The sequence below is a fragment of the Microbulbifer sp. ABM4_008 genome (assembly GCF_056311705.1).
This window is the reverse complement of sequence record NZ_CM149970.1, coordinates 521,414-579,084: the sequence shown is the minus strand read 5'-3', so window position 1 is coordinate 579,084 and position 57,671 is coordinate 521,414. Positions and strand designations below refer to the sequence as shown.

The 57,671-nt window shown below is 47.4% G+C and carries 51 protein-coding genes (2 of these 51 running past the window's edge); 32 read left to right on the top strand and 19 right to left on the bottom strand.

Annotated elements, in window-relative coordinates; translation table 11 throughout:
* On the top strand, nucleotides 1-484 hold the 3' portion of the coding sequence (locus ACYX4J_RS02480; RefSeq protein WP_444896101.1) for a pirin family protein. The gene continues 212 nt to the left of window position 1, outside the view; 484 of the gene's 696 nt are visible here — the last part of the coding sequence; the start codon falls outside the window, past its left edge; its stop codon occupies nucleotides 482-484.
* Between the two features lie 56 nt (nucleotides 485-540).
* On the opposite strand, the gene ACYX4J_RS02475 is transcribed toward ACYX4J_RS02480, so the two are convergent.
* Together ACYX4J_RS02475 and ACYX4J_RS02470 are read right to left on the bottom strand one after the other, a co-directional pair.
* Complete coding sequence (locus tag ACYX4J_RS02475; protein ID WP_476177803.1) at nucleotides 541-1,365, bottom strand: right-handed parallel beta-helix repeat-containing protein; 825 nt, start codon at nucleotides 1,363-1,365, stop codon at nucleotides 541-543.
* 571 nt (nucleotides 1,366-1,936) lie between these two features.
* A complete protein-coding gene (locus tag ACYX4J_RS02470) occupies nucleotides 1,937-2,725 on the bottom strand; it encodes a right-handed parallel beta-helix repeat-containing protein (protein WP_476177802.1) in 789 nt (262 codons plus the stop codon).
* Nucleotides 2,726-3,073: 348 nt separating this feature from the next.
* Between ACYX4J_RS02470 and mbhE the strand changes: the two genes are divergently transcribed.
* From mbhE to mnhG, 7 genes are read left to right on the top strand one after another with little or no spacing between them, the layout of a single operon-like run.
* Nucleotides 3,074-5,359, top strand: a complete 2,286-nt coding sequence (gene mbhE, locus ACYX4J_RS02465) for a hydrogen gas-evolving membrane-bound hydrogenase subunit E (protein ID WP_476177801.1) — start codon at nucleotides 3,074-3,076, stop codon at nucleotides 5,357-5,359.
* Complete coding sequence (locus ACYX4J_RS02460; RefSeq protein ID WP_444915528.1) at nucleotides 5,356-5,775, top strand: Na+/H+ antiporter subunit B; 420 nt, start codon at nucleotides 5,356-5,358, stop codon at nucleotides 5,773-5,775. Before mbhE ends, ACYX4J_RS02460 begins: the two co-directional genes overlap by 4 nt.
* Nucleotide 5,776: 1 nt before the next feature.
* The gene (locus ACYX4J_RS02455; RefSeq protein ID WP_444907269.1) at nucleotides 5,777-6,151 is read left to right on the top strand and encodes a Na+/H+ antiporter subunit C; all 375 of its coding nucleotides are present in this window, start codon (nucleotides 5,777-5,779) and stop codon (nucleotides 6,149-6,151) included.
* Nucleotides 6,148-7,653, top strand: a complete 1,506-nt coding sequence (locus ACYX4J_RS02450; RefSeq protein ID WP_445361126.1) for a Na+/H+ antiporter subunit D — start codon at nucleotides 6,148-6,150, stop codon at nucleotides 7,651-7,653. Before ACYX4J_RS02455 ends, ACYX4J_RS02450 begins: the two co-directional genes overlap by 4 nt.
* 21 nt (nucleotides 7,654-7,674) lie before the next feature.
* Nucleotides 7,675-8,148: a Na+/H+ antiporter subunit E gene (locus ACYX4J_RS02445; RefSeq protein ID WP_413663317.1), complete on the top strand. Its 474-nt coding sequence runs from the start codon at nucleotides 7,675-7,677 to the stop codon at nucleotides 8,146-8,148.
* Nucleotides 8,148-8,483 (top strand): cation:proton antiporter, encoded by a 336-nt coding sequence (locus tag ACYX4J_RS02440; protein WP_413663318.1) that lies wholly within the window; start codon nucleotides 8,148-8,150, stop codon nucleotides 8,481-8,483. The genes ACYX4J_RS02445 and ACYX4J_RS02440 overlap by 1 nt, the downstream gene beginning before the upstream one ends.
* Complete coding sequence (gene mnhG / locus ACYX4J_RS02435) at nucleotides 8,473-8,817, top strand: monovalent cation/H(+) antiporter subunit G (protein ID WP_413663319.1); 345 nt, start codon at nucleotides 8,473-8,475, stop codon at nucleotides 8,815-8,817. The genes ACYX4J_RS02440 and mnhG overlap by 11 nt, the downstream gene beginning before the upstream one ends.
* Before the next feature lie 3 nt (nucleotides 8,818-8,820).
* On the opposite strand, the gene ACYX4J_RS02430 is transcribed toward mnhG, so the two are convergent.
* The 4 genes from ACYX4J_RS02430 to ACYX4J_RS02415 are packed head-to-tail and all read right to left on the bottom strand — an operon-like array spanning nucleotide 8,821 to nucleotide 11,582.
* Nucleotides 8,821-9,921 (bottom strand): 5-(carboxyamino)imidazole ribonucleotide synthase, encoded by a 1,101-nt coding sequence (locus ACYX4J_RS02430; RefSeq protein ID WP_444896095.1) that lies wholly within the window; start codon nucleotides 9,919-9,921, stop codon nucleotides 8,821-8,823.
* A 12-nt stretch (nucleotides 9,922-9,933) separates the two neighbouring features.
* Entirely contained in the window at nucleotides 9,934-10,425 is a 492-nt protein-coding gene (gene purE / locus ACYX4J_RS02425) for a 5-(carboxyamino)imidazole ribonucleotide mutase (protein WP_282931253.1), read from the bottom strand.
* Nucleotides 10,426-10,431: 6 nt separating this feature from the next.
* Nucleotides 10,432-11,361 carry a sodium-dependent bicarbonate transport family permease gene (locus ACYX4J_RS02420; RefSeq protein ID WP_476177800.1) on the bottom strand — a complete coding sequence of 310 codons (930 nt, stop codon included), beginning with the start codon at nucleotides 11,359-11,361 and terminating at the stop codon, nucleotides 10,432-10,434.
* Between the two features lie 2 nt (nucleotides 11,362-11,363).
* Nucleotides 11,364-11,582, bottom strand: coding sequence for a hypothetical protein (locus tag ACYX4J_RS02415; protein ID WP_476177799.1), 219 nt, complete (start codon nucleotides 11,580-11,582; stop codon nucleotides 11,364-11,366).
* A gap of 113 nt (nucleotides 11,583-11,695) precedes the next feature.
* Here ACYX4J_RS02415 and ACYX4J_RS02410 point away from each other — a divergent pair, with 113 nt between their 5' ends.
* The 3 genes from ACYX4J_RS02410 (at nucleotide 11,696) to ACYX4J_RS02400 (ending at nucleotide 16,226) form a co-directional block, all read left to right on the top strand.
* Complete coding sequence (locus ACYX4J_RS02410; protein ID WP_476177798.1) at nucleotides 11,696-12,625, top strand: LysR family transcriptional regulator; 930 nt, start codon at nucleotides 11,696-11,698, stop codon at nucleotides 12,623-12,625.
* A gap of 293 nt (nucleotides 12,626-12,918) precedes the next feature.
* Complete coding sequence (locus tag ACYX4J_RS02405) at nucleotides 12,919-13,713, top strand: OmpW/AlkL family protein (protein WP_444896092.1); 795 nt, start codon at nucleotides 12,919-12,921, stop codon at nucleotides 13,711-13,713.
* A 152-nt stretch (nucleotides 13,714-13,865) separates the two neighbouring features.
* Nucleotides 13,866-16,226: an autotransporter family protein gene (locus ACYX4J_RS02400; protein WP_476177797.1), complete on the top strand. Its 2,361-nt coding sequence runs from the start codon at nucleotides 13,866-13,868 to the stop codon at nucleotides 16,224-16,226.
* A gap of 80 nt (nucleotides 16,227-16,306) precedes the next feature.
* Here ACYX4J_RS02400 and ACYX4J_RS02395 read toward each other — a convergent pair whose 3' ends face one another.
* Complete coding sequence (locus tag ACYX4J_RS02395; protein ID WP_476177796.1) at nucleotides 16,307-17,224, bottom strand: glycosyltransferase family A protein; 918 nt, start codon at nucleotides 17,222-17,224, stop codon at nucleotides 16,307-16,309.
* A gap of 211 nt (nucleotides 17,225-17,435) precedes the next feature.
* Nucleotides 17,436-18,338, bottom strand: a complete 903-nt coding sequence (locus ACYX4J_RS02390) for a bile acid:sodium symporter family protein (RefSeq protein WP_476177795.1) — start codon at nucleotides 18,336-18,338, stop codon at nucleotides 17,436-17,438.
* Between the two features lie 263 nt (nucleotides 18,339-18,601).
* Between ACYX4J_RS02390 and ACYX4J_RS02385 the strand changes: the two genes are divergently transcribed.
* The 10 genes from ACYX4J_RS02385 (at nucleotide 18,602) to ACYX4J_RS02340 (ending at nucleotide 30,062) form a co-directional block, all read left to right on the top strand.
* Nucleotides 18,602-19,555: a DUF1853 family protein gene (locus tag ACYX4J_RS02385; protein WP_476177794.1), complete on the top strand. Its 954-nt coding sequence runs from the start codon at nucleotides 18,602-18,604 to the stop codon at nucleotides 19,553-19,555.
* A 125-nt stretch (nucleotides 19,556-19,680) separates the two neighbouring features.
* The gene (locus ACYX4J_RS02380) at nucleotides 19,681-20,238 is read left to right on the top strand and encodes a GbsR/MarR family transcriptional regulator (protein ID WP_282931244.1); all 558 of its coding nucleotides are present in this window, start codon (nucleotides 19,681-19,683) and stop codon (nucleotides 20,236-20,238) included.
* A gap of 317 nt (nucleotides 20,239-20,555) precedes the next feature.
* The gene (locus ACYX4J_RS02375) at nucleotides 20,556-21,944 is read left to right on the top strand and encodes a cytochrome ubiquinol oxidase subunit I (RefSeq protein WP_413663331.1); all 1,389 of its coding nucleotides are present in this window, start codon (nucleotides 20,556-20,558) and stop codon (nucleotides 21,942-21,944) included.
* The gene (gene cydB / locus ACYX4J_RS02370) at nucleotides 21,941-22,960 is read left to right on the top strand and encodes a cytochrome d ubiquinol oxidase subunit II (protein ID WP_476177793.1); all 1,020 of its coding nucleotides are present in this window, start codon (nucleotides 21,941-21,943) and stop codon (nucleotides 22,958-22,960) included. Before ACYX4J_RS02375 ends, cydB begins: the two co-directional genes overlap by 4 nt.
* A 145-nt stretch (nucleotides 22,961-23,105) precedes the next feature.
* Nucleotides 23,106-23,858, top strand: coding sequence for a TetR/AcrR family transcriptional regulator (locus ACYX4J_RS02365; protein WP_444896086.1), 753 nt, complete (start codon nucleotides 23,106-23,108; stop codon nucleotides 23,856-23,858).
* 314 nt (nucleotides 23,859-24,172) lie between these two features.
* Nucleotides 24,173-24,424 (top strand): HP1242/YdcH family protein, encoded by a 252-nt coding sequence (locus tag ACYX4J_RS02360; RefSeq protein ID WP_282931240.1) that lies wholly within the window; start codon nucleotides 24,173-24,175, stop codon nucleotides 24,422-24,424.
* Nucleotides 24,425-24,507: 83 nt separating this feature from the next.
* Nucleotides 24,508-25,110 (top strand): glutathione S-transferase N-terminal domain-containing protein, encoded by a 603-nt coding sequence (locus tag ACYX4J_RS02355; protein ID WP_413663334.1) that lies wholly within the window; start codon nucleotides 24,508-24,510, stop codon nucleotides 25,108-25,110.
* A gap of 291 nt (nucleotides 25,111-25,401) precedes the next feature.
* Complete coding sequence (locus ACYX4J_RS02350; protein WP_476177792.1) at nucleotides 25,402-26,985, top strand: ethylbenzene dehydrogenase-related protein; 1,584 nt, start codon at nucleotides 25,402-25,404, stop codon at nucleotides 26,983-26,985.
* A complete protein-coding gene (locus tag ACYX4J_RS02345; RefSeq protein ID WP_476177791.1) occupies nucleotides 26,985-27,626 on the top strand; it encodes an Lcl C-terminal domain-containing protein in 642 nt (213 codons plus the stop codon). Before ACYX4J_RS02350 ends, ACYX4J_RS02345 begins: the two co-directional genes overlap by 1 nt.
* An 87-nt stretch (nucleotides 27,627-27,713) precedes the next feature.
* Nucleotides 27,714-30,062, top strand: a complete 2,349-nt coding sequence (locus tag ACYX4J_RS02340) for a DNRLRE domain-containing protein (protein ID WP_476177790.1) — start codon at nucleotides 27,714-27,716, stop codon at nucleotides 30,060-30,062.
* A 140-nt stretch (nucleotides 30,063-30,202) separates the two neighbouring features.
* On the opposite strand, the gene ybaK is transcribed toward ACYX4J_RS02340, so the two are convergent.
* Nucleotides 30,203-30,670: a Cys-tRNA(Pro) deacylase gene (gene ybaK / locus ACYX4J_RS02335; protein ID WP_282931234.1), complete on the bottom strand. Its 468-nt coding sequence runs from the start codon at nucleotides 30,668-30,670 to the stop codon at nucleotides 30,203-30,205.
* A gap of 338 nt (nucleotides 30,671-31,008) precedes the next feature.
* Here ybaK and katG point away from each other — a divergent pair, with 338 nt between their 5' ends.
* Nucleotides 31,009-33,282 (top strand): catalase/peroxidase HPI, encoded by a 2,274-nt coding sequence (gene katG, locus ACYX4J_RS02330; protein ID WP_476177789.1) that lies wholly within the window; start codon nucleotides 31,009-31,011, stop codon nucleotides 33,280-33,282.
* A 71-nt stretch (nucleotides 33,283-33,353) separates the two neighbouring features.
* Here the strand turns inward: katG and ACYX4J_RS02325 are convergent, their stop codons facing one another.
* Nucleotides 33,354-35,561, bottom strand: coding sequence for a S9 family peptidase (locus ACYX4J_RS02325; protein ID WP_476177788.1), 2,208 nt, complete (start codon nucleotides 35,559-35,561; stop codon nucleotides 33,354-33,356).
* Between the two features lie 412 nt (nucleotides 35,562-35,973).
* On the opposite strand from ACYX4J_RS02325, the gene ACYX4J_RS02320 reads away from it, so the two are divergent.
* Nucleotides 35,974-36,426, top strand: a complete 453-nt coding sequence (locus tag ACYX4J_RS02320) for a hypothetical protein (RefSeq protein ID WP_444907253.1) — start codon at nucleotides 35,974-35,976, stop codon at nucleotides 36,424-36,426.
* A 128-nt stretch (nucleotides 36,427-36,554) separates the two neighbouring features.
* Here the strand turns inward: ACYX4J_RS02320 and fghA are convergent, their stop codons facing one another.
* From fghA to ACYX4J_RS02305, 3 genes are all read right to left on the bottom strand, one after another.
* Nucleotides 36,555-37,412: an S-formylglutathione hydrolase gene (gene fghA, locus ACYX4J_RS02315; protein ID WP_444896078.1), complete on the bottom strand. Its 858-nt coding sequence runs from the start codon at nucleotides 37,410-37,412 to the stop codon at nucleotides 36,555-36,557.
* A 14-nt stretch (nucleotides 37,413-37,426) separates the two neighbouring features.
* Nucleotides 37,427-38,560, bottom strand: coding sequence for an S-(hydroxymethyl)glutathione dehydrogenase/class III alcohol dehydrogenase (locus ACYX4J_RS02310; protein ID WP_444915513.1), 1,134 nt, complete (start codon nucleotides 38,558-38,560; stop codon nucleotides 37,427-37,429).
* Between the two features lie 174 nt (nucleotides 38,561-38,734).
* Complete coding sequence (locus ACYX4J_RS02305) at nucleotides 38,735-39,748, bottom strand: AraC family transcriptional regulator (protein ID WP_444918204.1); 1,014 nt, start codon at nucleotides 39,746-39,748, stop codon at nucleotides 38,735-38,737.
* Nucleotides 39,749-39,981: 233 nt separating this feature from the next.
* Between ACYX4J_RS02305 and ACYX4J_RS02300 the strand changes: the two genes are divergently transcribed.
* Nucleotides 39,982-40,224 (top strand): DUF6868 family protein, encoded by a 243-nt coding sequence (locus tag ACYX4J_RS02300; RefSeq protein ID WP_476177787.1) that lies wholly within the window; start codon nucleotides 39,982-39,984, stop codon nucleotides 40,222-40,224.
* 145 nt (nucleotides 40,225-40,369) lie between these two features.
* On the opposite strand, the gene ACYX4J_RS02295 is transcribed toward ACYX4J_RS02300, so the two are convergent.
* The 3 genes from ACYX4J_RS02295 to ACYX4J_RS02285 all read right to left on the bottom strand — a co-directional run bounded on the left by ACYX4J_RS02295 (nucleotide 40,370) and on the right by ACYX4J_RS02285 (nucleotide 42,137).
* The gene (locus ACYX4J_RS02295; protein ID WP_476177786.1) at nucleotides 40,370-40,945 is read right to left on the bottom strand and encodes a PhnA domain-containing protein; all 576 of its coding nucleotides are present in this window, start codon (nucleotides 40,943-40,945) and stop codon (nucleotides 40,370-40,372) included.
* A gap of 272 nt (nucleotides 40,946-41,217) precedes the next feature.
* Entirely contained in the window at nucleotides 41,218-41,634 is a 417-nt protein-coding gene (locus tag ACYX4J_RS02290; RefSeq protein WP_108734525.1) for a CBS domain-containing protein, read from the bottom strand.
* 74 nt (nucleotides 41,635-41,708) lie between these two features.
* Nucleotides 41,709-42,137, bottom strand: coding sequence for an Hsp20/alpha crystallin family protein (locus ACYX4J_RS02285; protein ID WP_282931225.1), 429 nt, complete (start codon nucleotides 42,135-42,137; stop codon nucleotides 41,709-41,711).
* Nucleotides 42,138-42,452: 315 nt separating this feature from the next.
* On the opposite strand from ACYX4J_RS02285, the gene ACYX4J_RS02280 reads away from it, so the two are divergent.
* Nucleotides 42,453-42,890, top strand: coding sequence for a host attachment protein (locus ACYX4J_RS02280; RefSeq protein ID WP_413663346.1), 438 nt, complete (start codon nucleotides 42,453-42,455; stop codon nucleotides 42,888-42,890).
* Nucleotides 42,891-42,942: 52 nt separating this feature from the next.
* Here the strand turns inward: ACYX4J_RS02280 and ACYX4J_RS02275 are convergent, their stop codons facing one another.
* Nucleotides 42,943-43,845, bottom strand: a complete 903-nt coding sequence (locus tag ACYX4J_RS02275; protein ID WP_476177785.1) for an acyltransferase — start codon at nucleotides 43,843-43,845, stop codon at nucleotides 42,943-42,945.
* A 570-nt stretch (nucleotides 43,846-44,415) separates the two neighbouring features.
* Between ACYX4J_RS02275 and ACYX4J_RS02270 the strand changes: the two genes are divergently transcribed.
* The 3 genes from ACYX4J_RS02270 to ACYX4J_RS02260 all read left to right on the top strand — a co-directional run bounded on the left by ACYX4J_RS02270 (nucleotide 44,416) and on the right by ACYX4J_RS02260 (nucleotide 46,400).
* Nucleotides 44,416-45,084, top strand: coding sequence for a hypothetical protein (locus tag ACYX4J_RS02270; protein WP_476177784.1), 669 nt, complete (start codon nucleotides 44,416-44,418; stop codon nucleotides 45,082-45,084).
* A gap of 134 nt (nucleotides 45,085-45,218) precedes the next feature.
* Nucleotides 45,219-45,824, top strand: a complete 606-nt coding sequence (locus ACYX4J_RS02265; protein ID WP_476177783.1) for a cytochrome b — start codon at nucleotides 45,219-45,221, stop codon at nucleotides 45,822-45,824.
* 12 nt (nucleotides 45,825-45,836) lie between these two features.
* Nucleotides 45,837-46,400 (top strand): YceI family protein, encoded by a 564-nt coding sequence (locus tag ACYX4J_RS02260; RefSeq protein ID WP_108734532.1) that lies wholly within the window; start codon nucleotides 45,837-45,839, stop codon nucleotides 46,398-46,400.
* Between the two features lie 49 nt (nucleotides 46,401-46,449).
* Here ACYX4J_RS02260 and ACYX4J_RS02255 read toward each other — a convergent pair whose 3' ends face one another.
* Nucleotides 46,450-47,844 (bottom strand): cytosine permease, encoded by a 1,395-nt coding sequence (locus ACYX4J_RS02255; RefSeq protein ID WP_476177782.1) that lies wholly within the window; start codon nucleotides 47,842-47,844, stop codon nucleotides 46,450-46,452.
* Between the two features lie 715 nt (nucleotides 47,845-48,559).
* Between ACYX4J_RS02255 and ACYX4J_RS02250 the strand changes: the two genes are divergently transcribed.
* From ACYX4J_RS02250 to ACYX4J_RS02240, 3 genes are all read left to right on the top strand, one after another.
* Complete coding sequence (locus tag ACYX4J_RS02250; RefSeq protein WP_476177781.1) at nucleotides 48,560-49,534, top strand: FHA domain-containing protein; 975 nt, start codon at nucleotides 48,560-48,562, stop codon at nucleotides 49,532-49,534.
* 106 nt (nucleotides 49,535-49,640) lie between these two features.
* Nucleotides 49,641-52,223, top strand: a complete 2,583-nt coding sequence (locus ACYX4J_RS02245) for a protein kinase domain-containing protein (protein ID WP_476177780.1) — start codon at nucleotides 49,641-49,643, stop codon at nucleotides 52,221-52,223.
* A gap of 125 nt (nucleotides 52,224-52,348) precedes the next feature.
* On the top strand, nucleotides 52,349-54,913 hold the full coding sequence (locus tag ACYX4J_RS02240; protein ID WP_476177779.1) for a protein kinase domain-containing protein: 2,565 nt from the start codon (nucleotides 52,349-52,351) through the stop codon (nucleotides 54,911-54,913).
* Between the two features lie 7 nt (nucleotides 54,914-54,920).
* Here ACYX4J_RS02240 and ACYX4J_RS02235 read toward each other — a convergent pair whose 3' ends face one another.
* Nucleotides 54,921-55,418: a hypothetical protein gene (locus ACYX4J_RS02235; protein WP_476177778.1), complete on the bottom strand. Its 498-nt coding sequence runs from the start codon at nucleotides 55,416-55,418 to the stop codon at nucleotides 54,921-54,923.
* Between the two features lie 1,205 nt (nucleotides 55,419-56,623).
* On the opposite strand from ACYX4J_RS02235, the gene ACYX4J_RS02230 reads away from it, so the two are divergent.
* Nucleotides 56,624-57,671: the 5' portion of a trans-sulfuration enzyme family protein gene (locus tag ACYX4J_RS02230; protein ID WP_476177777.1), read on the top strand. It continues 734 nt past the right edge of the window; 1,048 of the gene's 1,782 nt are visible here — the first part of the coding sequence; the start codon lies at nucleotides 56,624-56,626; its stop codon lies off the right edge, out of view.

Here is a 57,671-nt window from a genome sequence, read left to right as displayed (position 1 = left end):
TGCTATCGAACATCGGGATAGTGAAGGCAATCACTTTGTCGTTCCCGCTGGCGAAGTTCAGATAATGAGCGCCGGAACCGGAATTACCCATTCCGAGTTCAATCACTCGAAAACAAAAAAATTGAAGTTTCTTCAAATCTGGATTCAGCCAAATCAGAGGGGTATTCAACCTGTCTATGAGCAAAGGACAATAAACCAAACGAGCATGCTGACTCCATTGGTAACACCCAGTGGTCGAGATAATTCGTTAAAAATCCATCAGGATACCAGCCTATATCGTCTTCAAATAGAGCCTGGAGAGATTCTACAATTGGATACATTGCAGCGCCCTGGCTACCTACATATCATAGATGGAGACATCATTATTAAAAATAATCGCCAGTTAAGTGCCGGGGATGGTCTAGGCATATTTAAAGAAATAATAAGGCTAAAAGCAGCAACAGATGGAGCAACGGCATTATGGTTTGATTTGCCTATAGTCTAATATTCATAACCTCACTAGGCTACTGGCCCACAGAGTAGCCCCCCTGACAACACTAACTAATCAATACAAGAATTATTTGCTGTACCAAAATCATTATTTATCCACTGAAATCGCCCACAAGGAATAGTATTTTGATCACTCAAATCATCTCCAGAATTATCTCGCGCAGTACTATTAAAAATCAATCCACCTGACATAGAACTGGCTTCAGCTAGTATTCCATCAACACCATTATCATTGGCCGTAACACTATCTAAGGTAATATTATTAGCGGTTGTAATTACGAAACCCGATCCGGAGTTTGATAGAGCGCTACTTTGTTTAATATAATTATTATTTCCAGAAATCTCCACACCTGACTGTGTATTCTTTTCAAATGCAGAAAGTATAATCTGATTATTCGCGCCAGCCAGCCTAACCCCAACACCACCATTACCAATAGTAGAGGAACCAGAAATAACATTGTAAATAAAATTAGTATCAGAAATAACGGAAATACCAGAAAAATTATTAAGAACTACTGTTATAAATTCCAAATAGTGCCCCCCCACTCCCTCTACAGAAATGCCAACATCACAAGATTCAACACTTCCCGCGCCGAGAGAACTATCTGAAAGCGTCCTTCCTGACCCTAGTATTTGCACCCCTATCCCAGCCCCATTGCAGCTAATAGTATAACCATTTAAATCCAAAGATCCTGCATCAGTGATAGTAACAGCGGGACTTGTAGCACATGCAACAATAGATGCATCCAGAGTCTCTGGAGTAGTAACCGTGTCACCGCAGCTTACCGCGAAGGCGGCACCCGCCAGTGAAAAAGCTGAAACACCAGATATCGTTAAAAGCGTCAATCTTGCGAGGTTAGCACATTCAGTTTTCATATCATCTCATCCATTCATAATTAATTACTACAAAGCCTGTAATTTTCGAAGCTATTGATAGTGTGATAGAGAGTTAGGATTTATCTATGGGATCTCCTTCCCAATTAAACGTGAATTAAATGTCTCGGAAAGCGAATGAAAAATACGCCCCACACAAGATGATCATTCCTAGCGGTAGTATTCAGAATTCTGAATACTACCGCTAGGAGAACCACCAATGCTTGAAAAGTTGGTCTATTATGATATGCCATTTCCAGATCTCGGAATCGATTACTTTAAAAATGGCCAACTCATTATCCAAGACCAAGATCCCTCTAACTGCAATCTTAAACGCTACCCTTAAAAAAGGCGGCGTTCAGCCCTACAGCTTTTACCCGAATTTTAAATATCCCGACAAACAGGATTCTTTGAAATAGAGATTTTGGCGAGTTACGCTTGCTAACAAGTTATATAGATACTGCTGTCCCAATGTGACATAGAAATCAGCTTACTTTTATGTCTTGCAAAAATACCTAAATTTGCGTCAACCAAAATAAATACATCTACAGAGAATAGCAACCTCATAACCCTCCTATTGGATACACGAATCATTAGAGCTACCAAAGGTATTTGAAATCCATACATTATTCACACAGGCAGGATTATTTTGGTCCATAAGGTCCGTATTACCACTATCATTCACTTCATTTCCTGTAATAACATTACCATGCTGATCATCTGCCTCTAATAGAATTCCATTTGTTCCATTTTCATCCAATGAATTCCCAACAATTAGGTTATTATCTGCATCTAAAATAACAATTCCGTTATCATCATTAAGTTGATATTCATTTGAATTTATTACATTGCCATTTCCAGAAACTTCCATACCAGAAGAATTATTAGCGCTTATTTCTGCATTTATTACCTGGTTAAAGTCACCCAATACCCGAACACCCACACCGGAATTGAAACTTGAGAATAAATCCAAAACAACATTATTGTTACTTGTAAGTGCAACACCATAATTAGAATTACTCATGACACTTACATTTTGAATAAAATGCGCTCCAACCCCTTCAACGGAGACACCTGTTGCACAGTTCTCTATAAACCCTCCCCCCTCTGAGTTACTCAGAATCCTTCCAGCACCTTGCAGATTTACGCCCACCCCAGAACCATTACAGCTAATTGAGTAACCATTTAAATCCAATGATCCAGCATCAGTAATGGTGACCGCAGGGCTGACGGCGCATGACTCTATCGCCCCTTCCAAAATTTCCGGTACAGTTACAACATCCCCACAGCTCACAGCAGAAACACCACTGGACAGAAAAACAGCAGAAACTCCCACTGCAGCTAAGCATGCCAATTTCAACATATCTATTCTCCTATGCTATATTCCACGATTCTTCATTGTGCATAAATACTTACGATTCAATAACAGGAACAGTGTGAGGGGAATAGGGTATTTATCTATAGGATATTTTTCTTAATTATTAATCCAAGTTACTGGATAAAACTATAAGAATACAAATCCGCTGCCGCCTTTAGCATTAATCATCATACTCTTTCGAGATCCCGGTTTGACCTCTCAGGTTATTCACCTGATACGGACAATTAAGAGTAATTTGATCCTAAGCACTCTACCTCAGGAATAACACCTAAACTATTACCCTGGCAGTGAATCACTGCTGTATACAGGCATCGAGTCACCAGGGATAAAATAATGGGATCAGCAGGCGACATGGAAAGTCGCAGTGGCGATAAAAAAACGCCGGGAAGATGGATCTCCCTGCTTTCTCCGATTCCTCCGGCCATTGTCGCCTTATCACTACTTTTTCACCTGCCTGATATTTCCGCAGGTAGAGAGTTTTCCTTTGGCGTTAACTGGGTTCCAGAGCTGGGCGTATCCCTACGCTTCTATATTGATGGCCTCAGCTTTTTATTTGCCTTATTAATCAGCGGTATCGGCTTTTTTATCACCATTTACGCCGCTGCGTATTTACGCGGCAATCCACTATTGCGGCGTTTCTTCCTCTATCTCTATCTCTTTATGGTCGGAATGCTGGGTTTGGTATTGGCATCCGATCTCATTACTTTATTTGTGTTTTGGGAAGTGACGACGGTCGCAAGTTACCTCCTGATTGGCTTTAACCACTCCAGTGCTGTTGCACGACGCTCAGCTTTACAGGCTTTACTAGTGACCGCCTTAGGGGGGCTTTGCTTACTAACCGCTTTCCTATTAATGGGAGAGATTGTCGATAGCTATGATCTTGAAGAGTTGTTAATAAAAGGAGAACAAATTAAATCCAGTTCACTGTATCTTCCTATCTTGATACTGGTACTTATCGGAGCATTTTCAAAGTCGGCACAATTGCCCTTCCATTTTTGGTTACCCAATGCCATGGCGGCGCCAACACCTGTGAGCGCATATCTACATTCCGCCACTATGGTCAAAGCCGGTATTTACCTTCTTGCGCGCCTACATCCGGTACTGGCTCACACTGAATACTGGGAGTGGATTTTAACCTGCACCGGTATTGCCACTGCCGCAGTAGCGGCATTGGCCGCCCTGCGTCAAACAGACCTTAAACTGGCCCTCGCTTATACCACCGTTATTGCCCTCGGCACTATTACCATGTTTCTGGGTTCTGATGCTTCAGCTGCCGTCGCCGCTGCAATTACTTTCTTGCTGGTTCACTCTTTTTATAAAGCCGCACTGTTTATGGTGGTGGGCATTATCGATCGGCAAACAGGTACCCGGGATTTAACCAGGCTGCACGGTCTGGCAAAATTATTGCCCTTTGCTTTTATAGCTGCACTGGCTTCAGCCCTATCCATGGCAGGATTCCCGCCGTTCCTTGGATTTATTGGTAAAGAGCTTAAATATGAAGGTGCACTGGCGGTAGCTTCAGAGCCCGCACTGGTGGGCACAGCAGCAATTTTTGCCAATGCAGTAACGGTGACAGTAGCCGGCATGGTGGCCATCAAACCATTCTTTGGCCCTCCCCCCAAAGATGCCAGCCGCATACGCTGGGCACCCCCCGGTTTATGGATAAGCCCACTAGTTTTAAGCGCCTTCGGCCTCACATTTGGTTTGGCCCCGGACTTAGTCGGTGGCGGACTGGTGGAACCGGCACTGACAGCGATACTTGGCCTTCCGGAAACCATCGACCTGAAACTCTGGCACGGTATTAACATTCCGCTCCTGATGAGCATTCTTACTTTTGTGCTCGGGGTGATTATGTATGTCAATTTAAAACGTATGCGTGCCTGGCTAAACTGGGACTTTACCCATGCGCCAACTAGCGCCGATCTACTGTGGGATAAATCCTTAGAACTATTAAAAGCTTTTGCCGCACTGCAAACACGCATATTGCAAAATGGAATTATGCGTCGTTATCTCACAGTCATTTTTGTTACGCTCTCGATGGCCCTTTTTTATGCCTTTGTTCATACCGGCCACTTCTCACTGGAATACACTGCGCCACGACTTAATTTAAAAGAGTGGGCAGCCATACTGCTGACGGTAGGAGGTACGTTTACTGCGGGTTTTGCGCGTAAACCTCTGACTGCCATTTGCGCTCTCGGCGCTCTCGGTGTGGGTATCGCTCTAATTTATCTCTTCTTTGGTGCACCGGATGTGGCCATTACACAGATTCTGGTGGAAACACTCTACTTGGTATTAATTGCTGCGATTCTTCCACGCCTGCCCGTATTTACTCCCGGCAAGAAGGAAGGCTTTCGTCCCAGGGATGCATTGCTCGGTGCCACAGTTGGCCTTTTGTTTACCATTAGCATTCTGGTGGTTCTGCAAACCCCATTCGAGAGCCCAGTGAGTGAATTTTACAAGGAAGCTGCTGTACCCGAGGCTCATGGGCGCAATATCGTCAATGTCATTCTGGTGGACTTCCGGGCCCTGGATACTTTCGGGGAGATTATTGTGGTGTTTACCGCGGCTGTCGCTGCGGTGACCTTACTCGGTCATCATTTAAGACGGGGCAAGCAGTGAATTCTATTATCCTACAGACAGCGACCCGTGTGTTGGTAGCCCTGATCTTGGTCTTCTCCATTTATATGCTGTTGCGTGGACACAATTATCCCGGAGGCGGATTTATTGCTGGATTAATTGCCGCTTCTGCTTTTGCCTTATTTGCCATGGCTTGGGGTATGGAGGCGGCACAAAGTGCTCTGCGCATACCTCCAGGGACCCTCGCCGCCTGGGGAGTTGTCATCGCCGGATTATCTGGATTGATGGCTCTATTTTGGGGAGACGGTCCCTTTTCCGGACAGTGGTTTGCCATAGTAGGCAGCAAGGAAGATGGCGGAATCATTATCAGCAATCTTTTGTTTTTTGATATTGGGGTTTACCTGACAGTACTTGGAGCCGTTCTCACACTCATTTTTGCTTTGGAAGAGGCCAGTTGATATGGAGTCTCCCCTCGCCGTTGTCGTCGGTATTCTGATTGCTACCGGCGTATATTTGATGCTTGCCCGCCATCTCTTGCACTATCTATTTGGCTTGGTACTAATTAGCAATGCCGCCAACCTGGCAATTTTTATCGCCGGGCGGTTGACTCGCGCCTCACCACCCCTGGTACCCGAGGGCCAGGAAGCCCCACAAATTATCGTTGCCAACCCCCTACCCCAGGCCCTGATCCTAACTGCGATCGTAATTGGCTTCGGCCTGCTGGCCTTTGCCCTGGCCCTGATCGCCCAGGCTTACCGTGAGCTGGGTACATTGGATGTGGATAGCATGCGTATTGCCGAGCCTGTCAAACCCAAGAGGAAGAAGACTACTTGAGTTGGTTATTGGCCCTGCCATTCCTGATCCCTATCGCCACGGCGTTAATCACATTTCCCGCTCGAGGCCGTAGATACCTTTGCTCTGGTATTTCGATATTGGGGTGCCTTACCGCCCTTTGCATTAACCTTTATATTCTTGTCCTGGTAGAAAGCCAGGGCCCTCAAGCTGGGCAAATGGGAGACTGGCAAGCTCCCTTCGGAATCACATTGATCGCCGATCGGCTCAGCGCGGTAATGCTGTTGATCAGTGCCATCGTGGGTTTGTGTGTCTCTCTATTTGCCATTTCAGATATCAGTGAGAAACGGGTAAAACTTGGCTTTCACAGTTTCTTCCAACTGTTATTGGCCGGTGTTAGCGGTAGCTTTATCACCGGCGACCTATTTAATTTGTATGTGTGGTTTGAGGTGATGCTGATTGCCTCTTTCGCACTGCTGGTACTGGGGGGTGAAAAAATACAGCTGGACGGTGGCATCAAGTATGTAGCATTAAACCTAGTATCCACGCTGTTGATGCTGACCTCTATCGGGTTGCTTTATGGACTGACAGGCACCCTTAATATGGCGCAGCTGCATATTTCTCTGGTCGAGGTACAAAATCCCGTCGCGATTTCAACATTGGCAGTTATTTTTATCTGCGCTTTTGGAATTAAGGCGGCAATATTTCCACTCTTTTTTTGGTTGCCCGCTTCATACCATGTTCCACCGGTCGCTGTAACCGCTGTATTTGCCGGTCTTCTGACCAAAGTCGGCGTCTATGCGCTAATTCGCACCTTTACTTTAATATTTCCCAATGATTTGGAATTCACCCGGGATATTTTATTGGGAGCCGCATTACTCACCATGCTGACGGGTGTTTTGGGCGCAGCAGCACAGTACGAGTTCCGCAAGATACTTGCATTCCATATCATCAGCCAGATTGGATTCCTGGTATTGGGATTAGCACTGAACAGTCCTTTAGCATTGGCCGGATCTGTGTTCTACATGGTTCACAATATTGTGGCAAAGACAAATTTATTTCTGATTAGCGGTACTGCCCAGCGCCTTACTGGCAGTTATGAGCTCAATGAAATTGGTGGTTTATATCGCGCCAGCCCACTTCTCTCTACTTTCTTTTTTATCGCCGCATTTAGCTTGGCGGGGTTCCCACCATTATCTGGGTTCTGGGCAAAATTGCTATTAGTCAAAGCAAGCCTCGATCAGGCCGCCTATATCGTCGCTGCCGTCGCACTGATTACCGGGGCGCTCACCCTGTTTTCAATGAGTAAAATATGGGCAGAGGCATTCTGGAAGCCACACCCCCAGGAGCACTGCAAAAATTTATATAGCCTCAGCGGCGCAGAGCGCTTCCAGCGACTGTTGCCAGTCGCGTTATTGGCATTAATCACTTTGGCTTTGGGATTGGTTCCCGAGCCTTTTATCGAATACTCCCTGGGGGCTGCCGGAGAGTTATTGGAGCCTGATGATTACCTGAATGCCGTGTTACCAGGTACCACTCATTAACTTTGGAATGGATAAATAGAAATGCGTATTTTTCTATTAAATTTATTGCTCGCGATCAGTTGGTCGGCCCTGACCGGCAATGCTTCCATGGCAAATTTTTTCTTTGGTTTTCTGATCGGGTTTTTGGCACTGCGAGTCTCACCTATATTACCCGGGGCACAGACTTACTTTACCCGCTTGCCCCGTTTGGCTCATTTATTCTTTTTCTTTATCGAGGAGCTTGTTTTATCCAGCCTGCGTGCCGCCTACGAAGTCTTTTCGCCCCGCTTGCAAAGCCGGCCCCTGGTAGTACGACTACCCATGGAGAGGCTCGATAGAAACCAGATTTTTATTCTCACTAATTTAATTTCGCTGACACCGGGCACTATGGTATTGGATGTCACACCCAACAATGATGCCTTAATCGTACATACTATGTTTGTCAGTGATCCAGAAACCTTTCGCGAGGAGATTAGGGAGGGATTTGAGAAACGGGTTAAGGAGGCTGTTTCCTGATGTTTCTCACAATTATCGATATTCATTCGCCACTGGTCACAGTAGCAATCAATATTGCTTCCTTTCTATTGTTACTCGCCCTGGTGATGTGCTTCCTGCGTATCGCTTTGGGCCCCACCTTAGCAGACAGGGTTGTCGCCCTGGATGTTCTCAATATTTTGGCGGTAGCCTACTGTGCACTACTGGCAATCGCCTCGGGACAACCCGTGTATCTGGACGCTGCCATCGCCCTGGCCCTGGTCGCATTTTTAGTGAGTGTGGCCTTTGCCCGTTTTATTGAAAAAAGCGGCTCGCGCACAGTCACCCACAGCCATAGGGATCATGATGACATTTGATGAAATTTTTATCGCTTTGATAATTCTGGTGGGCAGTTTTTTTGGGTTCAGCGCCGCTTTGGGCTTGCTGCGAATGCCGGACTTTTACACTCGAATGAGTACATCGGGAAAAGGGGCTACGGTGTGTTGCGGATTATTGCTGGCGGGCGTAGCAATTCTTTTTAGCGACGCTCAGGTAACAGCCAGGGCCATAGCCGCTATTTTATTCTTATTACTTACAGTGCCAATTGGTGTCCATATGATTGCCCGGGCGGCTTATCGAGCCGGCACTCCCATGTGGCGGGGTACCGGCTACAAACTCAAGTTCAAGAACCCGATGCGCAATATTCAGTAAGCACTAAATCTTTTCGCCGTAAAGTTCTTCAATCATACTTTCGCTGCGCTGACGCAGGTGCTCCATATCCGGGTCCTGTAAAATGACATGACCCATTTTGCGCCCAGGGCGAAGTGCTTTGCCGTACAGCCAAACACCATCGTTATCCTGCTTCGGAGCTACATCAACCCCCAACATATTGACCATCGCAACCGGCACCGGGCAGGCAGTATCGCCCAGGGGCATATCCAGTATCGCGCGGATATGATTGGCAAATTGGCTGGCCTCAGGGCCGACAAAGGTCCAATGACCGCTGTTGTGAACTCGCGGTGCCACTTCGTTGACAATCAGGCCGCTCTCACTGACAAAACACTCAACGGCCAATACACCCACATAGTCCCAGTCCTTCAGCAGGGTCGCCAGGTAACCCTCTGCGGCCTTGAGCAGCTCCGGGTTGTCGTAGGGAGCGGTGGACAGCAGTAAGGTGCCGTTGCGGTGGCGGTTTTCCGTCAGCGGATAAGCTTTGATTTCACCGGATGCCGAACGAGCACCGATAATGGAGACTTCACAGGCGAAATTCACCCCAGCCTCAACCACACACTCCTGATCACCAGCTTGGGGAATGGCAGCATCCAAGTCTGCAGCACTCTTCACACACCATTGGTTCTTGCCGTCGTAGCCATTTTCACAGCTCTTAATAAACGCCGGATATCCCAGTTGGTCGACCGCTTCCCGCAGCTCTTTTTCACCCTGTGCTGCTGCGAAAGGTGCAACAGGCAGTCCAGCGTCTGTGAGTGCTCGCTTCTCACGCAAGCGGTGCTGGGCCTTCTCTGTAATATGCGGGTCCGGATATACCGGACAGAAGGGCTGAAATGAGCGCAGCAAGTCCACACTCACTTGCTCTCTCTCACTGGTGATCACTTCCGGGCGTCCCAATGCCTGATACAAGGCCTCAGGGTCCTGTCCCGGTTCCATCTCCACGATAGTCCCCAGTCCCTTCACACAGTCGGTATTTTCACCGGTCTCAGCCAGGAAACTGAACTCCACTCCGAGGGGCTGCCCCTCTTGAGCCATCATCTGTGCCAACTGCCCACAGCCAATAATGGCAACTCGTCTCTTACTCACAACGATCTCCTATCACTCAACCGTGATCGGGACTTGCTCGGTCTGACGCTCACGCCAGGCGATCAGGCGCTTCTGCAATTCCGCATCAGCCAAAGACAACATCTGCGCAGCCATCAAACCTGCATTGTAGGCACCGGAAGCACCGACCGCCTGGGTTGCTACCGCCACACCGCGAGGCATCTGCACAATGGATAACAAGCTGTCCATACCCGTCATAAAACGGCTCTCAACCGGCACTGCGATCACAGGCAGGGGAGTCAAAGCAGCGATCATACCCGGCAGGTGGGCGGAGCCGCCGGCGCCGGCAATAATCACCTCGGTACCGGATTCGTGGGCACGGCTGGCAAATTCAACCATGCGCTGGGGAGTTCTGTGGGCCGAAACCACAGCAGTAGCAAAGGGAACTTCGAGCTCTTCCAGAGGCTTAGTCGCGTTGCTCATGGTGGCCCAATCTGAGCGGGAACCCATTACGATAGTGACTTTTTCAAAGGGAATCGGCTTCACTTGCGATTAACTCCAATATTGAACGAGCGCCAGATAGACGGGAATCGCCACCAGCACATTGAAAGGAAAGGTAACTGCCAGGGACAAAGTGATGGACACACTAGCATTGGCCTGCGGCAGGGCAACGGACATAGCCGCAGGCACAGCGATATAAGAGGCACTGCTACCGAGCACCGCGAGCAGAAAGATACCACCAGGCGACAAACCCAACAAACTCCCCAAGATACCGCCAGCGGCACCTCCAATCAGCGGCATAAAAATGCCGAAGCTGAGCAGGAAAGCCCCCTGCCCTCTTACATCGGCCAACCGCGCCGCAGCGACACGCCCCATTTCCAGCAGAAAGAGCGCCAATATGCCATGAAACAGGGTCCCAAACAAAGGCATTACTGAAGCGGTGCGCTCTCCAGCCCAGGCTCCGATAACGATTCCCCCCAGGAGCAACAGTACTCCCTGGTTGCAGGTGACCTCGTGAAACACCCGGCGCTTGCTCAAACTGCCCATCGATTGCCGCGCCAACAGCATGCCGACAATGATTGCCGGGACTTCAAGAAGTGCTACAAACAGAGGGAAATACGCTTCGTATTCAATATTCTGTGACTGTAGCAGGGCCACAGCCACCGCGTAGGTGGCAACACTGACAGACCCATAGTGCGCCGCCGTTGCCGCCGCATCCACACGTGACCACTTGCCAATCCAGCGCAAGATAGGGAAAGCCACCAGAGGTAACAGAGCACCAAAAACCACCACCGCCAGGGACTGGGGAACCAGGGTGGCAGCGGAATACGCACTTAAAGCAGCACCACCTTTTAGGCCGATGGCGATTAGCAGGAAGATAACGCAGCTCTGGTAAAGACCTTTGGGTAAACGCAGGTCACTGCGAACCAGCTGGGCAAAGGCGCCCAGCAGAAAGAAACCAACAACAATATCCAACTGCATCTCTATCGCTGTCCCCGGCGCTGTCTGGAGCGATTATTGGAGATCCGTATGCGTTTCGGAGTTTGCTGCGCCATCAGCCAGTAAATAGCATTGGCCAGAACCACCATTAGGCCCACAGCCATCAAGGGAACCCCTTTCATACCGGCAAGGTTTATTGACAAGCCTGTGCATAAAACTAACAAGCCGACAACCACGCCAAAGAAGAGTTGTGATCTCTGCATTGATAATGCCCCCACTGGTTATTGAAATTGACGCATTATCGGAATTGCTATTGATAGATAAAAATAGATATTTATTATGTAAACTATAAACCAAAACCTATACAGGTGATTTTGTGCCCCTAACTCGTGCCCATGCCCGCATTGGAACCGTTCGACAATTGGAGATCCTGCTCTGTGTCTACGAGTTGGGCAATATCAGCGCCGCTGCCAGAAAACTGCACCTGACCCAGCCAAGCGTATCGATGCAGCTGGCCAAACTTTCCGATGCGGTGGGTCTACCTCTGTATTACTCGGTGGGCAGGCAACTGCAATTTACGGAGGCCGGGCAAGCCCTGGTAGAAAGTGCCAGGGAGATCCTGAAGAGTTACGAGTATCTGGACCTGAAACTGGCCCAATTGCGAGGGTTGGATACCGGCAGCCTACAGCTGGCAGTAGTGACCACCGCCAAATACTTTATCCCTCACCTGATCGGGGAGTTTTATCAGCAGCATCCGCGACTGGATATCCACTTCAGGGTGGGCAATCGCCAACAGATTATTGATTACACTGGTGAGGATGAAGATGATTTCTACGTTTTCAGCCACCCCCCAAAAAGCCAAGACCTGGAGCTGGTGGAGTTTCTACCCAACCGCTTACTGGCGATAGCACCGGAAAACCACCCACTGGCCACCCGCAAGAAAATCTCCCTGCAAGAATTTGCAGACTGCCAGTTCCTGCATCGGGAAGAAGGCTCAGGTACACGCCATGCCATTGAACAGTTCCTGCGCAAACGCAATGTAGACCTCAAGCTCCGTATGACCATTGAGAGCAATGAGGCCATTAAGCATGCGGTTATGTCCGGCCTGGGGGTCTCAATATTATCGGAACATACCCTGGCATTTGGCGGGCGTGCAGGTTTATCGATTCTCGATGTCGAAGAGCTTCCTATTGTCACCCACTGGTATTTGGCTCGACGCAAATCACGTCCGCTATCACCAGCAGCACAGAAGTTCCTGGAGTACGCCCGCAATCTGGAAAAAGTGCCCCTGGGTAATCTCCCGTAGCCCAGCCTTATCATTGGAAAAGAGGGAAAGAATACACTGCACCCAAGACTCACAGTGGAAATTTCCCTGTAAACCCGAATAGACACCTATACCCCCAAAGGCACCAAGCGCATTATTCTTTCTCTCCTTATAAATTCCCTTCTCCCTGTAAACCGGGCTAGATAATTTAGGCCTCAAATTTTGAAAAATTCCCTGCGGCCTTTTTCAGTCCTGCTACTTTTTGGGGTACTTGGCCCATGCACTGCCAATAATTATCAACCAAAGCCACCTATGGCAGATAAGCTGTTTTGCCTGTGTCCGGATTTTCAGAGATGGATATCGAGATGACCGCAAAAGGAATTAATAAAGGAATTATTACTCTACTTTTCACTCTCTCAGCACTATCGACCCATGCCCAGGATGATTGGCGTGATATCGAATGGGGTGAATTTATTGTTCGTTTTGGCCTGACTTATGTCCAGCCAAACGATGAGGGCACAGCGCTTAAATACAGAGTTTTACAGCAATGGGATTTATACAACAGCAGTTGGCAAATCGACTCGACCCATGCATGGCAAATATCGGGAGTGTGGCGGCCCAGCGATCGCTGGGGCATAGAATTAATGCATATTAATGGCGCCAGCTATGGTACAAAACTGGATAATTTCACCGGCAACCCTGGGCGAAACCAAATCCAGCTCGGCGACTTTAGCACTACAACGACAATGGTTTTCGGCAACTGGTACTTCTTAGATCCATCCTATCGCGCTCGCCCCTATATCGGTGCAGGAATCAATTACACCAATTTCCACACCGTTGAAATCAGCCGCCAGTTTAACGAATACCTGATAGATTCAGAGCTCTCGGTCGCACCGGGATCATTTAATATGGGGCACTCGTGGGATTGGGGGCTGCAAGCCGGCCTGGATTATATCTTTGATTTCCGCGACTGGAGATATCCTCTACTACTTAACGCATCCGCGATTTATTACCTGGCAGACACCGATGCCACTATCGACTTCCCAACTGAATTGGGCAGGGATCGCCTCTATGCCCATTTTGACTACAACCCCTGGATCATAAATTTCGGGGTGGGTATTAAATTTTAGTTATCGGAGAAATTTCATACAGTTGGGCGACAGCGAATACTCTTAAAATTTGAAGTTAAGTCATACTCGAGCTGCGTTGTCCCCAACTATAACTTCGCCGCTAAAAACTTAATCGATATTACAACTATCTGGCACAATATAAAGGAATAACTGTGTCTCCCCAAAAAACTGGTTTCCAGCTTTCTTCTGTAGGATTCGTAAAAATATTCCTACTCATTATGACGGTTTCTGCACTGCTTATTTTTAGCCGCCACTCTCTAGCACAATGTACCCCCGGCAATAGTGGCACCACTGCCGCAGATGAAATCACCTGTGACGAAGACAATGACCCCGATGGTGCGGACATAGAAACTTATGCCGGCAACGATACCATCATTCTTAACGGTGGAACGGCGGAAAATGTACTTGCGGGAGAGGGAGATGACGAAATTACTATCACGGGAGGAATTGTTACCTTATTTGCCGACGGTGGCGCTGGCAACGATACGATAACTCTCGACGAGCGATCCAGTGATGTAGGGAATTATCTCGGGGGAGGAGGCATTCATGGAGGCGATGGAGATGACACCCTGATTCTACTCGATGGGCTGTCCTTTCACGTCTGGGGAGGAGAAGGAAACGATACCATCACCTTGGATGGAGGGTTCATTTTTAACTACCTGGATGGCGGAAACGGCGATGACTATATCTATTGGGATGAGGGCATCAGTAACGAAATTCGAGGCGGCTCCGGATCAGACACCCTACTGATAGATTCACACTCTTTCGATGGAGACGTCATACTGGATGGTGGTGATGATCTCAGTGCAAATGATGGTGAAGTCGACAATTTAATATTTAAATTGGATTACTCCGTTGACGGGACTCTTCTAAACAATTGGGAAAGAGTGGTTATCTGGGGTAGCTCCAAAATGACATTCACTGGGAGTTTAGCTGTCGGAGGAGGTCTCGATTCGGAAGGAAATTCCCTCGGCCTGGATATTCGCTGGGGTGGACAGGCATTTTTTGATAGCGACAGTTATGTAATTTCAGGAGATGTATCCAATAGTGGAACCATTGATCTATCCAACAATAGGTTCAACACCCTCACCATAGCCAAAGACGATAATGGAAATTATGGGCAATACCGCTCTAATAATGGGCGCCTATGGGTAGACGCCGTCCTTGAAGATGATTTTTCACAGAGCGATCAACTAATTGTGGAAGGAGACAGCTCTGGCACCACCACTATCTCTGTCTTTAACCGCTCAGGTAAAGGAAAGCGGACAGAGGGCAATGGTATTAAGGTGGTTTCCGTCAAAGGCGAATCAAATGCACAATTCACTCTGGCAGGAGACTTTGTCAGTAAAGATGATCAGCAGGCAGTGATAGGTGGAGCCTATGCTTACACATTGCACCAGAACGGCGCAGGAGGAAGTGATGATGGCAGCTGGTATTTGCGTTCAACTGTGGATAACTCTTCAGTATTTCCTGAAGGCGGAATGATCCGCTGGCAACCTACTGCAGTACTCTACGAAGCCCTCCCGCAAATTCTCAGAACACTCAACATTCCCTCTTCACTGCGCAGCCGCCTGGGCAATCGCTATTGGGTAGGTACAAGCTATTTGGACTTGGCCAGTAGCGAGTATAGCGATGCACAAGAGCAGGCAATTGATAATCGTGGACTTTGGATCAGGAACTCTGCCCGACATATTACCCTTGATCCCAGTGAGTCCAGTACCCGTGCAAACTGGAAACAGACTTACTATCAAGTACAATTGGGCTTTGATTTACCAATACAAGTCTCCGTATTTGGAAGCCAACTTATTGGCAGCGCCGCTTTGCACTACGGCGATTCAAATAACGATGTGAGTTCATTTTTTGGTGATGGCTCAATCGATGCGAGTAACTACGGCGTCAGCGCATTTGTCACCTGGTATGGATTGGATGGCATTTTTATTGATAGTCAACTTAAGCTAAATTGGTTTGACTTTGAAATGGATGCCAAATCACTGCGCGAACTCAATAATAGCGATGAAGCATTTGGTTATGCCTTGTCTATCGAGGGTGGAAAGAGTTTTAAACTGCATGATTACTATTCCTGGACACCCCATGCGCAATTGATTTACACCTCGGAGGAAGCCAACAACTTGCAGGATATCTATGCCGTACAAGCCACAGATATCAATAACAATGGCTTCCTCTTACGCTTGGGAACCATCTTTGAAAAGCGCAAGAGCCAACGTAAGAGTAGTCGCAATATGTATGGCTCAATTCCCCTGGAAAGGTTCTCTCTGTTCGCAACTCCGAGCCTTATTTACAATATCGACCAGAGAACTAATTTACTCGTATCGGAAACCCGACTCAGTCAAAAACCTGATACCTGGTACGGTGAATTGCGCTTGGGCGCAAGCTACGATGAGTGCGGTGATCACTGCTCTATCTATTCAGAAATTTATTACAGCAGCAGTTTGGAAAACCTGGGGAATAGTTTTTCCGGAGGCCTGGAATTAGGATTTCGTTATAAGTGGTAGCAATTTGAGATTAAACTGAAAGCCAAATATCAACCTTAGAGTGCGACAGCTACATTACCTCTAGAATAAGCAGCGCCTATTCACTCTAACAGTAACTGAGATAAATTATATTCAGAGAATACTCTGCGTATTTTCTTATCGTTACCACACTTTCCCTTTAAATTCTGTTTCTTCAAGCCGCTAGCCTGACACCCAGGGATTGTTAAAAACCTATCCCTCCAGAAACGAACATCTGGCACTCTTGCACAACGGACTCCTTGCCTCATACTCATGGCTTTAAGCCAGATATCATCCGCATTAGGACATAACTCCAAAAACTTATCTTTATTCAGAACATCGGGATGTAAAGAGCCGGGATAATATAAAACACCCCCAACTCCAGTAGGAAAAACGCGATAAGAAGGTTTGATATTCATATTGCACTTCCAAGTTTCCCGCGTTGTCCTCCATTTATTGTAAGGCAATATATTGCCTTTCTTATCAGTACCTATCCTGTGAGCTCGATGACAGAAAATATGTGACGGGAACTTTAAATATGACTGATACAGCATATCGATGGTATCCATCGGGTAGAGGATATCGTCATCCACCGTGATTATCAGGCTATCAGGAAATTTTTGAAGCGCGTAATAATACTTTGTGTAAGGCCCTAGATCTTCATCAACAAATTCAATTCTCAATCCACGATCCACCTGCCTCATTAAAATATTGGGCAACATATAATCTGGAAATTCTTTGGCCGATAGCCAAAGTACAATTAAATCAGCCTTAAGCGACTGCTGAAATAAACTCTCGATACACAAATGGATATCATGGATTCGCTTTCCATAGCTAGTCAGAGAAACAACAATACTGTGTTTAGCCGCATTACCTACCCCAGAATCATTACCACTGAGGGTCGACTGCTCCAATATTCTCTTCCAGACCAGAGCATCTAATTTTAGATTGTTGTTGATTGTATTTTTCTTGCTGCGCTTCGCCGTAAAACCCTTGAACATATTGACTTTACAATCTGGGGTTGAGACAACTCAATGCCTGGTTTTAGACATATACCTAAAAAGGACATTCAGTAATCCGTGACCGCACATTAGAATTATTGAAATTCATAGTGCAGTAACAGAAATTGGTATAGGCGAGCTCAATTTTCCAACATCGACCACACCCTCAATAGTAAAGGTATGGTCTAGTTTTCGGTAAATGCAACATTTACTACCCTACTTCACCTGCTCCTTCCGTCTCAGAGGCCAGTTTTTTCGCTGCACCACGGCGACCATATAACGCCAAAAGAACGCCAGATGGGAACATCAATACACCGTAAACTGCTGAGGGCACGGACATCTCACTCGAGTGTAAGAGCGTGAGGGTTACCATCATTCCGATGGTACTGTTTTTAATACCGAGTTCCGTTGCAACCGCAACCCCCTCCCGCTTTGGCAGGCCAGCAATCCGGCTGATAAGAAGCCCCAGTAGGACACCACAGAGATTCAATAGAATGACCGAGGGGCCAGCTTGAACCATCAAGTCTGCAAGGCGATCGCGAATTCCCCAGATAAGGCCTGCTACCAGTGCAAGCAATACAACCCCGCCAAAAATACTGACTATTCCCTCTGCGCGGCGAGCCAGGTGCGGTCTCCAGGCGCGAAATAGCATCCCTATCACAACAGGCAAGAGGACAATACTGGATAACATCACCACTGTACTGGCGAATGGCAGAGTTATAGTCTGGTCAGCGCCGAAATAAGTTCGAAGCGCATAATTTGCGAATAGCGGTAAACTGGCAATAGTAATCAAGCTGGCAGAAACTGTTAATACAATAGAAAGCGCCACGTTACCGCGAGCCATCAAGGTAAACAGGTTCGATGTTGTGCCTCCCGGACAGGCGGCAATAATGACTAGGCCAACAGCAATGGCCGGTGGTAGATTTAATCCCCAGCAGAGGCCAATTGCTATAGCTGGCATCAGGAGAATTTGGGTAAAAGTTCCGATAATAAGGCCAATGGGCTTTACCGTTACCTGATGGAAATCCCTGGCAGTTAGGGTCATCCCTATTCCCACCATGATGATAAACAGCGAGATAGGCAAGCCGATCGAAATAAGGGGACCTGATTCCATGATTTTCTCCAGTATCAGTCACTGTAAGAAAAATACCCGACCAAAATCAACTCCCAGAATAAAGCTGGCACTGGAGATGGATAACGAAATCAAGGCAGAAACTTCACTGCCAGAGGACTTATTTCGACATCGGTAATTCGCTGATTATCTTGGTGCTCGGATCGATTCTTATAAGTGTAATTATTATTTTTAGTTCAGATGGTAAAGCAATCATAGATGACTTCACCAATCTGTCTTGTATTTTAGCAATATACAGAAGTTTAATGACTCAGGAAACGATACAGAAGGCCATGATTTCCTCCCTGAAAAGCGGACAGGTAGATAATTGGGACAACTTAATGTGGTCCGTGGGAAGTTCGGATATTCCCACTAGCGAGGACTCCGTTACAGCTTTTAGTGCAGCTAACCAACTCCCCTGGCTTCTACCCACGCGACGAAAGTCCCTATTGGAATACTTCTCCTGCCCGAAAGTAAAAGATGTACTTTCCCCTGAACTGGATAATTACCTGCACGAACTCAACCTCAACAAACCCAACAACCGCTTGGGCACTTACTTTGAAAGGCTCTGGTCATTTGCCTTTGACAAACATCCCGACTACCAGCTGCTCTACCAAAACCTCCCTCTAAGGTCCGGCGGCAAGACACTGGGGGAACTCGACTTCGTCGTGCAACACCTGCCCAGCAACCAGTGTGAACACTGGGAAATTGCCGTAAAATTTTATCTCCAGGTTACCGATATCCATTGGGTGGGGCCCGGAATCAAGGACCGACTGGATATCAAACTGGCAAGAATGGCAGACCATCAACTGCCACTGATTGACATGCCGGCAGTTCAATCCATGCTGAAAGAGCACGGCCTAGAGATAGATCGCCAGTGGGCGCTAATGCCTGGGAGACTGTTCAAACCCCTGGATACACTTCACCGGCCCTCCAGTCATGATCTTTGGTGGGTATCGTTATCTGAGTTTCGGTCATTCTCCCTGAGCCAGGCAAACCGCAGTGCTCTCGAGTGGCTGGCGCTCCCCAAGCAAGCCTGGCTGGCGCCTCAGAGCAGCACCACCGGCATGACTGCCGATCAATTGCTAGAGGCGCTGCTTCCCGAAAGCTTTACCCACCCACTGTGCATCGCCGCCGTCGATAAAAATGGCGAAGCCTGCAGAGGCTTTATCGTGCCCGACAACTGGTACCAAAGAGCCAAAAGTAGCTTGAGCATATAACCAGCCTCTCCCCAGATCAGAATCAGAGGCCCTCTCGCTGGCCTCACATTATTTTCTAAATTGGTGATTGACATAGATCAATTTATATTTACAATTTTCAGAAATTTCTGAAACTTAAGAATTAAATGAAACTATCGAGTCAAGCCCAGGCATTCGTACTGCACTTTGGTGAAATGGGTAGTCGCTGGGGATTCAATCGCACGGTGGGACAAATGTTTGCCCTACTCACCATTCATCCCACGCCACTCAATGCCGAGCAATTGGCCCAGGCACTGAAGATCAGTCGTGGCAATGTCAGTATGGGGCTCAAAGAGCTACAGGCCTGGCGCTTGGTTGAGCTGCACCATCAACCGGGCGATCGCAAAGATTATTTCACTGCAGCTGGGTCAATCTGGGACCTCGCTCGCACTGTCTTCGAGGAGCGCCGCAAGCGAGAGCTCGACCCTACATTAAGTCTGCTTCGCCAGCTGCTGCTCAATGAGCCCCAAGATGAGCTGGATGCCCAAGCACAAGAAAAAATCCAGGAAGTTTACAGCTTGCTGGAGCTACTCGAAGAATTTGCCAACACACTCAGCAAGCTAGAACACCAGGACCTGCTTAAATTGATGAAGCTAGGCTCCGGTATCGTCAAGCTACTGGAACTCAAAAGTAAGATGACAGGTGGACAGAACACCTCAAACTAGCGAAAAAAACGCTAGTACGAGGAATATACCGCTGCACTCAAAGCGAAATAACACCTTCATCTGAAGCACTTATTCCGGGGAGAAACCCATAGGGCCAAATCCATGGCTAAAAGCCCCGGCATATTTTTAATCCAGCAGCCCATAGTGCTGGATTAAAAACGGCACAAGGCCGTGCCGCTGCCGATCCAAAGTCGGCTCCTGCAGGATTGTATACGCGGGAACACACACCTGCCTCTATATTTTCTTGCAGTGCCGATTAGCACAGGAGGTGCTAATCGGCTCACTGGTTCAAAGATCTCAGACCAGCAGAGGCTCTCATGCTAGATACCCTGATCCTTTCCAGGATACAGTTTGCCGCAAATATCAGCTTTCATATTCTATTTCCAACAATCACCATCGCACTCGCGTGGATCGTTTTCTTTTTTAAATTACGCTACGACCAAACTAATAATCCGGTCTGGATGCGCGCATATCGTTTTTGGGTAAAAGTCTTTGCCCTAACATTTGCTCTCGGCGTAGTGAGTGGCATCACCATGTCATTCCAGTTCGGAACAAACTGGCCCGGCTTTATGGCCCAGGTCGGCAATATCGCCGGCCCGCTTCTCGGATACGAAGTACTTACTGCATTCTTTCTCGAAGCAACCTTTCTCGGCATTATGTTGTTTGGCATTAATAAGGTGCCAAGCAAAATACATACTTTATCTGCCTTTATTGTGGCAACAGGAACCACTCTATCCGCTTTTTGGATTATTGCTCTCAACTCCTGGATGCAAACACCTGCCGGATTCGATTTACGGGATGGGGTCGCCTACCCGGCAAGCTGGACGGAAATTATCTTTAACGCCTCTTTCCCCTACCGACTTACACATATGCTGCTGGCTTCGGGTTTGACGGCATCTTTCTTTGTTGCGGGGATTTCCGCTTATCGGATTCTTAAAGGAGACCCCAAACGCGCGCCCCGGCTCGCCCTTAAAACAGGACTGATTCTCGCTGCCATCTTTATTCCGATTCAAATCTATGTGGGTGACTTACACGGACTCAACACTTTTGAGCACCAACCGCAAAAAGTCGCCGCAATGGAGGGAGTCTGGGAAACAGAGCGCGGTGCGCCCCTGCTGTTATTTGCGATACCCGACGGAGAAGAAAAAACCAACCATTTGGCGATCGGCATTCCCAAGATGGCCAGCCTTATCCTTACCCATGAGTGGGATGGTGAGATCAAGGGAATAAATGAATTCCCCGATAATCACCCACCGGTAGCCCCCGTATTTTTCGCCTTCCGCATTATGGTCGGCATAGGAATATTGATGCTGCTAACCGCTTGGGGAGGGGTCTACCTATTGCGTAAAGGTGAGCTGCCTCGCTGGATGCTTAAAACCCTGGTCGCGATGACATTCTCCGGCTGGATAGCCACTTTGGCCGGTTGGTATGTCACAGAAATTGGACGCCAACCCTGGCTCGTAACAGGAGTACTGAAAACCGCCGACGCTGTTACTCCAGTACCACCTTCTCATGTCGGTTTTTCCCTAACCCTTTATCTGGTTGTCTACGTGATATTGCTCTATGCGTACATAAGAACCCTGAAAGTGATGGCCCTGAAGTCTGTAAAAGTCGAGGAGTTTGAAACTCAGGAACTATTCGCCGGCACTAGCTTAACCAACCGCCCAAAAGATACCGAGAAAAATGACAAGGGAGAAGGCAAATGACCGGTAGCGCTTCTGCTGCGGCCTATTGGCTGCCTGTCGCCTTTGTCGCCCTTATGGGCCTGGCGGTAATAGTCTACGCAATTCTGGATGGCTACGATCTTGGTGTGGGCATTTTGCTCCCCATGGGAGAAGAGGAGGAATCGCAGCGGGATACCATGATCGCATCCATTGGCCCCTTTTGGGATGCCAACGAAACCTGGCTGGTGCTGGCAATCGGTTTGCTCCTGATTGCATTCCCAATCGCACACAACCTGGTGTTAATGCATCTATATATACCAGCTGCGATTATGCTAGTCGGGCTAATCATGCGAGGAGTGGCATTCGACTTTCGTGCCAAGGCTGCCATCGACAAAAAGCTAACCTGGGATCGAACCTTTAAAGCGGGGTCTATTATTACCAGCCTTGCGCAGGGGTACATGCTGGGGCAGTACGTGATTGGCTTTAAGCCCGACTGGTCTGCACAGCTTTTTTCAGCGCTCAGCGCTCTGGGAGTTACCGCCGCATATGCCTATATTGGCGGCGCCTGGCTGGTTCTTAAAACCGAGTCGGAGCTGCAAAAACGAGCGACCACATGGACCCGTTACGCAGGGCGGGCCACCCTGCTTGGGGTGGTTGCAGTATCGGCCATCAATCCACTGGTAAACCCAATAGTATTTGACCGATGGTTTACCTACCCTCTGGTTATGTTTGTACTACTCATCCCCACCCTATGCTTTATTGCCTTTGTCTCCAATGATGTTCTGTTGGCGAGAATGCCTAAGCCTGCAGATAGACATAAAGCGGTTCCTTTTTTCACGGTCGTCGTTATTTTCCTGATGTGCTTTATCGGCCTGGCCTTCAGCTTTTTCCCTGATATTGTTCCCGGCCAACTAAATATTTGGCAGGCAGCCAGTGCCACCGCCTCATTAAAATTTATTCTTGTGGGTGCGGTAATAGTAGTTCCCGTCATCCTCGCCTATACCGTTTTCTCTTATTACGTCTTCCGAGGAAAGGCGACAGAGCTACATTATCACTAGCTGCATTTCCATTCGGCTGGCAGAAATACCTGCTAGCCGAATTTAATTAATTAAGGTGGAACTACCCCACAAATCAAACAAGTTCTTCTTGCTCGCCCGAATTTGGTACGATTATAATAATCAATTCCAAAAGACAATTTTTTACATGGAAGTAAAGCGTATGCTAGCCCATGGCCAGTACCGCTTGTCTAAAGGGGGAGGTAGTTTGAACCAAATCGATCGACGAGCAATCAGCCGGCGCGACACCGCCAGTCCGCGCAAACCACAACGCAAAAATGGTCGGGAGAAGTATGAAAAGCTTCTTGACGCCCTTGAAGTATTAATTACTGAACAAGACTCTACGGATATTAGCCTCGCAAACCTTAGTCAGGTTGCAGGTGTTCCAGCAGCGTCTGTTTATCATTTCTTCCCAAGTGTAGATGCCAGCTTAACCGCCCTGGCCGAGCGTCACTATAAGTCTTTCGGTGACGTAGTATTGGGCCATTCGGATTTTTCTCCGTCAGAAAGCTGGCAGGATATGCTGAATCAGCTGTGCGACCTTGTGCGCGGCTACTATGAAGAGAATCTCGCGGCACTAAAAGTACATTTTGGACCTCAGTCCAGTTGGGCATTACGCCAACTACAAATGGAAAACAATTGGCGCCTGGCAGATACTCTGATCAAAAACCTGTCTCGGGAGTTTGAGTTACCACCCTCTCAGGATTGGCGAGACCGGTTTATGTGTGCCATCAACATTAACGACTCCTTCTGCTCCCAGTCTTATTCCCGCTTTGGAAAAATAACAGAAGACTCCGCAGCAGAGGGGAAACGGGCCGCTGCAGCCTACTTAAAGCTCTACCTCGGTGAGCTTTTGCAGAGGCGCCAATTGCGCTTTGCCCCACTGGAGGCTTCGGCCTAAGCCCAGTAGCAGAACCGCAACAAAAAAGCCCGACAAGTAATTGTCGGGCTTTTTTGTGCCCGTCACTTCCTCCCAGCCCTCTGCTTAAGCCTCACCTGACTAACAATTACCAATAATCAAAAAAAAGAGGGTAAAAAATATTTGCTAATAAAATAGCTTCAACTTTTATATATATCAAATGGCTATATACAAACTTATATTAACTTCACTTTATAACTATGTTGATTAAGGGAAGCAGCGCTAGAATTGCACTTTTGTGACTGGCAAGACTGAACCTACACTTCATTAACTAATATCGATTGTGGAGGTCCCTTATGCCCATTGCTTCACACGAGCTCTCGGTGGATTTCCCAGAATATGCAGACACAATCAAGCAGCTCATCGAAGACGATATTCAATTCAAACTCGAAAACGACATCTACAGCAAACTGGATAAACAAATAAGAGGCCTTCAGGATAGTGGTATTGGCACCGACGACGATCACTATTCCAGCCTCAAAAAACAGAGAGCCTACTTGAAACAGCACCTCTATAACCGCATTACTTCAGTGATTACCCATCACTAAAGTACGCGTTAACAGTTGCTCGTAGCAGCACTGGCGGTCACTGCAGTTGCTGAAAGGGCACGCAGCTAAAAAGAGCTTGGCCTATGCAACTGTACCTGACCTTTTCCTCCCCCTTTGCGCGCAAGGCGCGCATTGTTGTGCAAGAACAGCGTCTGCACTCTGTGGTAACAGAGCATTTCTCTCACCCCTTTCACAATGACGACGAACTTATTTCCAGCAACCCCTTGGGAAAAGTCCCCTGCCTAATCCTGGATAATGGCTCCTCGATCATTGACAGCGAAGTCATCTGTGCATTTCTTGATAAAAGCTTAGGGGATGGTCACTTATCTGCGCCACTGGACAACAATTGGGATCTGTATACTTTTCACAGTGTCAGCTCTGGATTAATGGACGCAGCAGTGCATCTGCAAATGGAAAAGCTGCGCGCACGGGAAGAACTTAGGTCTGATTTTTGGTGGCAGCGCTACTTCAGTGCTATTGAGAGATCTCTAGACTACCTGGAAAAGTACCTGGATCGATTACCCGCCAGTCTTAGCTTGCCACATATTAACTTGTGCTCAGCACTATCCTATCTTGATTTTCGCCATGAAGATTTTGACTGGAGAAGTGACCACCCGAAACTTATGGCCATATCGGAAGATTTGGAGAAAAATGAAAGCCTGAATAAGTGTCAGCTGCATGAGTAGTTACATAATGCGGAATACCAACAAGAATAAGTTATCCCGCTATTTGTTCTGAACAGGTCAAAATACTGAGTAGTACACTATTGGGTCAGGCGGAACGGAGACTCTGCAACCGAGATTCACTGTGATTATATCTCGGTAAGCTCGGGATCGGTATTCATTCTTTATGCGCTTCTACAGCGCAGTGCGTTCTTCCTTTTTAGGCGCCATGACTCCATCAGCAGAATGTAGTCTATTTTAATTAATATAAATGCCACACTTTTTTACTAGCCTGATCCCTTTTGGAATACTCCCATGGCCAAACAACCGAAGAGTACTCTTTGGATAATTCTGCACAGCGTGGCCATTGTTGCAGTTTTATGTAGTCTGCTAACGGGGCTCCGTATCTCCACCTTGACTAAGCCAAGTATTGGAAATATCGAAGAACTTTTTCCCCAGGGACAGATTCATGATATTCACTTCTTTGTCGCAATTGTTACTTCAGCCATCCTTCTCTGTTACTTATTCTATAAAGTAACAATTAAATTAAAAAATACAAACTCATCCAGTGAACCTAATAAAACATCAATTAGCTACCATAGAGTAGTAACACGCATTGGCTCATTTTTTTTAACACTCATGATCTTAAGTGGCTGGATTTTATTTATTGGTTCCGGCAATCCTTCTATCTTTCGTCAGGCACACTTTTATAGTGCTTTTGCGATCTTACTTTATATATTTCTTCACGCTGGCGTTTATCTAACAACCTATGGCCTGAAGACTTTGAGTTACTTACTTCCCAATACTCGATCGGGCTATCGAACTTCAATTTTTACCTACTTATCTGTCGGCTGTGTCACTTTATTACTTTGGGTTATTGTTACAAATAACAGTTACCACGATCTTACAGTTGAGAAAATAAGTCCGGAAACCTTTATAAACATAGATGGAATACCCCAAGAATCCGCATGGTCCTCAGCCATATCACTTAAAATCCATACTGACGGAGGTGCTAACTTTATTGATGGTAGCTCAACCGTCAACTTGAGAGCCTTGCATAACCAACAGGAAATATTTTTTCATATCACTTGGGAAGATCCCACTGAAAGCCTGAAACACCTACCACTGAAAAAAGTAGATTCTGGCTGGGAAATACAGCAGCAAGGTTTTCAAAATTTTAATGAAACCCGTCACTATGAAGATAAGTTTGCCATCCTGCTTTCCAATTCCTGTGATTTCGGTGCTTCGGGAACTTCTCACCTGGGTCGCAAACCATCAGCACAGTTGCCCGCAAATTGGCATGGCAAGGGCTACCACTACAGCTCATCCGATGAAATACACGATCTCTGGCACTGGAAAGCGGTAAGAACCAATAAAATGCACCTGGCAGATGACAATTATATTGGCAAGCCTGATATTGTAAGGCCAGGAGCACGCCGCTATACCGCAGGATATCTCCAGGATGGCAAAGAGTCCGGGGCATACTTAATGAACTGGGAGTGGTACTCCTCAAAAAACGTTACACCAAAACGACTCCCCAAAAGTCCCTCCAGCCTGACGCCATATCAAAACGAGGATACAAAGGGCGATTGGACTATTTCCTGGTTTGATTACCAGCCATACACGGCTGAAGATGACAATTATCCTATCAATACGATTATGCCTTCAGTCCTCTATACCTCAAATCGCTTTGAGGGAGATCGTGCCGATGTCAGGGCCTATGCTGTTTGGCAGGACGGCCAATGGTCTATGGAGATGGTGCGAAAATTAAATACTGGGTCAGCGTTAGATGTAGCAATAAAAGACGGTATTTGCCTCTGGGTTTCTGCCTTTGATCACTCGCAAATCGCCCACACTCGCCATGCCCTCCCAGTCAAAATCAAGTTGGCAGATCAATAATGTTTGTGCGCATATTTTGGGTATTCATTTTTCCTGCAATCACGGTCTGTGCAGTCATACTGCACCAACCATCACAACCTCTGCCAAGGGAATATCACTTAGTTAAAATTGATAAAAATGGGGAGCCTATCGAGGCTTGGGCAGGCCCCTGGTCCTGTATCTGCGACACCGATACAGGGCTTCTTTGGGAAGTAAAAACTGACGACGAAGGAATTCACGATGGAAGGTGGACCTACTCGTGGTATCAATATGAAGAAGGTATAGAAAATAATGGAGATTGTTATTTTGAAGAAGAGCGGTGTGATACCGAGGATCTGATTCGCAATACCAATCAACAGAAATTGTGTGCAACGCAAAACTGGCGGCTCCCCGATACTACAGAGTTACGATCCATTATCCTGCAGGAAAGTAAATCTGGCAAACCTCTAATTGCGACTGAATATTTCCCGAAAACTCAAAGGGGAGATTATTGGACCCGTAATTTTGACAGGCCTTTATATGGCATCTACCAATATCTGGGAACAGGTGCTGGCGCAATCAATTTTATGAATGCAAAAACCATCACAATTCCCTATCGAAACGCCGCTTTCGTTCGTTTAGTCTCCAATCATTCAACGGCCTGTAATAAAGATCCACAATAATTCCGGCGCGCCGCACAAGTCTTTTGCAACTAATCTCTAAAGCTGCTGCGCCTGAAAAGAATAACCACTACTTACAGGAAACCCCCAATGAGACGGTTCTTAAGCACTGCTTTTGCTATCTCGGCTCTATGTTTGGCAATTGATGCCAGTTCAGCAACTAAACACCACAGATTGGCCTGGGATGGTGATGCATCCACCAGTGCCGTTATCGGTTTTTCGCCAGATGGCCACAGTAGTAACCCTTACATTAATTTTGGCTATTCAACCAATGAAAATAGCTGGAGCAGTCAAGGGGTTGATTCTACATCTACCTTCGATGGCAGCTTAGATAGCTACTTTGTCAGATTGGAAAACCTAACACCGGATTCAGCAGTTTACTATCGTGTGTGTGATCAGGACGGCTGTGGCGACCGGTTCTGGTTTAAAACGGCTCCTGCGGAGGAATCTCCCTTCGTCATAGTCGCTGGGGGAGATACCCGCACGGGGCATACAACACGGCGCGAGGGCAATGCTTTACTAGCCAAAATTCGCCCACTGGCCGTTATGCATGGCGGTGATTTTACCAACGCCAACAGTGCGTCGGAAATGGATGACTTTTTACAAGACTGGACGCTGACCTACTCCAACGACGAAATTGATGGCTATAGCTATCAACGTATTTACCCTCTAATACCTACCCATGGAAATCATGAGGATGACAACTATTCAACCACCTGCCAGGTCTTTGGTGTGGACTTCAATGCGGATGGTAGTTGTAGCCCCAGTGATACCTACGGCGCAGTACAAATTTCCCCCCTATTGCGTGTCTACACACTAAACAGCCAATTTCAGGAAAGTGGCTGGTCATCTTATGCAACGGCTATGAACAACTGGCTGGAAGATGATTTAGCTACAAGTGGCGCCTACAGCAATTGGCGTTTTGCCCAATACCACAAGCCCATGTTCCCCCATTACAGTGGCAAGTCCGATAACCCCACATTATTCAATTGGTGGGCAGAGCCATTTTATGACTACGCCATGAACCTAGTGGTCGAGTCAGATACCCACCTGACCAAGCTCACTGAAGTCGTCGCCCCGGGCAATAGTGATTTTTCTACCAGTGATACCGGAGGCACTGTCTATGTGGGTGAGGGCAGTTGGGGTGCTCCGGCCCGTTCCGCCAATGATGCCAAGTTTTGGACCATCGATATGGCCAGCATCCAGCAGTTTAAAGTGATACAAGTTAGTCCTGATGAGCTGAGCGTCCGCACGGCCCAATTTGACGACAGCGCCAGTATCCTGACCCGTGAAGATCGCGCCAATGACCCCCTTGCTTTACCAGAGGACATTAACTGGTGGAGTGCCAACCGAATTGGCGAATCTATGGTTCTCGCACAAAATAGTGTTGGCAGGAGTGTCATTGTCGAGGATAGCAGTGACAACGGTGAGGTAACCTTACCCGTAGCAGATGATGCCTTTATCTCTTCCCGCTATTCATCCAGTAATTTCGACAGTGACTCAGACGGGCTACTGGCAGATGGTAGCGATAGTACCTACGGAACTCTCTACTCATTAATCAAATTTGACCTCTCCAATATCGCCAATTGTTCAGCAATAAATTCAGTTGAGCTTGAATTAAATATTACCAACCGATCCACCAATGATTATGGAATTTACCTGGCTGAAGCTGACTGGAACGAAGAATCAGTCACTTGGGATTCAGTCGGCGGATCGGGGGTGCTTTCACAATTGGCAGCCAGCTTTATTCCTTCATCCACTGGAACCCTAACCCTGGATTTAAGCTCTTCTGGTATTCTGGAAGACTGGCTAAACGCTGAAAATACCGGGATGGTCATCGCCGCGCAAAATGGAAGCAATGGCGTAGATATCTCATCAAAGGAAACCGGTATTGCACCAGCCCTCAAGGTGGTTGCAGACTGCAGTGACACTGTCAGCGAAAAGATATTGCAAGTTGCCTCAGATGATGTCTTTATCTCCTCCAGAAAGGAAGATGACAATTTCGATGGTGACAGCGATGGACTTCTCGCCGATGGTAGCGATTTGATCTACGGCACAATGTATAGCCTGATTCGCTTCGATTTATCCGATTTAAGTTGTCAGCAATATATTGATGCGACACTCGAACTGAATGTCACCAATACATCCAGCAACAGCTATGGCATATATATGGCGACACAAAGCTGGCAAGAGGAATCCGCTACATGGGACTCTGTTGGCGGCAGCTCGATTCTTGGGCTTCAGGTGGGTAGCTTTACGCCCTCTTCTACTGGTCGACACCTCATTGACCTGGGAGCCTCCGGTATAGTGGACCGCTGGTTCAACGCTAGTAATCACGGCCTGGTGATCGCTTCAGAGGGAGGCATTAATGGCCTCGATATAAGCTCCAAAGAGAGTGGACAGAGCCCTCTCCTGACAATGCAGACACTCTGTAATTAATACTTTTTGGGCTCTCCCCTGGGAGAGCCCAGTTTCAATAACAACTAACTTACTGATTTCTTCATGCACTACTTTTGAGATGGCAATAGCTATTCACCTTGAAGCTAATAAACCCTCACATCAGGAACTGCCCGGCTCAGTTACTCACAAATTTTAGCTAGATTGCCATCGACAGCCTTTATCAGGTCATCTGGACTTAACTCTATTTCCAGTCCCCTACGGCCAGCACTCACAAAAATGGTTGAGTGATTTTGAATCGATAGATCAAGGATAGTCTTCAAGCGCTTTTTTTGTCCAAGAGGGCTAACGCCCCCCAAAACATAACCTGTTGATCTCTCTACATCAGCTGGAGCGGCCATTATCGCCTTCTTTGCCCCGGCAGCTCTTGCAATAAGTTTCAGGTTAAGCATGGTCGAAACCGGAACAACACCAACAACTAACTTTTTATTGCCCAGCGCAACTACCAACGTTTTAAACACTCTCTCCTCAGCAACTCCCAATTTTTGCGATGCTTCCAAACCGTAAGAATCACTTGAAGAGTCGTGTCTATATTCATGAACCTTGTGACTGATATTATTCTTTTTTAATAAGGCAATTCCCGGAGTCATATAACCCACAACCTATACATTCCACCAAACGACACCCATATAATAATGCAATAGGCCCCATACAAAACACCCTATAAATAAAACTACCCCAGCCCATATCGCCACTCAACAAATAGGCTTGGTTATTAAGTTTTTCAATTTACCTTATTGATCACTTTTAATCCTTATACCGGTAAATTCTTTTACTATTTACCCGCTATACTATCTGCTGGATAGATGAATCAGGTGCTATCGTAAACCGAAAGTCACCTTACTAAATCGCAGCAAGTCGCCTATATCATTACGATGAGTAATAGTGAAACGAAGGATGTATCAACGATCGTACGGAGACACTTTCGATGCTAATAAAATATAATCGTAGTTGTGCCGCTTTAATAATCTCAATATTTATAACCGCGCCACTCTATGCCGCAGACACCAATGAGGAAGTGGTGACTGATCCCGTCATTCTTGAGGGCGCAGTTGAAGGGCAACCAAAGTCCAATAGGTTCTGGTGGCCAGACCAACTCGACCTACGCCCGCTCAGACAGCACTCCCCCAGATCCAATCCAATGGGTGACGACTTTGATTACGCTACCGAATTCCAAACCCTGGACCTTAAAGCGGTAAAACAGGACATCGAAACTCAGCTCAAAACTTCACAGGACTGGTGGCCCGCAGACTACGGTCATTACGGCCCATTTATGATCCGAATGGCCTGGCACAGCGCTGGCACCTACCGGATCGGTGATGGTCGTGGTGGTGCCCGTGGCGGCCAACAGCGTTTCGATCCCCTCAACAGCTGGCCTGATAATGCCAACCTGGATAAAGCCCGCCGTCTACTCTGGCCCATCAAACAAAAATATGGGCGCAAATTGTCCTGGGCTGATCTTATGGTGCTAACCGGCAATGTAGCCCTGGAGTCCATGGGATTCCCCACTTACGGATTTGCCGGGGGGCGACAGGATGACTGGGAGCCCGACCTGGTTTATTGGGGGCCCGAAACCAAGATGCTCGCAGATGAGCGTTACACCGGCAACCGAGAGTTGGACAAGCCCCTGGGCGCTGTGCAAATGGGGCTTATTTATGTCAACCCGGAGGGCCCCAATGGCAATCCCGATCCGGTGGCTGCCGCCACAGATATCCGCGAAACCTTTGCCCGCATGGCGATGAATGACGAAGAGACAGTGGCCTTGATTGCCGGAGGCCATACTTTTGGTAAGGCTCACGGTGCAGTGAAAGCTGATTGCCTCGGCCCAGAGCCCGCCGCCGCCCCAATTGAGCAGCAGGGACTTGGCTGGAAAAATAAGTGTGGGAAAGGAAATGCCGACGACACAATGACATCCGGCCTGGAAGGGGCCTGGTCTGCCGCCCCGATCAATTGGAGTCAGCAGTATCTGGACAACCTGTTTAAATTCAATTGGGTCAAAACAAAAAGTCCAGCTGGTGCCGTTCAGTGGATTCCCGATGATCAGAGCGCGGCAAATCTGGTGCCCGATGCATTCGACAAGAACAAGCGCCATGCCCCCATCATGTTTACCACGGATTTATCCCTTAAGTTCGATCCCAGCTACAAAGAAATTGCCAAGCGGTTTCAGGAAAATCCGGAAGAATTTCAACGCGCCTTTGCCAAAGCCTGGTTCAAGTTGACTCATCGGGATATGGGCCCTCGCGCGCGCTATTTGGGAGCGGAGGTGCCCGAAGAAGATTTAATTTGGCAAGACCCTATCCCCAAAGTTGATCACCCTCTGATTGACAGCCGGGATATAAGTTCTCTCAAAGCAAAAATTCTGGCGGCAGGCATTAGCGTTCCCGATCTGGTGAGGACTGCCTGGGCCTCTGCTTCTACCTTCCGTGGTTCAGATTTTCGCGGTGGCGCCAATGGTGGCCGTCTTCGCCTGGAACCCCAAAAGGACTGGTCGGTAAATGATCCCTCTGAACTATCACAAGTCCTGGCATCGCTGGAAAAAGTCCAGCAGGAATTTAACAGTTCCCAATCCGGGGGCAAAAAAATCTCAATGGCAGATATCATTGTACTTGGAGGCGCAGCAGCCATTGAAAAAGCAGCAGAGCAAGGCGGACATAAAATTCAGGTCCCATTCAAACCTGGACGCACCGATGCTTCCCAGGAACAAACAGATATTAATTCTTTTGCAGTACTACAACCTCTGGCCGATGGCTTCCGCAACTACTTTGGCGATGGTTATGGAAGAACCCCTACAGAGTTATTAGTTGATAAAGCCAGTCTGTTAACCCTGAGTGTGCCTGAAATGACTGTTCTGGTTGGTGGAATGCGCGCACTTAACGCAAATACCGACTCCTCACAGAATGGTGTACTTACTCAGCGCCCCGGCACACTGACGAATGATTTCTTTGTGAACCTGCTCGATATGTCTACTGTCTGGTCCAAGTCGGCAAAATCAGAGGGTATCTATGAAGGAAAAGATCGCAAAAGTGGCCAGGCAAGGTGGACAGCCACACCTGTAGATCTGATTTTTGGTTCAAACTCTGAATTAAGGGCAGTCGCAGAGGTTTATGCTTCTAGTGATGGCGCTGACAAGTTTGTAAATGATTTTGTGCAGGCCTGGACCAAGGTAATGAATTTGGATCGGGTTGATCAGCCTCAGTCTTAAGAATCATATACCTCAATAAAGAAAAAACCGAGGCTAGCCTCGGTTTTTTCTTCTGGGAGATTATTTAAGTATTAATCCTGCCCCTTTAAATGCCGATCAAAAAATCGCTTGATCATGCTGTATTGGTGGATGCGAGTCTGTTTACCGCGCAAGCTATGCTTCTTGCCTGGATAAGTCATCAGCTCAAATTGTTGGCCGTTGTCCTGCATCTGTTTTATGAGTTTAGTGGTATTGGTAAACAACACATTGTCATCCGCCATGCCATGATAAATCAGCAGATCACCTTGTAAGCCCTTCGCATAGGGAAACACAGAAGATGCCTCATAGGCATCCATATCCTTGGTTGGATTGCCCATATAACGCTCAGTGTAATGGGTATCATACAGCGTCCAGTCCGTAACCGGCGCACCCGATACCCCCGCCTTAAAGTAGTCTCCGGCTTTGAACATACTCATCAGTGCCATGTAACCACCGTAGCTGTGACCGAAGATACCTACTTTATTTTTATCAACGTAAGGCAGGGTACGCAGGAATTCAACGCCGGTAATTTGATCTTCCACTTCAGGAGATCCCATATTCTTAAAGATAGGATTCTCAAAAGTGGTACCGCGGTTTGCTGAACCACGATTATCTAGGGAAAAAACAATATAACCCTGTTGGGCCATATACTGGTTGAATAGTTTATCCCAGCTATTGGTAACCACCTGAGCGTGTGGACCACCATAGACAAACACCATTACCGGGTAACTTTTCTTCGCATCAAAATTAGCAGGTTTGTACAAGCGGTAGAAAAGCTCCTGGCCATGGGGCGCCTCAATACTGCCAAATTCCGGAGTGATCCATTGATCTTTATAAGGATAGAGAGGGTGAACACGATTTACAGCGTTCTGCTCAAGCCAGGTGATTCTGGCCCCTGAGCTGCTGTGCAGGCTCACTTGAGGCGGCGTGGTAACGCTGGAAAATTTATCAATATATCCAGAAGCATCCTCAGAAAATTCGATAGAGTGCATACCACTACGCTGTGAAATTCTCTTAATGTCGCTCTCCCCTTGCAGGGAGACTGCATAGAGATGCCTCTCGATTGGAGTATCTTTTCGTGCGGTAAAATACAGACGGTTAGCCAGCTCATCAACAGCCTCTAACTCGTCAACCACCCAATCTCCCTTAGTCAATTGTGCCTGTAATCTGCCGCCAAAATCATATTTATACAGGTGTTTGAAGCCATCCCTCTCCGATGACCAAATAAAAGCATCGCTATCTTCCAAAAAGTGGAGATCATGGCTCAGGTTAACCCAGGTATCGCTGGACTCGGTAAGGAGCGTTCGGGTTTTTCCCGTATTGAGATTGTAAGCACGAAGCTCTAACTTTTGCTGGTCTCGAGATTGCCACTGGAAAGTTAGCAGGTGATCACGGGCCCATTTTACTCGGGGAATATAAATATCCTGATTATCTCCCAGGTTGACCCAACGGATATCCCCCGAATCAATATCTATAAGGCCAAGTCGGATTTTTGCGTTCGCACGCCCAGCAGCGGGGTAACGTTGCTGTATCATTTCGATACGATCCGCATAGATTTCGCTACGGGTTACCTGATCAACTGGCGACTCATCAACTTGCAGGAAAGCAATATGCCGATCATCAGGAGACCACCAATAACCGGTCATCCGGTCCATTTCCTCCTGGGCAACAAACTCAGCCATTCCATTTTTAATATGATCTTTGCCGTCGCTGGTTAGCTGCTTTTCCCTACCGGTTTTCAGATCGACAATATAGATATTTTGGTCGCGAATAAATGAAACAAAGTGCCCCTCGGGAGAAACCTTTACATCGGTTTCAAAGGTTTCCGTTTCAGTCAGTCGACGCGAAGAACGGTCTTTGAGATCGTAATAGTAAATATCGCCGGCCAAAGGGAACAACAGAGACCGACCATCCTCTGACCAGCTGTACTCCATTATTCCACTACCATAAATTCGCTGGCGCTCCCGTCTTGCCTTTTCCTCATCCGAAAGAGTTTCACTACCGCTGTGCAGACTATCGGAATTGACCAAAATTCGGGACTGACCGTCTTTCAGGTTGTACTCCCAAAGATCGTAACGGTTGTAATCTTCAACTCTACCTTTGAGGAAAGTTACGCGCTGCCCATCAGGTGAATATTCCAGCGCTCGGGGAGCGGTACCACTCAGAGCCGGGTCGGAGAATAACCGTTCAATGCTGAGTGACTCTGCAGAACATATTCCTGCAAAAGTACATCCAAGTAATGCAAGCAGTGCTTGTTTCATAGGAAAACTCTTTATATTAAGTATTGTTGGCAATTCACGTACCACCTTGCTAGCAGGGGTATTATTTAGAAAATTCTGATTAATTCCATGTTATCTCCGGCATCCTTAGGAGCCGGCCTAAATGGCATCCAGGTAAGCCATAGCTTCTCTTTGGGACTTGTTCTGATCACCAGAAGTATCTCAAATTTATCGGAAACCCTCTAAAAAATGCAGCTATATTGTGGATAGAGCAAACCGGTGAAGGATTCTACAACGGAACCTTCCGGGACATGCAGTACCTTACAGTTTTGGGTTTGCGCACAAACAATCCTGCTGCAATAGCCCCCCTTTACAAATGTTTACTCTGCTTAACCAACATTTGTGGTTAGCTAATGTCGGACTAAAGCTTTTATCAAAATACGGGGTAACAATAATGAAGGTTCATCTCTTTGCATCTGCAGCTGTGATTTTGATCGCTGCTGGCTGTAGCTCTACACCAGAGATCCCCACCACTGAATCGTTTGTCACTGACATCACCGAACTGGGCCATCGTCGCTTTACCTACAAGGCAACCATTGGGGCCGGCCCCAAGGGCCAAGGCGGTAAGCGTGGTGGTCCGGGTGGTGGAGGTCCAGGTGGCGGAGGTCCCGGTGGCGGAGGTCCCGGTGGTGGTGGTCCCGGCGGCGGTGGTAAGGGTAGTGGTGGCCCAGGAGGTGGCGGTCCCGGCGGCGCCAATTCTGGAGATGTGAAGAAAGTTGCCCGGCAGAGAATGGAACTCTTGCTAGCCGAAAGTGGCTTCTGTCCCAATGGCTGGTTCCTGATCGAACAAACTTTTGACCAGAACAGAGCTGAAATTATTGGCGAGTGTCGGGCGGTTGCACGATAAGCTTACGCCTCTCACTTTGGCTCTATGTATTCTGCTCGTATCGCTTTATACATAGCAAGCGCGAAACCCTTTACCCAAACAGCCCCTCAACTGAGGGGCTAACTTCACTAGTCCGTAATTTATCCAGCCTAATATATATGTCTGCTCAACAATGAGTCTGCATGGAACCTTAAGTGCTCCTCAATAAATGAAGCGATGAAATAGTAACTGTGATCGTAACCTGCATGGTGCTCTATCCGAAGAGGATAATCACTGGCTTCAGCAGCTGTTTGCAGGGAATGTGGTCTCAACTGTTCCTCAAGAAACTCATCCTGTTCCCCCTGAGAAACCAAAATCGGAGTTTTCTCTACAGCGCGCCCCATTAGCACTGTTGCGTCATATGGTTCCCAGCTCTTGGGATCAGCTCCCAAGTAAGTTCCCAGCGCCTTTTCTCCCCAAGGACAAGCAATAGGATTGCAAATTGGACTAAAAGCAGAAATTGATTGATATCGCTTGGGGTTTCGCAGGCCGATTACCAGGGCACCATGGCCGCCCATGGAGTGCCCGCAAATCCCGCGTCGACCATTGGTGGGGAAATGAAGTTCTACCAGGCTTGGAAGTTCATCCACGACATAGTCATACATTTGATAATGCTGTTTCCAGGGTTCTTGGGTCGCGTTCACATAAAAACCAGCCCCCTGCCCCAGATCATAACCCGGGTCATCCGCCACATCGTCTCCTCTGGGGCTGGTATCGGGTATCACTAAGATAATCCCTAACTCTGCAGCGACTCTCTGAGCACCAGCCTTTTGACTGAAGTTTTCATCCGTGCACGTCAAGCCCGAAAGCCAATAAACAACAGGATATTTCCTCTGTGTATTCCCCTCTGCATCCTGCGGTAAAAAAATGGAGAAGACCATAGAACAGTTGAGCGTGCTGGATTTATGTCGGTAACGCTGCTGAAAACCGTCAAAAGATTTAGTACTGCTAACCAATTCAATCGACATTTTAAGTGGTCCTATCAAGCCTGCTGGAAATGAATAACACTGCGAATACTTTTACCTTCATGCATTAAATCGAAGGCATCATTTATTTGCTCAAGGGGCATTGAGTGAGTAATAAAGTCATTCAATTTAAATTCTCCAGCCAGGTAACGCTCTACGAAAGAAGGCAATTCAGAGCGCCCCTTTACACCGCCGAATGCTGATCCCTTCCAAACCCGCCCTGTAACCAACTGGAATGGGCGGGTACTGATTTCCTGTCCCGCACCTGCCACTCCAATAATAATGGATTCCCCCCATCCTTTGTGGCAAGACTCCAAGGCAGCTCTCATCAGGTTAACATTGCCCACACACTCAAAAGAATAATCCACTCCGCCATCGGTAAGCTCTACGATAACCTCTTGAATAGGCTTATCGTAAGCCTTGGGGTTAATACACTCAGTGGCTCCCAATTTCTTCGCCAGCGCAAATTTGTCCTCATTAATATCGACACCAATAATTCGTGAGGCACCAGCCATCTTGGCTCCGATCACTGCGGATAAACCAATTCCGCCCAAACCAAAAATTGCCACACAGGAGCCCGGCTCAACCTTGGCGGTATTGGTAACGGCTCCCATTCCCGTAGTAACACCACAACCCAGCAGACAAACCTCATTTGAGGGGGCTTCGGGATTAATTTTTGCCACAGATATCTCAGGAAGGACTGTGTACTCAGAAAAAGTAGAGCATCCCATATAATGGAAAATGGGTTTCCCATCTACCGAAAAGCGTGTCGAACCGTCAGGCATTAACCCTTTGCCCTGGGTGCCCCTGATTTTTTGGCACAAATTGGTCTTTCCGGAGAGACAAAACTTACATTCGCCACATTCGGGGGTATACAAAGGAATTACATGATCCCCGACAGAGACACTGGTCACCCCCTCACCAACGGACTCAACAACACCCGCACCTTCGTGGCCGAGGATTGCCGGGAATACCCCTTCAGGATCATCTCCTGACAAAGTGAACGCATCTGTGTGACAAACGCCGGTGGCGTGTAATTTCACGCGAACTTCACCCCGTTGGGGAGGCATAACATCGACATCCTCAATAACCAAACGCTCCCCAGGCCCCCAAGCTACAGCTGCTTTACAACGGATTGTCTCTGCACTCATTTTCAATTCTGCCTTTCATCATTCGTTCCAGTGGCGCCCAGCATAGTCCCCTAAGATTATTGGTGCAAAGCCAAGCGCCGCTGCTGAAGTAAAATCAGGAAAAATCTAAAAGCTCACCCTTATAGTAATAATTGGTAGCGCTGAACAATTATTCAAAATAATTCCTTTAATTAATTAACAATTAATAGCTTGTCGCTTCCTCCACTGCAGTGGGGAGCTTCCATGAATGGCTCGAAATGCTTTTGAGAAAGCACTGATATCGGTGTAGCCCAAACTTGCTGATAGTAATCCCACATCAATACTTGAGGCCCGTAGATGCCAGCGAGCAGTCTTCATTCGCGCCCCCTGTACCAACTGCTTAAAGGAGGTTCCCGCTTCATTTAAACGGCGCTGAAGCGTTCTCATTGGCATACCGAGTAAGCGAGAAATTTGCTCCAGGGAGTGCTGCTGGGCCCCGAGAGTTTGAAGGATTAAGACTTGAACCTGTCGGCTGATATCACCCTTGTGCTCTGCCAATAAGCACTTGGAAAACTCCTCAAAATATCTCATAAGACCACTACTGGGTTTAGCGAGGGGATAGTTCATCAATGATCCATCAAAAACCAAGCGATCTCGATCTTGCTCAAAACTAGCCTCAATGCCAAAAAAATTTTGGTAACTACTCAGCGAAGATTGGGGCTTATGCCGAAATGAAACAGAGCGGGGAGATACTTTAGAGCCAACCATCTCCTGTATTAGGCGATAGGCAGCGCCTACTGAAAGTTCAGTATACTGTTGCGCGGGAATTGCGTCGGGGAAGTGATTAACTCTCTCTGCAATCAAGCAGTCATCAGTTTGGTAAATTTTCCAGTGGTCCGCCTGGTTGTGTAACACCATATACCGATGAGTTACTGTCAAAGCACTGGATAGATTCTCACTTTCCAGTATCAGCTTACCAAGGACGCCCAGCATACGTAGCCCTTGCTTCCCCGCCAATCGCAAGCCAAAGTCACTACAGGACAAGTCCCGTGAACACAAATTAAGGAGGTCCACCAGCGTTGCAATGGGGATCAAGATATTTGGACGACGTGTACAATCCGCAGGAAGCCCCACTTGCGCTAAAAAATCTGATGACTGACCACCGAGCTGTGGCACCAATAGATTAAACCCAGCCAGTGCACCACTGCGAATTTCATAGATAGGCTTCATGTTTTATAGCTACCATATTGCCAACCTCTCATTTGCACTATCACACAGTGTCTAGGAATAATGAGCATCGGACAATAGCTATATCATATAACATAGCTCTTCAACTAACTGGGACTACTCCTATCCACAAACGCAACTTATTTGAAGGCTAGTGCCTGACTATTGTGGCACTTTCCACTATCTACTCATAAAACTATCGGTTTATACGAGAAAGAACTGCAAGGAAATTTCACATGGAAACTGAAAATCTAACACTATTTTTAGGCTGGGCTTCGATTATAAACATATTGATGCTACTGCTATCAACTATTGGACTTGTCTGCCTGAGGAAGTCGATCACCAGGATTCACGCACGAATATTTGAGCTTAATGAACAAGATTTAGGCCGTGCATACTTTCAATATCTGGCACAATACAAAATTGCTATTATCGTCTTCAATATTACACCGTATTTTGCTCTAAAAATTATCAGTTAATTGATAAAAGCGGAAATATTTTGCAAAAAAATAAGAAAGGTAAACTATACCTTTCTTATTTTCATAATTAAGACGGATAGGGGAGTATTTCGGGTCCGCCGGCAGATACCCTTTTCAGGAAATGAAGTTATTTCTGAAATATTTATCAGCCACTCTTTTTCACAAACTTTGTCAGAATAACAATTCTCTGACCCTCGACCCGTCCTTCGATATGCTCAGGATTATCGCTTAAGCTGATACCGCGAACTGCCGTTCCCCGTTTTGCAACCAAACTGCTTCCTTTTACATCCAAGTCTTTGATAATAACTACATTATCTCCAGCTTGTAACTGGGCACCATTACTATCCCGATGAATCACCAACTCACCAGCCTCTGGTATTGCCCCGGCCTCTGCCCAGGCCAGCAAATCGCCATCCAAATACAACATGTCAAACAAGTCTTGGGCCCAGGTCTCGCCAGATAAGCGCTTTAGAATACGCCATGCCAACACTTGAATTGCCGGCTCGGTACTCCACATAGACTCCGACAGACACTGCCAGTGCGCACTTTCCAGCTGTGCAGGATTTTCCAGCTGGTCCCTACAGGTTTGACACAATAATACTGCCGCATCTGGATAGCCCTCTGACTGGGGTACGTCATAAACCGCCAAGCCATTTTCTGCTTTACAGAGCTCGCACTGATTTCCACTGCGTTGTGCCAACTGCTCCTGAATCACAGCCATAAGTAACCTCAAAAAAAGTAGGGATTATACGACTGATTCTTCCTTCACGCTTCCCAAATAATCACATTTAACGGACATCGGGGTCGACCGTGAACATGATCAAGCTTAGACAGGAAGTAAATAAGACTATCAACAGCCCAGTAGTAGATGGAGCCATCAGGTTGCCGAGGGATTCACAGGCTTCAGACAAGACACTCTAGAGCACTAAAACTTTCAACAGCCGCCAATATAGATTGACGACTGTAAAGAGCATTATGCGTTAAGTCCCACACTCAGTGGTGCGAGGAGACCGCTGCCGCGAACTGCCCACCCTGCTTGCTGGCGATGGCGCTGGTAATATCCCCTAAACTGAGAATACCGACCATACGCTTTTCACTATTGAGTACCGGCATTCGTCGTAACAACTGTTGCTCCATTTTGTGGACAGCAGACAGCAGATCATCCTCTTCCCAGCACCATTCAATCCCCTCTGTCATAACATCTCGGGCGGACAGCGAGCTGAGATTACCCCCCTGAACCACACCGCGACATACAATATCTCTATCAGTCACTATTCCTACAAGCCTGTCATTTTCTCCGATCGGCACTGCACCAATATCTTCATCTCGTAAAATTTTTGCCAACTCCTGTAATGGAGTATCCGGGGTGCACCAGGTAGCCCCCTCATGCATTGCGTGTTTAACTTTCATAGGTACCTCAAAGCTCTTTAGACAAATGCCAAAGAGAGTGACGGGTAAAACCCATCACCCTTAACCCCTCTAGATCAGTGCACTTCAATCCGCTTTCTTTGCGGGGGATGCCCCTCATGTTTTGGTACCGTGAGCGTGAGAATCCCATCTTTGAAATTTGCATCAATCTCACTTTCGCGAACATCTTCACCAAGATTGAAACTGCGCAAGAACTTGCCGTAACGCCGCTCCTGACGAAGCACGCGGCCATCCTTCTTCTCCTTAACCTCGCGGTGCACCTCAGCTTCAAGAGTCAAAACCCCATTTTCTAGGGTTACACTGATATCGTCCTTACCCACTCCCGGCAGCTCAGCGCTGATTTCATACATATTCTTGCGCTCACTCACATCAATACGCGGAGAAAAAAATCCCTCGCGTTCAGAGCCGATTGCACGGGTCGGTGAGAGCATTTGTTCAAACATATTATCAAGGTCCAATAGGGACCCTCTGGGGATCAGACTCATATTTACAACCTCTTTTTACGCTAAGCCGCAAAAGGCGCCAGAAAACTCAAGAGTCCGTCTTGCGCCTGTTACATCTTGAGTACAGTCTAGGAAATACTGCGACAAACGAAGGGATTAAGTGCCGATAAAAGCCATTACAAATTGAATATGAGAGCTGTCGTATATTTCTTTTGTACATATAAATATTAAAAACTTCCTTTCCAAGTGCACCTAAAGAGAATTTCCACCTCCATATCCATCAATAAGAAACCAGGGCTCGTGGCCAATATGGCTATTTACTAGGATTAAATAAGGCAGTTAAACGAGGATATGTTCATGGCCTTAGCATGGGTCCTTGTGGCTAACCAGTCCCAAGCGCGAATTTTTGAAGCCAACAAACGCGCGGGAAATCTCAATGAAATCCAGGCACTACTCCATCCAGAATCACGGCTCTCTGGCAGAGACCAAGAGAGTGATGCACCCGGACGCACTTTCGACAGCTATGGTCAAGGAAGGCACTCAGTAGGTAATTCTGCAGGATTACATCGCCGTGAAGGTGAGAATTTTGCCAGAGAAATTGCACATACCCTGGAGAGGGGAAGACAGGAGGGCCAGTACGAAAAACTGTATATTGTTGCAGAACCCTACATGGTTGGCAGCTTGAGGGATGCCTTGAAAACTCCAACCCGCGCAACAATAGCGGGAGAAACAGGAAAAAATCTGGTGGCTTGTGAACCCGAGGAGATCCGGGCTCAACTTCCTATTTGGCTATAGTGACGTTCGGCCAGTAGAGAGGGTCACGAGTGAACCTCTCTACGGACCCCGCTCAAGCCCTGCTTTCCATTAAAAGCTTATCAATCAGGGCATCCTTTTCAGTCCATAACTCATTTACCCACTGATTAAACTCCACCCGAAACTCCTGATCGGTTGCGTAGTCTCTCTCAAAAAACCGGCTCGGCAACTGGACTTTCTCAATGCGAACAATCACTTTCTTTAACTTACCGGAAAGGAAATCTTTAAAGGTAGGTATACCATCCGGGTAAACAATAGTGACATTCAGTAGCTGGTTCAGCTGCTCACCCATACAGTGCATTGCAAAGGCAATCCCTCCGGACTTGGGCTTTAGAAGGTGTTTGAAGGGCGATTGCTGTCTTTGATGCTTCTCTTTACTAAACCTTGTTCCTTCAAGAAAGTTCATAATACTGGTGGGTATTAGCTTAAATTTTTCGCAAGATTTTTTCGTCGCTTCAAGATCCTTACCGCGCATCTCCGGATGTTTTTTCAAAAACTCTTTGCTGTAACGCTTCATAAATGGAAAGTCGAGTACCCACCAGCACATTCCAATCACAGGAACTTTGATCAACTCTTGCTTCACAAAAAATTTCAGGAATGGAATTCTTCGATTAAAAATCGACTGCATAATAAAGATATCAACCCAGCTTTGATGGTTCGCTGTGACCAGATACCATCCATGTTTATCGAGATGCTCTATACCCTGTACATCCAGCTGGGTTCTTTGGGTCAGCTTCATCCATCCTTTATTTAGGGTTATCCACATTTCTGCCCAAGAAATAAAAAAACCCATGAAAATTTTTTGCAGAAAGGCAAAAGGGAGAATAAATCTAAAAACTGAAAACAAGAGTATGGGGGCTGCACAAACCAATGTGCTAACGGCCAGCAACACCGAAGATATGACCAACAGCAAAAACGAAGGGAGAAAGTTAAACATCTAAAGGCTCTTTTAATTTTCCGGGCTTACAGGTCAGGCTGTCACGCCATATTCACAGGTTACCCGTTTCTTTTTTAATATCTTGAAATCCACTTATCACAAACTAAGCGGACTCTGCTCTCATCAGTGTATTTACATAATCCGGGCTACAGGCTGCCTATCGCAATCAACATGGCTGTGTATATTTATGGCTCATGGGAAACTGCTCCACTGCAATAAATTCATGCGCCGAGCGCCTAGGCTTTAGCCGCGCCAGAGGCAATATCAAACCGCAGCAACTCTGGGAGAGTAACACGCATTTCAACCCCATATTTATTGACTGAATAGTCTGAATCTATCGGCGATACATCAGCGCAAACTGCACGGATAAAACCAGTGACAGCAGCCCAGTGAGCGGCCTCATTTTTTCAGCATGCCCTGGATATGAAAAGGCGCCATTGTACCCTTTCTATAACCGTGGATTAGCAACTTTTATCTTCCCACGCCGCAAAGGCACGATAGTGACTGGAGCAGCGTTGCACCCTGCTAAACTTGAGGCTCCAGGTCGTAGAATTGCGCCGGGAGAATAGAATGGGAATTACAGGTAATAAGCAGCACTTCCACCGCAAGCAATGGCTCAGCGTACAGCAGGCCGTTGACCACCTGAGTGCATTGTCTGAAGAGCCACTAACCAGTGCTCATCTTGCAGACCTGGCCGATGAGCAGCTTCTTAACCTGTACTGGTACCGTCCAGGCCAAAAACTGTCTTTGGAAGATCACAAGGGGACCCGTGAACTGGTAGAGCCTGTCAGGCTCTGTTACGAAAATCCCAGTGACTGGCACGCCATCGTGGATATTTTGCGGAATAATCCAGCGCTGCCCGCCTACGAACATGACACTCCGCTTCTGGAAGATGCCGACGGAAACCGGCTGCGAATCACCTTCGACTACCACCAACGTCCAGAACCGTTTAGCAGCCGCTGGTACCCTACCTATGCGGAGTTAGTGCTCAAGCGCAACGATTTGGAACAACTGGAACCCCACCTGTTTACCAGCCAGACGGTTGAGGCCGGGTTTGAGCGTGAGACCCTACTGAATGTTATCTGGCAGCTGGAACAACTAGCCCTTGGGGATGAAGAGCACTCCACCAGCTGGCTGGCAAACCAATTGGCACAGCGTTCTTCCTCCCTGGATCGGCTATCTTGTGAGCGCATCCTTCAGGCGGCCGAGCGCGAAAGCTCTCCTGGGCGATCGATATAGCGCGGCATTTCCTACTAACACCTTTGACTCCTTTCCCATACTCAGGAACTCCCCATTGGTGGTAGAGCCCAAAGGCTGTACCCTAGTGGCACTTAGCAAATCTAAGTGTGACGTACTACCAATAGGAGAGAGAAGTGCAGGCCAAAAACAGCTCCTCCAGCTACGGCTGGGTAGCCATCGCCCTCCATTGGATAATGGCCCCTGCGATCATAGGGACTTTTATTCTCGGTTGGTGGATGCGCCAGCTATCCTACTACGATCCCTGGTATCAACGAGCCCCTGAAATTCACAAAGGGGTGGGCATCATCCTGCTTGGGTTTCTACTCTTCAGGCTGGCTTGGCGCTTTGCCAACCCATCTCCGGCGAGCAACCCCCAAACACCCAACTGGCAGAAATTTGCCGCCACCGCCACTCATGGACTGATTTACCTGTTACTACTGGCAATCATGGTTTCCGGCTATCTGATTTCTACCGCCGATGGCCGCCCTATCGATGTCTTCAGCATAGTGAGCATCCCTGCAACCTTACAAGGAATTCCCAATCAGGAAGACATTGCGGGATCTATCCACGAAATCCTTGCCTGGGGCCTGATTGGACTCGTAACAGCACATATCTTGGCAGCCCTCAAGCGTCACTTTATTGACCGTGACGGCACACTGCGCAGAATCCTTGGCATCCGTGTAAAGGGCTCTACAGACGATCACTCACACGTACAAACAACACTCTCAACCACCAAATAAGGAAAAAATGACATGAAGAAGCTCTCTGTATTTCTTATTGCAGCTCTGATGGGGACTGTAGCCCAAGCAGCGGAATACAAAATCGACACCAAAGGGGCTCACGCTTTTGTGCAGTTTCGTATCAAGCACCTTGGATACAGCTGGCTGTACGGCCGTTTCGATGACTTCAACGGCTCCTTCTTTTACGATGAAAAGCAGCCAGAAAAATCTTCTATCAATGTCGACATCGATGTAACCAGCCTCAACAGCAATCACGCTGAGCGAGACAAGCACCTGCGCAGTGATGACTTCCTCGATACCGCAAAATTCCCCACTGCTACTTTCAAGAGCACTAGCTTTGAACCTCTGGAAGACGGCAAAGCCCGTCTAAATGGCGAACTGACCCTGCGCGGTATCACTAAGCCAATCACAATTGACGTTACCAATATCGGTGGCGGTAAAGACCCTTGGGGCGGCTACCGCCAGGGCTTCAGTGGAACCACTGAGTTCGAGCTGAAAGAATTCGGTATCAAATCCCTAGGCCCAGCCTCACAGAAAGTTGAGATGATCCTGGATATTGAAGGTATCCGTATCTAACAACAAAAAAGTACACCCCCTGAGCCCGGAAATTCCTCCGGGCTCCCCCCTAACTGCGCTTCGCAACACTCCAATAAACAACGCAAGCAGCAGCTGCAGCCAATAGCCAGTCGACGCCTGCCATCAACCCTCTCGGTAAGAAAAAAGCTAGCATTGTGATGACAATACATGTCCCCAATAAAGTCAGCAGTGCTCGCGGGTTCCAGCCACAGAAATAGTAATAACGCCCATCACTTTCGCTGTAATACAACTGCCCTACATCCATCTGGCGCTTCTCTACTAAGTAGTAGTGAGACAATATGACACCATAGGCAGGCGCCAGAAAAACCCCCATCCAGTTTACGAACGCCACTAAACCGATTTGTTTGATAACAGCGGGCCACAAAGCACTAATCAGAAAGGCCAGAAACAGCGTTATCAATGCCGCCCTGCGAAACCCCAGGTACTTTGGCAGAAGATTTGAAATATCGTTAACTGGAGCCACAAAGTTCGCCACCACATTGATGCCGGCCGTTGCTGTAAAAAAAACAACCGCGGCGATCAATGACAGTTCCAGATTCCCAAGCTTCTGCACAATATCAGTGGGATTTGCCAAGTTCTGGTGGAAAACTGACTGGGCGGCGATAGTGGTGAACAGAACAATTATTGCAAAGCCAGTCATATTTATAGTGATTCCCAGCCAATTTCCCCTTCGCATAACAGACACGTTCTTACAGAAGCGAGCAAAATCTCCATAACTTAGGATTATCGGCGCATAGAGAGCCAACATAGTACCTGTGACTTTGATGAGCTGGACCAAGCCATCGCCCCAGGATGCTATAGACCGATCAAAGAAAGTAGCAACAGCAAATGAAAACTGTCCGTCACTGCGAACCACTAGCATCCACAACAGCACTAGCATCACTCCATAGACACAGGGTGCAGCCAGGTTGATAAACCAACGGATCGTATTGATACCTTTGAAAAATAGAAGAGCTTGAAATAATGAGACAAGTACGAGGGAAGCCCAATCGATCCGGTCCATTGCCAGCCACTGCCCTCCGACAGCTTGAGGCCACCACTCTCTCAGTAATAAAGACATGGCATGGGCAGCAAACCAGGTCTGCGCACCGTACCAAAATATTGCCACGCTCCCCCGAAGCAGCGCAGGGACGTTAGCACCTCGGATCCCCATACTCGCCCTGGCCAATACGGGAAACGGTATACCGCATTTAACACTCGGTTCACCGATTAAATTTAACAAGATGATAATTAAAATTGCTGCAATAGCGATCCCAGCGAGAACCAGCCAAGCATTCGTATTGGGACCGAGGAATAGGGTTGCCGCCAGGGTATAGCCAGCGAGACTTTGTGCAGCGTTGGCCCAAAGGTTAAATATCGTCAGAGTGCCCCAGCGTTTAGCTTCGGGCTTCACCACCGCTAAATTTTCATTCTTTAGCTGCAAAGTGTCACCTAAGTGCATCTGATAAATAGCGCGCCAAAGCAGCTACTTCAAATTAGCCTTTTCAACAATGACATACAAGCCGTCAAAAGTGCCAAATTTAACAGTTAATAATATATATTCTCTTTTACAATTGAGACTTATTTTCAGTAACAGCAAAAGTGGTATCCATTTACCAAATTAGCAGTAATGCCGCTAGCACTGGCGCACAACTGTGAAATATATTGTGTAGCCATCGATTAAAGAAGATCCGGTCGACAAAGATACAGGCAAGTATCCATTAAACTAGTGTGCAGCCGTGTATTTGGAGAACATTAACCAAGTCACAAGTAAAAGTATGAAAAGGTCTTTAAGATTTTTGACGGCGGCACAACTTTTCAGCGAAAATGGAAGCAATTACTGACAATTATTGCACTCCCTCTAGAGACAGTTATCAAGGGAGCGCAAAAATAGAACAATTTCCAAAAATCGTAGTGACTAAATCATTCAGAACTGGGGCAATCCTCTCCGAGACTATCAGTGAGACAGCGGCGCAGAGCAGCGCCAATCACAACAAGTAGTGTCTCAGCTCAAGGGAAATAATCGCCGCAGATGGTAAGCCAAGACTCCGTACTGCTAAGGTATTCGCAGGACAAGCACAGCGGGCATCCACCAGTATGAATGAACTTTGTCGCAATCAGGCCACAACATGAGTTGGCCACGGCAGAAGGGTAGGAATATGGCTTGCTTACAGCATCCAGATAGGGAACAACCAGTTTACTTAATGGCACACCACACCATTGGGCGCCGGCAGGGTGCAGTAGACACAAGAATCACAAGTGCTGAAATATCAGGCATCCATGCAGCAGTGCAGTGGACCGGTACACATTGGAATATTCGCGACCTGAGTCGCAATGGCACCTGGCTAAATGGCCAGCAGTTGGTACCCGCTAAAAGCTACCCACTCCAGACCGGTGATAAGATCGCTTTTGGGCGGGCGAATAACCCAGCTTGGATCGTCGAAAACCTCGATGCTCCCGAGAATTTGCTGATCGATATTCACTCTGGCGAGGCACAACCGCTGGAACAATACCACCTGCTGCCCGATGAGAACGAGCCCCTCGCCAGCCTTCAGTACAGCCCCTTAACAGGGCAGTGGCTGTACGAGTTCACCGGCCCATCTGCTGAAGACGGCGATAAGACCCTGATAAATCATGGCGATCGTATCGATTGCGGCCTGCATAGCTGGCAGCTCTTCCTGGCGGACAACCAAGGGGCAACGAAAGAGTTGTCGCTGCAACAACTGTCTATTATCGACTTTGAGCTGAAGTTCTCTGTGAGCTCCCACGAAGAGCATGTGCAGTTACAACTTCAGCGGGAAGGCATGAAGCAATCCTTACCAGCAAGAATCCACAACTATCTCTTGTTGTACCTTGCTCGTGCCCGCCACAAAGATATGCAGAGCGGCATGGACACTGACTCCCAGGGCTGGGTTTCTATTCAGGTAGCCACTCACGAGCTGGGTATCACTGTTAACCACTTGAACACCCAAATTTTCCGCGCCCGCAAACAAATCTCTGAATCCCTACCTGATGCAGTGGATACATCGAGCCTAGTAGAGCGTCGATCCTGGGAAATCCGTATTGGTTGCCCGCAATTCGAAATTTATAAAGGCAACCAACTCGAGGCAAAAACAGAGCCGGAAACGGTATAGCCTCACCTCCAGAAAGGGGGCTTAAGGCTAAGCCCCTTATTATCTATTCAGTAATTATTTGCCAGGGTGGCGGAGCTGAATCTCTTATCCCTCGGCAAGAATTACAATGTCAGCGCAACCACCCTCTTATATCGGTCGGTACAAGATCATCAGGCAGCTTGGAGCCGGGGGAATGGGAGTTGTGTACCTCGCCAAAGATGAGCGACTTAACCGAGAGGTCGCTATAAAGCGATTGCTCAACAACCCTGAAGACGAATCTGCCTCACGGCGAATTCGCCAGGAAGCATTACTGCTCGCACAACTAAACCACAACCATATCGTACAAATTTATGATGTTGTGGAGGAGCAGAACGATGTAGCCCTAGTTATGGAGTATGTTGATGGCCGCCCACTCACCTATTGGGCACGGGAGTTTAACCCCAGCCTCTGCCAGAAAATCCAGCTACTCAAGCAAATCACTACCGGTCTTGCGCGTGCCCATGCGGCTGGAATTATTCACCGCGACTTGAAAGCTGACAACATCCTTATTGACAGCAATAACGTCGCAAAAATCGCTGATTTTGGAATTGCGCGGAGCTGGCAGGATACGAAAGAAATTACCCGCGAGCAGCATATCGCTGGCAGCTGGTACGCAATGTCTCCCGAGCAGGCCCTCGGCGAGAAACTGGATAACCGCTGTGACTTATTTGCCCTGGGGATGCTCGCCTATCACCTACTGTGTGATCAGCCTCCCTTCGGCAAGCATGGAAGCCCATACGTTATTATCGATCGGATCATCAACAACCCGCACCCACCAGCAGGGGCCATAAACCCCGGACTTCCTACGGCGCTTTGCAAGTTACTGGATAAGCTGCTGGCCAAAAACCCGGACAAACGCCCCGTCAGTGCTGCCGTTGTAGCCACCGATTTGGATGTGATACTGAGCCAATTAACATCGGATCATGAAACCGCCGATGACCATGACATCACGATCACCACGGAAGACTTTCATGTACAACATCGACGTACAAACAAAGGACACAAACTTCTAGCCGGCATACTCCTGGCATCCGGTGCGATGTTACTCGGCTTAACCGCCGCTGTTTTTCCTGAGCTTTCTCTATGGGGAAGTAAAGAACCCTCGGCAAAGTACATTGCGATTATTGAGCCAGACTTATCAAACCTGCGCAGCCGAGAGGAAAAGCTACTGGCCAATAACCTTCTCAGTTCCATCAAACAGGGGCTTTCCGATCAACCAGCGCTACTACTTGTGCCCTATTCGGAATCCCAGCAACTAAAAGGCAAGCCTTTGCGGGAGCAGGCGCAAGCGCTCAACGCACAGCTGCTGCTCCAATTTGCCCTAAACTGTGAAGCCACCGCCTGTGAAGCTTCATTTGCCCTTATAGAAACCGAAGGGTTTGCTGAAACTGCCAACAGTAGCGCCATGCTGAACCTGGATGCACCGCTGGAGAGCCGCGCACGCGTCTTGCAACAGCTGCACTATCTACTCCCCAACTACCCTACAGGAAGCCAAGGAGCTCAGTTCAACCTTAGCCCTGAAGATTACCGACAGTACCTCGAGATATTCGAACAGCGCAATAATGAAGCTAATGTTGCCGGGGCAATTACCAAAGTTGAGGCTCTGCTAAAAAGGAATCCCTACTTCCCCTCCTACTATGAACTGTTAGCGGATCTATTAGCCACCCACCTATATCACTCGCGGGATACCAAAATACGCGGCCGACTCACAGGGATGCTCAACAACATACCAACAAAGATTTCCAACCACCCAACGGTGTTGATCACTAAGTTGCGTATTGCCATCTTCCTGGCAGATACAGAGCTTTCAGAGTCCTTACTTGCAAAACTAAAGCTACAACTACCTGATCAAGCTCTCTATTACTTCCTACGCGCAAAAGCCCACCAGCGAGGGGGGAATTACAACCGTGCGCTGGAAGTCATTAACCAAGCGCTCAACATTCGTACCAGCCCTCTTTATCTCCGCCAAAAGGCTTTGACCCTGACCCTGATGGGGCAAATGGAAAAAGCGAGGCCTTACCTTTTACATGCGATCCGTCTCAACAATCAATATATTGATGCTATCTCCTTGCTTGCAGCCAATGAATTGGATTCAGGCCGCCCCAAAGAGTCTATCCGGCTCCTTAGTAAAGTGGGCTTAAAGCATTTAGGGGACCGGGATACCTTCAACCTTTGCTTGTCCTATTACATCGAACAGCAGCTGCAGGATACAAAAAACTGCCTGAGTCATGTTGCTGAACGAGCCCCTAACGATCCCCATGTATATCTGCTGCTGGCAGAGATTGCCCGCCTGGAAAATAGGCAGCTGCAATCACAAGAGTTTGCCCTGCGTGCTCTAGTCCTGGCACAAGAGCAGGAGGACTGGCTTGGGCTGTTATTGCGGGCAAGAGCCTATTCTGAACTGGGCCAGGGTGAGCAAGCCATTGAGACACTATTAGAGATGGATAACACCGCGCCAGACGGCCTATTTGTCAATTACAGCCGCGCCCAGGTTTATATGGCCAGCGGCGATATGCTTTCCGCCAAAGCCTATATACGAAAGACTCTGGAGTTAGGCATGGCGCCAGTGTGGTTCACAACAATTGGCTTTCAGCCTATTTGCACCTTGGAAAATTTTGGTGATTTACGTGCCAGTTATCCAGCACTATGTTCTGACAGGACTGACAGCTAAACATCAAAAGCAAGTCGAACAGAATGGAATAACGTGAACCATTTCCCTTTAGGAGGGGACAGATGCCTTCACGAAATTGTACTATCAGGTAAAATCCCCCATCCATCCGAGAAGAATTCAATACAATGGACGTAGTTGCGTTGGAGAAAACTGAGGAATATCAAGGCCGTTACAGGGTTGAACACACCCTGGGTGCCGGTGGTATGGGGGTTGTTTACTTGGCCGAAGATATCAAACTTCGGCGAAAGGTAGCTATTAAGCGCCTCCGCTCTGACTTGAGCGGAAACTCTGCAGAGGCCCGTTTTCGCAGTGAAGCCGAACTTCTAGCCAGGTTGAACCATCCAAATATTGTGCGGCTTTATGACGTACTGGAGGAAAATAATGGGATCGCCCTTGTTATGGAGCTGGTTGAGGGTGTCACTCTTAAAGAATGGCTTCGCGAAAACAGCCCTACCCTGGCAATAAAGCTCGACTTATTGATGCAAATATGTCAAGGGCTAAGTAAGGCTCACTCCCTAGGTATTATTCATCGCGATCTTAAGCTTGAAAATATCCTTGTCACTAATGATGGCGTAGCAAAAATCACCGATTTTGGCATCGCCAAGGCGCTGGATTGTGACCAACAGCTGACCAGAGAGGATCATATTGCAGGCAGCATTCAGGCGATGTCCCCAGAGCAAGTTCAAGGTGCCCCTCTGGATGCTCGAAGCGACTTATTTAGTTTGGGCAGTATTACCTATGAACTATTTTGTGGCAGCAAGCCTTTTGAGCGCGGGGACCTAAATGCACTGGCATTCGCCCAGCAAATCTGTAATGCACCCCATGTCTCACCACAATCCCACTGGCCAGAGATACCTAAGCCTCTTATTGCTCTGCTAGATAGGCTATTAAGTAAGCGTCCTGAGCTGCGCCCAGACTCTGCCCAGCAAGTATACGAGGCTCTTTCTTTAGTCCGCCACCACGGCATTGATGCCTCTACACAGCAATATTCAGAAACTGTTACTCAACTACTTTTAAAGCCTCGTAAAAAACGCAATCGGCTCACAGCAGTATTGGTAGGGTTAATCGCTTTAGGGGCAGTTGGTATTTGGGGATGGCAAACGTATACGAAACTCCCGCCACAATATATCGCAGTTTTACCGATTGAGCTCCATGGTGAATTGAGCGGAGGCAATGAAGCAAATCAATTAGCTAAAACTATGGTAAGGCAAGCACTAATTAGTGCGCCAGATCGTCTTAAGTCGAGTGCTTTGGTGAGTTTTGAGCCTGGTAAAGATAGCAGTCTGGAAGACCAATTATTGCAACTGCGAAACAAGGGAGTCTCTGACGCCCTCTTTGCCCGCTTAGATTGCATGCAAGTCCGTTGTAACATTGAAATACAGAGAATTAACCCCTCTGATAGCCAAATTAAAGAACAGTCAGGCTTCGCTTTTCTCGCCGATCACCGCCAAGAAGCTCAATACACAATCCGTAATAGTGTTGTAGAACTATTTCCTCATCAATATCACGAAGCCCTTAATAAAGACGTGAAAATGAGTAGAGATGACTACAACCTATACCTAGCTATTAATGCAAAGTTAAGTAATCGTGGCGCAATAAATAGTACAGATTTAGAGACGCTGAAAGAACTTATAGGAAAGTACCCCCAGAACACCAACTTATACCTTTCCTACTCGAAAACTGCCTTAAAACTCTGGGCGGTTAAAAACGATAGCAAAATTCTTACATCTGCACTCGGAATTATTTCTAGTGCTGAGGGAACTACGTCTAACAACACAGCAATACTTGAAGCAAAACTATTACTTAAATCAGCAGGATCTGACAAAAAGGGATTTGAGGCTGTACTTAAAGCGCTACAAAGCAGAGGATATCCGTCCGCACACCTTCTTGCCCAATATTCTCGCTTCAAATATATACAAGGCGATTACCAGGCTGGGCTTACATATGCCAACCAAGCTGCTGCACTTGCCCCCTCTGCACACAACCAGTATTTAATTGCAATAAATCAATTACAAACTGGTAATTATGAAGCTACCAGAACAACCTTATCAAAACTGCTAGAAAACTACCCTGAATACTGGTCCGCTTACTCGGTTCTTGGAGTAATTGAGCTAGAAACAGGAGATTTAGAGGCAGCCAAAAAAGCAATTACAAAGATTCCTGAGCAGTTTCGCAGCTTGCGAACTGAAACAAATTTAGGGGTGGTATATTTCCTTCAAGGCGACCATAGAAAAGCTCTGTCAATATATAAAAAGGTCAACGAACTTTCCCCCTTCAACCTGGCTGCAATTTATCACCTCGCTGAGGTGTATCAAGTTTTAGGGAATAAAAGCGACGCCAAGTCCTTGTATCAAAAAATAATTGAGCTAACTGAAAAAATAAACCCCGAAGAAAACACCCAAAAACAAACAAGGTTTCGTGCAATTGCACTAGCTAGCTTGAATAGAGAGCCCGAAGCTATCGCTCTGCTGCATCAGTTATTAAAAACAAACCCCGATGATACTGACGTAAAATTTAGTGCGGCACTTATTTATGCGCTATCAGGGGAATGGCGCTCAGCAAATTTTTACATTGAGGAACTCATCAATCAACAGATGGGAGCAGAATGGTTTTCCTTACCGGCATTTCAACAGCTCTGCTCCCAACATCAAGCCTCACAAGTAACACTTGATACTATATGTCGCTCCTAGCTCTTTTTTAGCGTTCACTGCTACTAGGAACTGGGTCTACTTGTGCATCAGGATCTCCAGACACAAAATGCATGCCAGATTCCGCATCTACGCACATCCACAGGAAAGAGAAGTTATCAGGAATATCTTCTCTATCCTTGATTTTAATAATTAGCTTTGTATATTCACCGTCAATATTTTGCGCGCGAGCACGGAATTGATGACGAAAATCCGGGGTCAGAGCGATAAGACCGTCTAACTTATGGCTTTGGCGATAGCGTACAAATTCCAACTCGCGGCCCGGCACTTGCGAAAGATCCAGAGTAACCTCCAGGGTCAATACTGCACGCTTATGAATTTTGAAATGCATATTACCGAAATGCTCTTCTGGATTGGCCGCATTGAACAAAGGCCAATATTGAGGCTTGCCACCCTCTTGCTCTTTCGGTTGAAGAACCAAATCCAACTTTAGCCCTTCTTTTGGCACGTTTACGTCAAGCACAGGTAGGTCAGCACAGTTGACCATATTTCCATCCCCCTCTAAAAATTTGTTATATGGTGTCACCAAAGAACGTTTTATCTTGTGTAAACTACGTCCGTGACTGCGTTATCATAACCGGTCTCAACTTTTAAAAAAGCCAGCAGAACTGAAGTTACTGACCAGAAGCATCAATGGTTACAACAACACTATCAAGAGCAAAATTCGGCATCCGTGCCCGGACAAGTATACCCAGTTGAATCGACCAAGACTCTGGACCTGTCGATTCCAGCTTGACCGCTCAGCTTGCGCTAAATCCCTTTACTCCCTAACGCGCAAAGGGGCGATAGGGGAATTAAATCCACCCAAAATTTTATTGTGGAAGCTGCCTTTCCATGGCTAGGTAACTGTTTCCACAATCACCTGTACTCTCTCAACTGGACCTCAATGTACAGACTTAAGGACTACAGGTCGATCACACCTCATTACAGGAAATCACACACCAGATATTTAAAAGGGATACATAGGCCGCATAGAGTCGCCGTACGCCAAAAATGATGTTTGCTAAGCGCTTAATTGAAGCAGAACCAAGAGCGGAAGGATTATTCCTTTTCCACTATGGCGACACCGAGTCCAAAGTAAGACCATGTTTAAAAAACTATTCTTGGAGCTTGTTGAAATCAATCGATGATCCCATTCGCTAAATTATTCTAATTTGAATTGCGTCACAGAGCTTTATTGGGTGCTACACGGCAGGCTTGAAGACTGGAAAATATTGTATGGGTAATCGCTCTCAAAATGGAGTCCAAATTAAAAAAAGCCGGCAGTAATAAAACTGCCGGCCCGAAATGATGGTCCCAACCATCGACGGTTACAACAACACTATCAAGAGCAAAATTTGGCATCCATGCCCGGACAAGCTCATCCAAGAGAATCGACTAAGACTCTACACCTGTCGATTCCAGCTTGACCGTTCAGCTTGCGCTGAATCCCTTTGTTTCATCGCACCACCTAAGGCTACGAGGAAATTAAATCCTGTTTAAATGTTGTGGGGGCGGCCTTTCCATGGCCGGCAACCATTACCACAGCCACCTCCCCCCTCAACTGGAAGCTACTGTACAGATTTCCAAATTACAGATCGATCACGCCAAAACACAGCAAATTACATACTAATTACCCGCCAAGTGTTTTATGCGCCGCACAGGACTGTTAGAGTCGCCATATAACAAAAAGCATCACGTAGTGAGGACACAATGGAAGCGAACCTAGAAGATGTAAAAATTCTCTCTCCCCGCCGCAACAGCACCAAGGCAAAAAATATTGATGAACTGGCAAAAGAGCAATTGCAGCACTTTTGTATTGATAGTGAATCAGAACATGGAAAACTGTTAGAACAGACCGCAACCCTGCTCTACCAGGCACAGGGAAATCTGAGCCAGCTTTGGAGCCAGGTAACCGACACTCTCCAGCGCTTGGACAAGTCTGACAAGATTGCCTATTTCAATGCCAAGCGCTTTATGAGTTTCCAGCTGGCGAAATTATTGGACACCTTACAAAACCCATTGCGAGCCAGCTTTCAAAGCCTGCAAGGGGACGACTTTAATATCACCACACGGGGTGGTTACCCCCTGTTCGATAATATTCCCGCTATTTTTTCTGCAACCCCGGTAATTGCCCGCACAGCAACTTACATTTATGCCTGCACCGAGTGGGTGGACGATGCTTTCCGTGGGCGCGAGCCGAGCCACGATATTTATTCACGTTTACTCAACCCCACTTCCATTTCCCTGGCCAATGCTATTGTGGATTTGGAATGCGGACCTGAAGCCAGTGAATATATGGCCTGGAATTTTAATTCCGGTATGGCTGCAATCGATGCACTCCTATCAAACCAATTGCGCCACGAGGATATCTTAATTGTTTCCAGGAATATCTATGGCGGCACTCACCAGCTGTTACAGGATTTCTACGCCCGCAAAGATAAACTGTCTATCAATCTGGCCTGGTTTGATGGCACTACCGGTGAAGAGTTCGAAAAGCTACTGACTGATACCCAGCAAGCATACGCAGACGCAATCAGTGCCGGAGCAAAAATACATGTCTATATTGAATCGCCATGCAATCCCCACGGGATCATGCTGGATGTACCGGCTATTTGTAAAACCGCTCACCGGGAAAATATCCTGGTAAGCCTGGATGCCACCCTGGCAACCCCTTTTCTATATCAGCCACTACGCCGCAAAGATAGGGAAGAGAGACCGGATTTTGTTGTTCACTCCTACACCAAGGATATCGGTGGCA

What these genes read in the sequence shown, in the direction of transcription:
- ACYX4J_RS02280 (WP_413663346.1), top strand. Translation starts at nt 42,453, where the DNA reads ATGGCCTTAGCATGGGTCCTTGTGGCTAACCAGTCCCAAGCGCGAATT.
- ACYX4J_RS02395 (WP_476177796.1), bottom strand. Translation starts at nt 17,224, where the DNA reads ATGTTCAAGGGTTTTACGGCGAAGCGCAGCAAGAAAAATACAATCAAC.
- ACYX4J_RS02375 (WP_413663331.1), top strand. Translation starts at nt 20,556, where the DNA reads ATGCTAGATACCCTGATCCTTTCCAGGATACAGTTTGCCGCAAATATC.
- mnhG (WP_413663319.1), top strand. Translation starts at nt 8,473, where the DNA reads ATGACATTTGATGAAATTTTTATCGCTTTGATAATTCTGGTGGGCAGT.
- cydB (WP_476177793.1), top strand. Translation starts at nt 21,941, where the DNA reads ATGACCGGTAGCGCTTCTGCTGCGGCCTATTGGCTGCCTGTCGCCTTT.
- ACYX4J_RS02240 (WP_476177779.1), top strand. Translation starts at nt 52,349, where the DNA reads ATGGACGTAGTTGCGTTGGAGAAAACTGAGGAATATCAAGGCCGTTAC.
- ACYX4J_RS02455 (WP_444907269.1), top strand. Translation starts at nt 5,777, where the DNA reads ATGGAGTCTCCCCTCGCCGTTGTCGTCGGTATTCTGATTGCTACCGGC.
- ACYX4J_RS02350 (WP_476177792.1), top strand. Translation starts at nt 25,402, where the DNA reads ATGGCCAAACAACCGAAGAGTACTCTTTGGATAATTCTGCACAGCGTG.
- ybaK (WP_282931234.1), bottom strand. Translation starts at nt 30,670, where the DNA reads ATGACTCCGGGAATTGCCTTATTAAAAAAGAATAATATCAGTCACAAG.
- ACYX4J_RS02475 (WP_476177803.1), bottom strand. Translation starts at nt 1,365, where the DNA reads ATGAAAACTGAATGTGCTAACCTCGCAAGATTGACGCTTTTAACGATA.
- mbhE (WP_476177801.1), top strand. Translation starts at nt 3,074, where the DNA reads ATGGGATCAGCAGGCGACATGGAAAGTCGCAGTGGCGATAAAAAAACG.
- ACYX4J_RS02470 (WP_476177802.1), bottom strand. Translation starts at nt 2,725, where the DNA reads ATGTTGAAATTGGCATGCTTAGCTGCAGTGGGAGTTTCTGCTGTTTTT.
- ACYX4J_RS02270 (WP_476177784.1), top strand. Translation starts at nt 44,416, where the DNA reads ATGGGAATTACAGGTAATAAGCAGCACTTCCACCGCAAGCAATGGCTC.
- ACYX4J_RS02380 (WP_282931244.1), top strand. Translation starts at nt 19,681, where the DNA reads ATGAAACTATCGAGTCAAGCCCAGGCATTCGTACTGCACTTTGGTGAA.
- ACYX4J_RS02290 (WP_108734525.1), bottom strand. Translation starts at nt 41,634, where the DNA reads ATGAAAGTTAAACACGCAATGCATGAGGGGGCTACCTGGTGCACCCCG.
- fghA (WP_444896078.1), bottom strand. Translation starts at nt 37,412, where the DNA reads ATGTCGATTGAATTGGTTAGCAGTACTAAATCTTTTGACGGTTTTCAG.
- ACYX4J_RS02305 (WP_444918204.1), bottom strand. Translation starts at nt 39,748, where the DNA reads ATGAAGCCTATCTATGAAATTCGCAGTGGTGCACTGGCTGGGTTTAAT.
- ACYX4J_RS02235 (WP_476177778.1), bottom strand. Translation starts at nt 55,418, where the DNA reads ATGGTCAACTGTGCTGACCTACCTGTGCTTGACGTAAACGTGCCAAAA.
- ACYX4J_RS02355 (WP_413663334.1), top strand. Translation starts at nt 24,508, where the DNA reads ATGCAACTGTACCTGACCTTTTCCTCCCCCTTTGCGCGCAAGGCGCGC.
- ACYX4J_RS02385 (WP_476177794.1), top strand. Translation starts at nt 18,602, where the DNA reads ATGACTCAGGAAACGATACAGAAGGCCATGATTTCCTCCCTGAAAAGC.
- ACYX4J_RS02260 (WP_108734532.1), top strand. Translation starts at nt 45,837, where the DNA reads ATGAAGAAGCTCTCTGTATTTCTTATTGCAGCTCTGATGGGGACTGTA.
- ACYX4J_RS02345 (WP_476177791.1), top strand. Translation starts at nt 26,985, where the DNA reads ATGTTTGTGCGCATATTTTGGGTATTCATTTTTCCTGCAATCACGGTC.
- ACYX4J_RS02420 (WP_476177800.1), bottom strand. Translation starts at nt 11,361, where the DNA reads ATGCAGTTGGATATTGTTGTTGGTTTCTTTCTGCTGGGCGCCTTTGCC.
- ACYX4J_RS02360 (WP_282931240.1), top strand. Translation starts at nt 24,173, where the DNA reads ATGCCCATTGCTTCACACGAGCTCTCGGTGGATTTCCCAGAATATGCA.
- ACYX4J_RS02325 (WP_476177788.1), bottom strand. Translation starts at nt 35,561, where the DNA reads ATGAAACAAGCACTGCTTGCATTACTTGGATGTACTTTTGCAGGAATA.
- ACYX4J_RS02275 (WP_476177785.1), bottom strand. Translation starts at nt 43,845, where the DNA reads ATGTTTAACTTTCTCCCTTCGTTTTTGCTGTTGGTCATATCTTCGGTG.
- ACYX4J_RS02245 (WP_476177780.1), top strand. Translation starts at nt 49,641, where the DNA reads ATGTCAGCGCAACCACCCTCTTATATCGGTCGGTACAAGATCATCAGG.
- ACYX4J_RS02440 (WP_413663318.1), top strand. Translation starts at nt 8,148, where the DNA reads ATGTTTCTCACAATTATCGATATTCATTCGCCACTGGTCACAGTAGCA.
- ACYX4J_RS02300 (WP_476177787.1), top strand. Translation starts at nt 39,982, where the DNA reads ATGGAAACTGAAAATCTAACACTATTTTTAGGCTGGGCTTCGATTATA.
- ACYX4J_RS02390 (WP_476177795.1), bottom strand. Translation starts at nt 18,338, where the DNA reads ATGGAATCAGGTCCCCTTATTTCGATCGGCTTGCCTATCTCGCTGTTT.
- ACYX4J_RS02415 (WP_476177799.1), bottom strand. Translation starts at nt 11,582, where the DNA reads ATGCAGAGATCACAACTCTTCTTTGGCGTGGTTGTCGGCTTGTTAGTT.
- ACYX4J_RS02285 (WP_282931225.1), bottom strand. Translation starts at nt 42,137, where the DNA reads ATGAGTCTGATCCCCAGAGGGTCCCTATTGGACCTTGATAATATGTTT.
- ACYX4J_RS02365 (WP_444896086.1), top strand. Translation starts at nt 23,106, where the DNA reads ATGGAAGTAAAGCGTATGCTAGCCCATGGCCAGTACCGCTTGTCTAAA.
- ACYX4J_RS02340 (WP_476177790.1), top strand. Translation starts at nt 27,714, where the DNA reads ATGAGACGGTTCTTAAGCACTGCTTTTGCTATCTCGGCTCTATGTTTG.
- ACYX4J_RS02295 (WP_476177786.1), bottom strand. Translation starts at nt 40,945, where the DNA reads ATGGCTGTGATTCAGGAGCAGTTGGCACAACGCAGTGGAAATCAGTGC.
- ACYX4J_RS02445 (WP_413663317.1), top strand. Translation starts at nt 7,675, where the DNA reads ATGCGTATTTTTCTATTAAATTTATTGCTCGCGATCAGTTGGTCGGCC.
- ACYX4J_RS02320 (WP_444907253.1), top strand. Translation starts at nt 35,974, where the DNA reads ATGAAGGTTCATCTCTTTGCATCTGCAGCTGTGATTTTGATCGCTGCT.
- ACYX4J_RS02250 (WP_476177781.1), top strand. Translation starts at nt 48,560, where the DNA reads ATGGCTTGCTTACAGCATCCAGATAGGGAACAACCAGTTTACTTAATG.
- katG (WP_476177789.1), top strand. Translation starts at nt 31,009, where the DNA reads ATGCTAATAAAATATAATCGTAGTTGTGCCGCTTTAATAATCTCAATA.
- ACYX4J_RS02310 (WP_444915513.1), bottom strand. Translation starts at nt 38,560, where the DNA reads ATGAGTGCAGAGACAATCCGTTGTAAAGCAGCTGTAGCTTGGGGGCCT.